The organism is Rhodopseudomonas sp. P1 (assembly GCF_039642825.1).
Classification (GTDB): domain Bacteria; phylum Pseudomonadota; class Alphaproteobacteria; order Rhizobiales; family Xanthobacteraceae; genus Rhodopseudomonas; species Rhodopseudomonas palustris_H.
In genome coordinates this window covers 1,474,068-1,531,012 of sequence record NZ_CP088006.1, presented here as the reverse complement: position 1 = coordinate 1,531,012, position 56,945 = coordinate 1,474,068, and the positions used below count along the sequence as shown (strand labels likewise).

General features: G+C 65.2%; 51 protein-coding genes, 1 tRNA gene and 1 riboswitch (2 of these 53 cut by a window edge). Of the genes, 29 read left to right on the top strand and 23 right to left on the bottom strand.

From position 1 onward, the window contains the following. The 5 genes in view from LRC39_RS07195 to LRC39_RS07175 are tightly spaced (at most 52 nt apart) and all read right to left on the bottom strand, a layout consistent with a single transcriptional unit that may run on beyond the window. Nucleotides 1-944: the 5' portion of an ABC transporter permease gene (locus LRC39_RS07195; protein ID WP_346296792.1), read on the bottom strand. Its footprint begins 13 nt before the window's first position; 944 of the gene's 957 nt are visible here — the first part of the coding sequence; its start codon is at nt 942-944; its stop codon lies off the left edge, out of view. A gap of 52 nt (nt 945-996) precedes the next feature. Beyond that, nucleotides 997-2,550 carry an ABC transporter substrate-binding protein gene (locus LRC39_RS07190; RefSeq protein WP_346296791.1) on the bottom strand — a complete coding sequence of 518 codons (1,554 nt, stop codon included), beginning with the start codon at nt 2,548-2,550 and terminating at the stop codon, nt 997-999. Next, nucleotides 2,541-3,590, bottom strand: a complete 1,050-nt coding sequence (locus LRC39_RS07185) for an ABC transporter ATP-binding protein (protein WP_346296790.1) — start codon at nt 3,588-3,590, stop codon at nt 2,541-2,543. Before LRC39_RS07185 ends, LRC39_RS07190 begins: the two co-directional genes overlap by 10 nt. Continuing rightward, nucleotides 3,587-4,627: an ABC transporter ATP-binding protein gene (locus tag LRC39_RS07180; RefSeq protein ID WP_346296789.1), complete on the bottom strand. Its 1,041-nt coding sequence runs from the start codon at nt 4,625-4,627 to the stop codon at nt 3,587-3,589. The genes LRC39_RS07185 and LRC39_RS07180 overlap by 4 nt, the downstream gene beginning before the upstream one ends. Nucleotides 4,628-4,636: 9 nt before the next feature. Then, nucleotides 4,637-4,777, bottom strand: a complete 141-nt coding sequence (locus tag LRC39_RS07175) for a hypothetical protein (protein WP_159059322.1) — start codon at nt 4,775-4,777, stop codon at nt 4,637-4,639. Nucleotides 4,778-4,963: 186 nt separating this feature from the next. Between LRC39_RS07175 and LRC39_RS07170 the strand changes: the two genes are divergently transcribed. From LRC39_RS07170 to LRC39_RS07115, 12 genes are all read left to right on the top strand, one after another. Then, a complete protein-coding gene (locus LRC39_RS07170; RefSeq protein WP_346296788.1) occupies nt 4,964-5,779 on the top strand; it encodes a GntR family transcriptional regulator in 816 nt (271 codons plus the stop codon). Between the two features lie 293 nt (nt 5,780-6,072). Further along, on the top strand, nt 6,073-6,885 hold the full coding sequence (locus LRC39_RS07165; protein WP_346296787.1) for a uridine kinase: 813 nt from the start codon (nt 6,073-6,075) through the stop codon (nt 6,883-6,885). Between the two features lie 9 nt (nt 6,886-6,894). Further along, entirely contained in the window at nt 6,895-7,725 is an 831-nt protein-coding gene (locus tag LRC39_RS07160) for a molybdenum storage protein subunit alpha (protein WP_346296786.1), read from the top strand. A 171-nt stretch (nt 7,726-7,896) separates the two neighbouring features. Then, the gene (locus LRC39_RS07155) at nt 7,897-8,421 is read left to right on the top strand and encodes a hypothetical protein (protein ID WP_346296785.1); all 525 of its coding nucleotides are present in this window, start codon (nt 7,897-7,899) and stop codon (nt 8,419-8,421) included. Nucleotides 8,422-8,424: 3 nt separating this feature from the next. Further along, nucleotides 8,425-10,110, top strand: coding sequence for a sigma-54 interaction domain-containing protein (locus LRC39_RS07150; protein WP_430624925.1), 1,686 nt, complete (start codon nt 8,425-8,427; stop codon nt 10,108-10,110). A gap of 524 nt (nt 10,111-10,634) precedes the next feature. After that, entirely contained in the window at nt 10,635-11,462 is an 828-nt protein-coding gene (nifH, locus tag LRC39_RS07145; protein ID WP_107343474.1) for a nitrogenase iron protein, read from the top strand. A gap of 48 nt (nt 11,463-11,510) precedes the next feature. Then, a complete protein-coding gene (gene anfD, locus LRC39_RS07140; RefSeq protein ID WP_346296784.1) occupies nt 11,511-13,079 on the top strand; it encodes a nitrogenase iron-iron protein, alpha chain in 1,569 nt (522 codons plus the stop codon). Between the two features lie 12 nt (nt 13,080-13,091). After that, entirely contained in the window at nt 13,092-13,532 is a 441-nt protein-coding gene (gene anfG, locus LRC39_RS07135) for a Fe-only nitrogenase subunit delta (protein ID WP_346296783.1), read from the top strand. A 12-nt stretch (nt 13,533-13,544) separates the two neighbouring features. Then, nucleotides 13,545-14,930: a Fe-only nitrogenase subunit beta gene (gene anfK / locus LRC39_RS07130; RefSeq protein ID WP_346296782.1), complete on the top strand. Its 1,386-nt coding sequence runs from the start codon at nt 13,545-13,547 to the stop codon at nt 14,928-14,930. Between the two features lie 82 nt (nt 14,931-15,012). Then, entirely contained in the window at nt 15,013-15,705 is a 693-nt protein-coding gene (anfO, locus tag LRC39_RS07125) for a Fe-only nitrogenase accessory protein AnfO (RefSeq protein WP_346296781.1), read from the top strand. Further along, entirely contained in the window at nt 15,702-16,292 is a 591-nt protein-coding gene (locus tag LRC39_RS07120) for a gamma-glutamylcyclotransferase family protein (protein ID WP_346296780.1), read from the top strand. Before anfO ends, LRC39_RS07120 begins: the two co-directional genes overlap by 4 nt. Nucleotides 16,293-16,349: 57 nt before the next feature. Then, nucleotides 16,350-16,880 (top strand): pyridoxamine 5'-phosphate oxidase family protein, encoded by a 531-nt coding sequence (locus LRC39_RS07115; protein ID WP_346296779.1) that lies wholly within the window; start codon nt 16,350-16,352, stop codon nt 16,878-16,880. Between the two features lie 72 nt (nt 16,881-16,952). Here the strand turns inward: LRC39_RS07115 and LRC39_RS07110 are convergent, their stop codons facing one another. Then, entirely contained in the window at nt 16,953-17,786 is an 834-nt protein-coding gene (locus LRC39_RS07110) for an NAD(+)--dinitrogen-reductase ADP-D-ribosyltransferase (protein WP_346296778.1), read from the bottom strand. Between the two features lie 692 nt (nt 17,787-18,478). Here LRC39_RS07110 and LRC39_RS07105 point away from each other — a divergent pair. The 3 genes from LRC39_RS07105 (at nt 18,479) to LRC39_RS07095 (ending at nt 21,139) form a co-directional block, all read left to right on the top strand. Further along, on the top strand, nt 18,479-18,670 hold the full coding sequence (locus LRC39_RS07105) for a hypothetical protein (protein ID WP_012495068.1): 192 nt from the start codon (nt 18,479-18,481) through the stop codon (nt 18,668-18,670). A gap of 250 nt (nt 18,671-18,920) precedes the next feature. After that, a complete protein-coding gene (locus LRC39_RS07100) occupies nt 18,921-19,706 on the top strand; it encodes a MetQ/NlpA family ABC transporter substrate-binding protein (RefSeq protein WP_263990989.1) in 786 nt (261 codons plus the stop codon). A 95-nt stretch (nt 19,707-19,801) separates the two neighbouring features. Further along, complete coding sequence (locus LRC39_RS07095) at nt 19,802-21,139, top strand: phenylacetate--CoA ligase family protein (protein WP_346296777.1); 1,338 nt, start codon at nt 19,802-19,804, stop codon at nt 21,137-21,139. A gap of 362 nt (nt 21,140-21,501) precedes the next feature. On the opposite strand, the gene LRC39_RS07090 is transcribed toward LRC39_RS07095, so the two are convergent. The 6 genes from LRC39_RS07090 to LRC39_RS07065 form a co-directional block, all read right to left on the bottom strand. Next, nucleotides 21,502-22,275, bottom strand: coding sequence for a MetQ/NlpA family ABC transporter substrate-binding protein (locus tag LRC39_RS07090; RefSeq protein ID WP_107343466.1), 774 nt, complete (start codon nt 22,273-22,275; stop codon nt 21,502-21,504). A gap of 29 nt (nt 22,276-22,304) precedes the next feature. After that, nucleotides 22,305-22,973 (bottom strand): methionine ABC transporter permease, encoded by a 669-nt coding sequence (locus LRC39_RS07085; RefSeq protein ID WP_107343465.1) that lies wholly within the window; start codon nt 22,971-22,973, stop codon nt 22,305-22,307. Continuing rightward, nucleotides 22,963-24,069 (bottom strand): methionine ABC transporter ATP-binding protein, encoded by a 1,107-nt coding sequence (locus LRC39_RS07080; protein WP_346296776.1) that lies wholly within the window; start codon nt 24,067-24,069, stop codon nt 22,963-22,965. The genes LRC39_RS07085 and LRC39_RS07080 overlap by 11 nt, the downstream gene beginning before the upstream one ends. Before the next feature lie 189 nt (nt 24,070-24,258). Further along, entirely contained in the window at nt 24,259-25,206 is a 948-nt protein-coding gene (gene epsC / locus LRC39_RS07075; protein ID WP_346296775.1) for a serine O-acetyltransferase EpsC, read from the bottom strand. Nucleotides 25,207-25,370: 164 nt separating this feature from the next. After that, nucleotides 25,371-27,347, bottom strand: a complete 1,977-nt coding sequence (locus tag LRC39_RS07070; RefSeq protein WP_346296774.1) for a family 2A encapsulin nanocompartment cargo protein cysteine desulfurase — start codon at nt 27,345-27,347, stop codon at nt 25,371-25,373. Beyond that, nucleotides 27,334-28,278 (bottom strand): family 2A encapsulin nanocompartment shell protein, encoded by a 945-nt coding sequence (locus LRC39_RS07065; protein WP_230762352.1) that lies wholly within the window; start codon nt 28,276-28,278, stop codon nt 27,334-27,336. Before LRC39_RS07065 ends, LRC39_RS07070 begins: the two co-directional genes overlap by 14 nt. 537 nt (nt 28,279-28,815) lie before the next feature. On the opposite strand from LRC39_RS07065, the gene LRC39_RS07060 reads away from it, so the two are divergent. From LRC39_RS07060 to LRC39_RS07045, 4 genes are all read left to right on the top strand, one after another. Beyond that, on the top strand, nt 28,816-29,214 hold the full coding sequence (locus LRC39_RS07060) for a hypothetical protein (RefSeq protein ID WP_346296773.1): 399 nt from the start codon (nt 28,816-28,818) through the stop codon (nt 29,212-29,214). A gap of 96 nt (nt 29,215-29,310) precedes the next feature. Beyond that, the gene (locus tag LRC39_RS07055) at nt 29,311-29,706 is read left to right on the top strand and encodes a FixH family protein (protein WP_346296772.1); all 396 of its coding nucleotides are present in this window, start codon (nt 29,311-29,313) and stop codon (nt 29,704-29,706) included. An 87-nt stretch (nt 29,707-29,793) separates the two neighbouring features. Beyond that, nucleotides 29,794-31,185, top strand: a complete 1,392-nt coding sequence (locus tag LRC39_RS07050) for an efflux RND transporter periplasmic adaptor subunit (RefSeq protein WP_346296771.1) — start codon at nt 29,794-29,796, stop codon at nt 31,183-31,185. Then, on the top strand, nt 31,182-34,340 hold the full coding sequence (locus LRC39_RS07045; protein WP_346296770.1) for an efflux RND transporter permease subunit: 3,159 nt from the start codon (nt 31,182-31,184) through the stop codon (nt 34,338-34,340). The genes LRC39_RS07050 and LRC39_RS07045 overlap by 4 nt, the downstream gene beginning before the upstream one ends. Nucleotides 34,341-34,365: 25 nt before the next feature. Here LRC39_RS07045 and LRC39_RS07040 read toward each other — a convergent pair whose 3' ends face one another. The 6 genes from LRC39_RS07040 to LRC39_RS07015 form a co-directional block, all read right to left on the bottom strand. Then, nucleotides 34,366-35,376 (bottom strand): branched-chain amino acid ABC transporter permease, encoded by a 1,011-nt coding sequence (locus LRC39_RS07040; protein ID WP_164635141.1) that lies wholly within the window; start codon nt 35,374-35,376, stop codon nt 34,366-34,368. Continuing rightward, nucleotides 35,373-36,236 (bottom strand): branched-chain amino acid ABC transporter permease, encoded by an 864-nt coding sequence (locus tag LRC39_RS07035; protein ID WP_107354668.1) that lies wholly within the window; start codon nt 36,234-36,236, stop codon nt 35,373-35,375. The genes LRC39_RS07040 and LRC39_RS07035 overlap by 4 nt, the downstream gene beginning before the upstream one ends. 13 nt (nt 36,237-36,249) lie before the next feature. Beyond that, complete coding sequence (locus tag LRC39_RS07030; protein ID WP_346296769.1) at nt 36,250-36,954, bottom strand: ABC transporter ATP-binding protein; 705 nt, start codon at nt 36,952-36,954, stop codon at nt 36,250-36,252. Further along, nucleotides 36,947-37,666, bottom strand: coding sequence for an ABC transporter ATP-binding protein (locus tag LRC39_RS07025; RefSeq protein ID WP_107343456.1), 720 nt, complete (start codon nt 37,664-37,666; stop codon nt 36,947-36,949). Before LRC39_RS07025 ends, LRC39_RS07030 begins: the two co-directional genes overlap by 8 nt. 7 nt (nt 37,667-37,673) lie before the next feature. After that, on the bottom strand, nt 37,674-38,918 hold the full coding sequence (locus LRC39_RS07020) for an ABC transporter substrate-binding protein (RefSeq protein ID WP_346296768.1): 1,245 nt from the start codon (nt 38,916-38,918) through the stop codon (nt 37,674-37,676). A 212-nt stretch (nt 38,919-39,130) separates the two neighbouring features. Then, entirely contained in the window at nt 39,131-39,991 is an 861-nt protein-coding gene (locus tag LRC39_RS07015) for a MaoC/PaaZ C-terminal domain-containing protein (protein WP_346296767.1), read from the bottom strand. 246 nt (nt 39,992-40,237) lie between these two features. Here LRC39_RS07015 and LRC39_RS07010 point away from each other — a divergent pair, with 246 nt between their 5' ends. Then, the gene (locus tag LRC39_RS07010) at nt 40,238-41,050 is read left to right on the top strand and encodes an IclR family transcriptional regulator (RefSeq protein WP_346296766.1); all 813 of its coding nucleotides are present in this window, start codon (nt 40,238-40,240) and stop codon (nt 41,048-41,050) included. 158 nt (nt 41,051-41,208) lie between these two features. On the opposite strand, the gene LRC39_RS07005 is transcribed toward LRC39_RS07010, so the two are convergent. After that, nucleotides 41,209-42,768, bottom strand: coding sequence for a class I adenylate-forming enzyme family protein (locus LRC39_RS07005; protein ID WP_346296765.1), 1,560 nt, complete (start codon nt 42,766-42,768; stop codon nt 41,209-41,211). Nucleotides 42,769-42,887: 119 nt separating this feature from the next. Between LRC39_RS07005 and LRC39_RS07000 the strand changes: the two genes are divergently transcribed. The 8 genes from LRC39_RS07000 to atzF all read left to right on the top strand — a co-directional run bounded on the left by LRC39_RS07000 (nt 42,888) and on the right by atzF (nt 53,652). Then, on the top strand, nt 42,888-43,679 hold the full coding sequence (locus tag LRC39_RS07000; RefSeq protein WP_346296764.1) for an enoyl-CoA hydratase/isomerase family protein: 792 nt from the start codon (nt 42,888-42,890) through the stop codon (nt 43,677-43,679). A gap of 194 nt (nt 43,680-43,873) precedes the next feature. Continuing rightward, nucleotides 43,874-43,978, top strand: a riboswitch (guanidine-I (ykkC/yxkD leader). A gap of 75 nt (nt 43,979-44,053) precedes the next feature. After that, on the top strand, nt 44,054-45,124 hold the full coding sequence (locus tag LRC39_RS06995; RefSeq protein ID WP_012495048.1) for a putative urea ABC transporter substrate-binding protein: 1,071 nt from the start codon (nt 44,054-44,056) through the stop codon (nt 45,122-45,124). Between the two features lie 34 nt (nt 45,125-45,158). Further along, nucleotides 45,159-45,977: an ABC transporter permease gene (locus tag LRC39_RS06990; protein ID WP_011156972.1), complete on the top strand. Its 819-nt coding sequence runs from the start codon at nt 45,159-45,161 to the stop codon at nt 45,975-45,977. Next, complete coding sequence (locus LRC39_RS06985; RefSeq protein WP_346296763.1) at nt 45,974-46,765, top strand: ABC transporter ATP-binding protein; 792 nt, start codon at nt 45,974-45,976, stop codon at nt 46,763-46,765. The genes LRC39_RS06990 and LRC39_RS06985 overlap by 4 nt, the downstream gene beginning before the upstream one ends. A 38-nt stretch (nt 46,766-46,803) precedes the next feature. Then, complete coding sequence (locus LRC39_RS06980) at nt 46,804-47,643, top strand: urea amidolyase associated protein UAAP1 (protein WP_346296762.1); 840 nt, start codon at nt 46,804-46,806, stop codon at nt 47,641-47,643. Between the two features lie 2 nt (nt 47,644-47,645). Further along, the gene (locus LRC39_RS06975) at nt 47,646-48,281 is read left to right on the top strand and encodes an urea amidolyase associated protein UAAP2 (protein WP_011156969.1); all 636 of its coding nucleotides are present in this window, start codon (nt 47,646-47,648) and stop codon (nt 48,279-48,281) included. 2 nt (nt 48,282-48,283) lie between these two features. Beyond that, nucleotides 48,284-51,832 carry an urea carboxylase gene (gene uca / locus LRC39_RS06970; protein ID WP_346296761.1) on the top strand — a complete coding sequence of 1,183 codons (3,549 nt, stop codon included), beginning with the start codon at nt 48,284-48,286 and terminating at the stop codon, nt 51,830-51,832. Then, on the top strand, nt 51,832-53,652 hold the full coding sequence (gene atzF / locus LRC39_RS06965) for an allophanate hydrolase (protein ID WP_346296760.1): 1,821 nt from the start codon (nt 51,832-51,834) through the stop codon (nt 53,650-53,652). Before uca ends, atzF begins: the two co-directional genes overlap by 1 nt. 173 nt (nt 53,653-53,825) lie before the next feature. Here atzF and LRC39_RS06960 read toward each other — a convergent pair. From LRC39_RS06960 to mnmA, 4 genes are all read right to left on the bottom strand, one after another. Continuing rightward, a tRNA-Met gene (locus LRC39_RS06960) sits at nt 53,826-53,902 on the bottom strand. A gap of 116 nt (nt 53,903-54,018) precedes the next feature. Beyond that, nucleotides 54,019-54,357, bottom strand: a complete 339-nt coding sequence (locus LRC39_RS06955) for a hypothetical protein (RefSeq protein ID WP_346296759.1) — start codon at nt 54,355-54,357, stop codon at nt 54,019-54,021. A 45-nt stretch (nt 54,358-54,402) separates the two neighbouring features. Next, the gene (locus LRC39_RS06950) at nt 54,403-55,041 is read right to left on the bottom strand and encodes a class I SAM-dependent methyltransferase (RefSeq protein ID WP_107354623.1); all 639 of its coding nucleotides are present in this window, start codon (nt 55,039-55,041) and stop codon (nt 54,403-54,405) included. A gap of 19 nt (nt 55,042-55,060) precedes the next feature. After that, entirely contained in the window at nt 55,061-56,254 is a 1,194-nt protein-coding gene (gene mnmA / locus LRC39_RS06945) for a tRNA 2-thiouridine(34) synthase MnmA (protein ID WP_346296758.1), read from the bottom strand. A gap of 312 nt (nt 56,255-56,566) precedes the next feature. Here mnmA and LRC39_RS06940 point away from each other — a divergent pair, with 312 nt between their 5' ends. Continuing rightward, nucleotides 56,567-56,945: the beginning of a flagellar hook-length control protein FliK gene (locus LRC39_RS06940; protein ID WP_346296757.1), read on the top strand. The gene runs 1,217 nt beyond the window's last position; the window shows 379 of its 1,596 coding nt (coding positions 1-379); its start codon is at nt 56,567-56,569; the stop codon falls past the right edge of the window.

Here is a 56,945-nt window from a genome sequence, read left to right as displayed (position 1 = left end):
CTCGGGTCGAGCACGCTGTAGAGGATGTCGGTGAGCAGGTTCAGCGTCACCACGATCAGCACCATGGTGAACACCACCCCCTGCACCACCGGGAAGTCGCGGTGCATTGCGGCGTTGACGATCAGCCCGCCCATGCCGGGGATCGCGAACACCGCCTCAACGACAACGGTCGCGGCCAACAGCCGGTTCGCCAGCAGGCTGATGACGGTGAGCAGATTGACGCTGACGTTCTTCAAGCCGTGCCGCCACAGGATCGACGATGGTGGCAGGCCTTTGGCATGCAGGGTGCGGACCTGCTGCGACGACAGGATCTCCACCAGTGAGGAGCGCAGCTGACGCGCCACCTCGGCGATACCACCGGAGGCGAGTGCCAGCGCCGGCAAAATGGCATGGCTGAGCGCGGCGGCAGGGTCCTTCATCAGCGACGCGGCGCCGGTCGCCGGCAACCAATTGAGCTGCAGAGAGAAGAACGCCACCAACAACATGCCGAGCCAGAAATTCGGCACGGCGACGCCGAGCGAAGCGATCGCCATCACGATGCCGTCGATCCACGAGCCCGGCTTTGCCGCCGCCGCGATGCCGAGCGGCACGCCGATCACCAACGCGGTGAGCAGCGCGAGTGCCACGATCAGCAGCGTGTGCGGCAGGCAGCGCTCGATCGAGGTCAGCACCGCCTCGCTCGACACCAGCGAGGTCGACAGATCGCCCTGCACGGCCTTCCACAACCAGGCGCCGTATTGCACCAGGAACGGCTGGTTCAGGCCATACAGCTCGCGGATCTCGGCGATGCGCTGCTCGGACGCGTTGTCGCCCGCCAGCGTCACCGCGACGTCGCCGGGCACCAGCTTGAGCAGCCCGAACACGATGAAGGTGGACAGCACCACCACCGGCACCGCGTGCAACAGGCGACGACCGATGATGCGCAGACGCATGGCGTTCAACATGACCAAACCCATTTGGCAGAACGGCGCCGCGAGCAGTCGCGGCGCCGTTTGATCAGGCGAGCGAGATGTTCTCGAACTTCGGCTTGCCGAGCAGGTTCGGCTGGAAGTCCTTGACCTTCGCCAACAGCGCGTCGAGCTCGTACTGGAACGCCAGCGGCGCCGACAGCGCCTGCTCCACGGTGAAGCGCTGGATCTTGGCGAATACCGCGGCGCGCTCGTTGAGATCCTGGCTGGCGCGGCTTTCCTGAATCAGCTTCGACAGCTCAGGATCGGCGGTGCGGCCGGCGTTGTAGTACGCGCCCTTATCAAAGCCGAGCCCGTAGGTCATGCTGGGATCCGGGCGACCGGTCCAGGCCGACACCAGCATGTCGAACTTCTTTTCCTGGGCGAAGAACTGCGCGCTGATTTCGGCAATGGTGCCGCGGGTGAACTTCAGCTTGATACCGACCTTGCCGAGCTGGTCCTGAATGACCTCGCCACGCCGCACCGAGTCCTGATCGGTGTAGCCGCCGATCGTCATTTCCAGCCCGTCCTTGTAGCCGGCCTCGGCGAGCAGCTTCTTCGCCTTCTCAGGATCGTACGGATAGGTGCCGGCAACGTCCTTGGCATAGGCCCAGTGCGAGCTCGGCAGCGTCATCCGCGCCGGCTCGCCGAGGCCGCTAAGCGCCGCCTTGACGAAGGTGTCGCGATCCAGCGCATAGTTGATCGCTTGGCGAACCTTGACGTTGTCGAGCGGCGCACGGGCGTAGTTGAAATACACCTGGATACAATACAGCGTCGGCGACGACACCAGCTTGAGGTCCTTGGCGCGTTCGATCACCGGCTTCAGCCGCGCCGGCAGCTGGAACGCCATGTCGTTCTGGCCGGCGACCACCGAGCGCAGCGCCGTGGCATTCTCCGGGATAATGTTGAACTCGATGCCGTCGAGGAACGGCCGGCCCTTGCGCCAGTAATTTTCGTTGCGCGCGACGACGACGATCTCATTGTCGTTCCAGCGGACGAATTTCCACGGACCGGCGCCGACCGGCTTGCGGTCGGTGTCGTTGCCGAGCGCCTTGATGTTGGTCGGCGAAACCATCATGCCGGCACGATCCGACAGGATCGCCGGCAGAGCGGTGTCGGGATTCTTCAGCTTCAGCGTGACCTGCAGCGGGCCGGTGACCTCGACGCTGTCGACGCTGGACAGGTCCGGCTTGACGTTGGAGCGCTGGTCGGAGCGGTTGCGATCGAGGTTGAACTTCACCGCCTCGGCGTCGAGCGGCGTGCCGTCGTGGAATTTGATGCCTTCGGAGATGTCCAGCACCATGACCTTCGGATCGGGATACGACCACTTCGCGAGGCCCGGCTTCGGCTTCAGCGTGTCGTAGTCCCACTCCACCAGGGTGTCGTAGATCGTCCACAGGATGCTGTGATCGGAGCCGGCGCCGCCGGTCGCCGGATCGAGCGACGACGGATTGGCGGGCGCAGCGACCTTCAGGATGCCGCCGGTCTTGGCGGCGAGCGCCTGCCCCGGCAGTCCGAGCACGCCGACCGCAGCCGCTCCGCCGAGCAGCGCCAGAACCTCGCGACGGCGCAGCGTGCGTTCACCGAAATCGATCACGCGCATGTTGGTCCTCCCATGATTGTTGTGTTTTGTGCTTGTCGTTGATCGGGCGGCGGACCGTCGGCGGTCGCGAAATGGCAAGCGACGCGGTGCCCCGGCCTCACCTCGCGCCACGCCGGTATCTCATCCGCGCAGCGCGGCTGCACCGACGGGCAGCGGGTGCGAAACCGGCAGCCGGACGGCGGAGCCACCGGACTCGGAATCTCGCCTTCGAGAATGATGCGGCGGTCGACCCGCAGGTGCGACGGCAGCGGAATCGGCTCGGCCGAGAGCAGCGCGCGCGTATAGGGATGCAGCGGATGCTCGATCACGTCTTCGGCCGGGCCAAGCTCCATCAGCTTGCCCAGATAGGTGACGGCGATCCGGTCCGAGATGTGCGACACCACCGAGATGTCGTGGGTGATGAACACGTAGGTGAGTCCGAACTCGCGCTGCAGATCGGCAAACAGGTTGAGCACGTCGCCGCGGATCGAAACGTCGAGCGCCGCCACCACCTCGTCGCAGACGATCACCTTGGGGCGCAGCGTCAGCACCCGCGCGATGTTGACGCGCTGTTTCTGTCCACCGGAGAGCTGGTGCGGATAGCGATCGGCAGCTTCCGGCGACAGGCCGACGCGCTCCAGCGCCGCGATGCCGCGGCGGCGGCGTGACGCCGCATCGCCCTCGCCGACGATCTCCAGCGGCTCCATCACGCTGTCGATGATCGTCATCCGCGGGTTGAGCGCCGCATTGGGGTCCTGAAACACGATCTGATAGTCGCGGCGATGCTTGCGGAACGCCCGGGCGCCGAGCGCGGCGGGATCGACACCCTGATGCAGGATCTGCCCCTCGGTCGGCTTCAGCAGCGACACCAAAGCACGGCCAAGCGTGGTCTTGCCCGATCCGGATTCGCCGATGATGCCGAAGGTCTCGCCGGTGCGAACCTCGAAGTCCATGCCATCGACCGCCTTGACGGTGTCGTGGCCGTCGCGCGTCGGAAACAGGATGCGCAGATGGCGCACCGCGATGACATCGCTCGGAGACGCGGACACTGGCTCAGTCAATTCACTGCTCCCGGCAAGGCCAGTTCGGACGCCCGCCAGCAGCGGGCATCATGGCCGGCATCGACCGCGACCATCGCCTGCTCGCGCTCGCAGCCGGCCGCCGCATGTGCGCAGCGCGCGCGAAACCGGCAGCCGGCCGGCATCGCATTCGGCGACGGCACCCGTCCTGGGATTGACGACAGCACACCACGGCGGGCGCTGAGCCCAGGCAGTGAACGAAGCAAGCCCGAGGTGTAAGGATGGCGCGGCCGCATCAGTACGTCGTCGACCGGCGCGTCTTCGACGACTTCCCCGGCATACATCGTGATCATCCGTGTGCAGGTTTCGGCGACGACGCCGAGATCATGGGTGATGAAGATCAGTGCGGTGCCGGTACGCTCGCTCAACGATCGCAACAGGTCGGTGATCTGCGCCTGCACGGTGACATCAAGCGCCGTCGTCGGCTCATCGGCGATCAGAAGCTTCGGCTTGCAGATCAGCGCCATCGCGATCATCACGCGCTGCCGCATGCCGCCGGAGAGCTGATGCGGATATTCGTCGCAGCGCCGCTCTGGCGCCGGAATGCCGACTTCGCGCAGCGCCTCGATGGCGCGATCGCGGCCCTCGGCACGGCTCACCGGAAAATGCACCCGGTAGGCTTCGCTGATCTGATCGCCGACGGTGAACACCGGATCGAGCGCGCTCATCGGCTCCTGGAAGATCATCGCGATATCGCGGCCGCGCACCGCCCGCATTCGCCGCGGCGACAGCTTCAACAGATCGATGCCGTCGAACACGATCTCGCCGCGTACCTGTGCGTTGTGCGCCGGCAGCAATCGCAGCAGCGACAGTCCGGTCACCGTCTTGCCGCAGCCGCTCTCACCGACCAGGCCGACGCGCTCGCCTGGCGCGATCGAGAAGCCGACGTTGCGCGTGATCGGCAGCGAGCCGCCGGCGGTCGTGAACGACAGCGACAGATCGCGGACCGCAAGCAGCGGCGCTCCGGCATTGCCAGGCACGGCTGCACGATCGAGCGCAATGGTTTGACTGGCCGACATCACCGCGCGTCAGCTCACAAAGCCGCTGGCAGCCACAGCAATAGCCGAAGCGATTTGCTTGAACTCGGAGACATGCTGCGGCGCGGCGGATAGTCCGCGCATCTTCGCCCCGACATTGCGGGTGCGGGTTCGCATCTGCGCGAACGTCATCGCGACTACCTCCCTTGATCCGCTGCATGCACATGCGGTCCGTCGCCTGTCCGGCTTTGGCGCCGGTATCTGTCCGGCGACGGCGAGGCCATCAAAGGGCACCGGTTGTCGATTGTCAACAATCGACTGTCACGCTACGAATGAGAACCAGCACGCGAACCGCCGCGGGGAAGCCGAGGAGACAACATGGCAGCGACAACCTATCGCAGGGCCGCTGGCGACGATGAGGCCGGACCGGTGGGGCGGTTCTCTCTGCGCACGCTGCCGGATCAGATCGCCGAGGAGCTTGGCGCCGACATCGTGTCCGGGCGTCGTAAGGCGGGCGAACGTCTGGTCGAGCTCGACCTCGCGCGTGACTTCGGCGTCAGCCGTGGCCCGATCCGTGAAGCGATCCGCATTCTCGAACGGCGCCGTCTGGTCGAGCTCAATCCGCGCCGCGGCGCTTACGTCAAACCGCTGTCGCTAAAATCCGTCGCTGATCTGTTCAACGTCCGCACCGCGCTGTCGATGCTGGCAGTGCGAACGATGGCCACCTCGCCGATCGAGAGCTTCGTCGAGACGCTGGCGCGGCGTGTTGATGAGCTGAATGCAGGTGTCGAGATCGACGATCCGCTCAGCTTCGCGCGCACCACGACGCGCGCCGTGCGCACCATCGCGCGCGGCTCCGGCAACGAGCTGCTGGTCGAACTCCTCGCCGACCTCGCCAATCAGACGGTGTGGACGACGATCTGGAAATCACCGCTCGACTATCAGACCCGCAAGATCCGCCGGCAGAGTGCCGACCTGATGGCCTCGACGCTGCGGGCGATCCGTCAGCGTCGCCCGAATGCGGCCGAGACGCACTATCGCGAACTGCTCGAGGGCGACCGGGACCGGGCGCTTGCGACGCTATCGCGGATGCGCGGCGAAGCGATCGACTTCAGCGGGATTGCGGCTGCGGAAAGCGCCGGTATTGCAGAACGTTCGGCCCGCTCTTCAGGACGTCCAGTCGCTCAGCCCTGATCGCAGCCCATCTGTACGCTAAATGACGCTTCGCAAAGCTGGCAGCGTCGTCACCGACAGCTACATAACGCCTTGAATTTACTCATTAATAGCTACTATTTCTAATTGACGGGACAGGTCCGTTAGCGACACATTTGGCGAGTTCCACCACGGAACCAGCTACCGCAACTGTTTCGGTTTGCGGTGCCCTGCTGCCAGACGGCCGAGGCCCCTGCCTCCCATAAACGCCAGCGCGAATACCTCTCTGACGCCGCCCCGGCAGCGTTGACCTGCCTATGCACAAGGAATCTTTCATGGCCCATACCCCTGCGGAGCTCGAAGCGCTGCTGATGCAGCGATCGATGTCCGATCCCGAGCTTCTGGCCGCCACCGAAGCTGCCGCGGATTATCGGATCCTGCCCGACGCCACCGTGATCAAGATCGGCGGCCAGAGCGTGATCGACCGCGGCCGCGCTGCGGTCTATCCGCTGGTCGAGGAGATCGTCTCGGCGCGCAAGGACCACAAGCTGCTGATCGGCACCGGCGCCGGCACACGCGCGCGGCACCTGTATTCGATCGCGGCGGGCCTGAACCTGCCGGCCGGCGTGCTGTCACAGCTCGGCGCTTCGGTCGCCAGCCAGAATGCAGAAATGCTTGGGCAATTGCTCGCCAAGCACGGCATCTCGTCGGTCGGCGATGCCGGGCTGTCGGCGGTGCCGCTGTATCTCAAGGAAGTGAATGCCGTCGTATTCTCGGGCATGCCGCCCTATGGCCTATGGATGCGCCCCTCCGCTGACGGCGTGATCCCGCCGTATCGCACCGACGCCGGCTGTTACCTGATGTCCGAGCAGTTCGGCTGCAAGGCGATGATCTACGTGAAGGACGAGAACGGCCTTTACACCGAGAACCCGAAGACCTCGAAGAACGCCACCTTCATTCCGAAGATCTCGGTCGACGAGATGAAGGCCAAGGGTCTGCACGATTCGATCCTCGAATTCCCCGTGCTCGACCTGCTGAAGTCCGCACGCCACGTGCGCGAGGTTCAGGTCGTCAACGGCCTGGTGCCGGGCAATCTGACGCGCGCGCTCGCTGGCGAGCACGTCGGCACCATCATCACCGCGAACTGAGGATCGACCATGGCTGATACCAACCACATCAAGCACGTCGCCTCGCCGCTCGCGCGCCAGACGCTGCTCGACAGCAATCTCACCCGCCCGGTCGCCGGCAAGAAGCCGATCCGCATCCTGCCCTGGCTGCAGGTCGTGAAGATCGGCGGCCGCTCGATCATGGACCGCGGGGCCGAAGCGATCCTGCCGATCGTCGACGAACTGCGCGCGCTGCTGCCCGAGCATCGCCTGCTGATCCTGACCGGCGCCGGCGTCCGCGCCCGGCATCTCTACAGCGTCGCGCTCGATCTCGGCCTGCCGGTCGGTTCGCTCGCGCCGCTGGCGGCAAGCGAGGCCGGACAGAACGGCCATATCCTTGCGACCATGCTGGCGCCGGAAGGCGTGTCCTACGTCGAGAAGCCGACGGTGGCGAACCAGCTCGCGATCCATCTCAGCGCGGCGCGTGCGGTGGTGGCGAGCGCCTTCCCGCCCTACCACAACCACGAATTCCCCGGCGCGCGGCTGCCGCCGCATCGCTGCGACGTCGGCGCCTTCCTGCTGGCGGATGCGCTCGGTGCCGCCGGCCTGACCATCGTCGAGGACGTCGACGGCGTTTACAGCGCCGATCCGAACGCGCCCGGCGGCGACAAGGCCAAGCTGATCGCCGAGACCAACTATGCCGATCTCGCCAAGCACGACGGCACCCTGCCGCTCGACCGCGCGCTGTTCGACGTGATGGCCAATGCGCGCCACATCGAGCGGGTGCAGGTCGTCAACGGCCTGAAGCCCGGCAAGCTTACCGCGGCGCTGCGCGGCCAGCATGTCGGCACCTTGATCAAGACCGGCGCGCAGCCTGCCTGACCGTTGCGACACGGAGGCGCGCAGCTTTTGATGCAGCGCGCTTCCATCTCTCGCGGCTTTTGCTATCCTGATGGCGGTGCCGCGCCGTAAGCGCCCACCGTCGTCAGGAACGAGGGTTCCAACCATCTGCAACTCGACCGCATTTTCTGCGGGTCGAAGGTTGGAGCCTGCATGATGTCGATCGCACGCGCCCGGCAGGCCGCGATCATTTTGATCCTTCTCGGAATTTCCACCATCACCGCCGGCGCCGCGGAGCCGAGCGGCTGCGCGGCGTTCAAATGGCCGATGGATCGGGAGCGCGCCAGCCTGACCGCACCCGACAAAACGCAACTCACGTCCGGTCAGACATTAGACGCGCTGCCGACGCGCGCGATCGTGCTGGCCTTGAAGCCGGCGGCCGAAGCTTCTCTGCCGAAGCCGCCCGAACGCGGCTCGGCGCCGGAGCGCTTCGCTGGCTTCGTCCGCATCAAGCAGGTCGGCAAGGCCGGCACCTATACGGTGGCGCTGCCGGCGGCCGCGTGGATCGACGCCGTGCAAGCGGACCGCACATTGAAGCCCAGCGGCTTCAGTGGCGCCACCGATTGCGAGGGCGTGCGCAAGCTGGTGCGCTACGAGTTCGCCGCAGGTGAACTGCTGCTGCAACTCAGCGGCATCAGCTCCGAAACGATCGTTCTGGCGATCCTGCCGGTGGAGTGAGCGATGCCGATGGCCCAAAACCAACGCCGCGTCCCCGCCGATCAGGTGCAGCCCGAGCGCGCAAAGCGCCTGACAACGCTCGACCTCGGCAACGAGCCCGAAGGCTTCGTCGACGAATTCACGCACTGCTTCACCGGCGAATGCCGGGTGAACGTGTTGCAAATCCTGTTTCGTATCAATCAGGTGCTGACGCAGAACGCTGATCTCGCGACGCTGGTGTCGATCATTCTCGACGGCATGCGCCAACAGATGCGGATGCAGCGCGGCGTGATGATGCTATACGACCGCCACTCCGACGCGATCTTCATCCACGACAGCTTCGGACTGACGGAGGAAGAGCGCGGCCGCGGCATCTATGCGCCAGGCGAAGGCATCACCGGCAAGGTGGTCGAGACCGGCAAGCCGATCATCATCCCGCGCGTGATCGACAGCCCCGATTTCCTCGATCGCACCCGCGCCCACAACAAGGGCCGCAAGCAGGACAAACTGGCGTTCTTCTGCGTGCCGATCGTGCTCGCCCAGAAGGTGGTCGGCACCATCTGCGCCGAGCGCGTCTATATGAATCAGCGGCTGCTGAAGCAGGACGCCGAGCTGCTGGCGATGGTCGCCTCACTGATCGCGCCGGCGGTCGAGCTGTATCTGATCGAAAATGTCGACAAGGTGCGGCTGGAGACCGAGAACCGGCGACTGAAAAGCGAGCTGAAGCAGCGCTTCCGCCCGGCCAACATCATCGGCAATTCCAAGCCGATGCAAGAAGTTTACGCCATGGTGCACAAGGTGGCCTCGACCAAGGCCACCGTGCTGCTGCTCGGCGAAAGCGGCGTCGGCAAGGAGCTGGTGGCGAGCGCCCTGCACTACAACAGCCCGGTCTGCGACGGCCCGTTCATCAAGGCGAACTGCGCGGCACTGCCGGAGGCGCTCGCCGAAAGCGAACTGTTCGGCCACGAGCGCGGCGCCTTCACCAGCGCAGTAGCGACCCACAAGGGCTATTTCGAACAAGCCTCGGGCGGCACGATCTTTCTCGACGAGGTCGGCGAACTCAGCCTGCCAACGCAGGCCAAGCTGCTGCGCGTGCTACAGGAACGGACGTTCGAGCGGGTCGGCGGTGCCAAGCCGGTCAAGGTCGATGTCCGGATCATCGCCGCGACCAACCGCAACCTCGCCGAGATGGTCGCTGAGGGCACTTTTCGCGAGGACCTGTTCTATCGCCTCAACGTGTTCCCGATCACGATCCCGCCGCTGCGCGATCGTGGCTCCGACGTGATCACCCTCGCGGACCACTTCGTCACCACCTATTCGGCCGAAATCGGCAAGCCGATCAAACGGATCTCCACGCCTGCGATCAACATGCTGATGAGCTATCACTGGCCCGGCAACGTGCGCGAGCTGGAGAACGTCATCGAACGCTCGGTGATCCTGGCCGAGGAGGGCGTGATCCACGGCTACGACCTGCCGCCGTCGCTGCAGACGCCGACCGAGACCGGCACCGGCTTTAGCGGCACGTTGGAAGACCGTGTCACCGCAGTCGAATACGAGATGATCGTCGAAGCCCTGAAGGCCTCCAACGGCAATGTCGGCCAGGCCGCCTCCGCGCTCGGCCTGACGCGGCGCATGCTCGGCCTGCGGATGGACCGGCACGGCCTCACCTACAAGACGTTCCGAACCGCAGGGCTGCGACCGAGGAACTGACCTCCTCTCACCCGATGCGTTGAAGACTCTGACGGCGGCTCTCACGAGCCGCCGTTTTGCGTTGGCGGAGGGCTCCCACGCAATCCACCGCCAAGTAACTCTTGTCCCTGAAATCTACGCCTGACGTAACTTTTGCCCCGCCCGCCACAAAGGAGCCGGAAGTTACGCTGTGTGTCACGCCTCCATCGGAATTTACGCATCCAGAACATTTCCGCAGCGAGCCCGCGACGCGACCAGAGATCGATCCTTCTCGTCCACTCATCGGCCAGCCGCCGCCTTGCCTGAAGCGCCGGATTCTACGGAGCTTGCTTCGATCCATCATCGCGCCGCAACGTCACGTCATCGTCGACGCATGCGAACGCTTAGCATCCTTCTCTCTCAGATCTCACTCGCTTTTGCCACTTCGCGTACTCCCGATTCAGCACTGCGCAATGCGCACGCGTTGGCACGTCCGTTGCTCTTAAGGACGCCGAGGCGATGGATCACTCATCGTCCCGGTCAATTCATCGCAGGAGCTTCGGACCATGACCCGCAAGGTGGCGATCTACGGCAAGGGTGGCATCGGCAAATCGACGACCACTCAGAATACGGCGGCGGCGCTCGCTTACTATCACGATAAGAACATCTTCATTCACGGCTGCGACCCCAAGGCGGACTCGACCCGCCTGATCCTCGGCGGCAAGCCGCAGGACACCGTGATGGACACGCTGCGCACGCTCGGCGCCGAAAAAGTGACGCTGAACAACGTAGTAAAGAGCGGCTTCAAGGACATCCGCTGCGTCGAATCTGGCGGCCCCGAGCCGGGTGTCGGCTGCGCCGGCCGCGGCGTCATCACCGCGATCGATCTGATGGAAGCCAACAAGGCCTACACCGACGATCTCGACTTCATCTTCTTCGACGTGCTGGGCGACGTGGTGTGCGGCGGCTTCGCGATGCCGATCCGCGACGGCAAAGCGCAGGAAGTCTATGTCGTCGCCTCCGGCGAGATGATGGCGATCTATGCCGCCAACAACATCTGCAAGGGCCTCGTCAAATACGCCAAGCAGAGCGGCGTGCGTCTCGGCGGCATCATCTGCAACAGCCGTAAGGTCGACGGCGAGCGCGAGTTCCTCGAGGAATTCACCGCGGCGATCGGCACCAAGATGATCCACTTCGTGCCGCGCGACAACATCGTGCAGAAGGCCGAGTTCAACAAGAAGACCGTCACCGAGTTCGATCCCGCCGCCGATCAGGCGCTCGAATACAAGCAGCTCGGCGCCGCCATCATCGACAACAAGGACTTCGTGATCCCGAAGCCGCTGACGATGGATGAACTCGAAAAGATGGTCGTGAAATACGGCCTGATGGACTGACCTGCGCACCCGCGCCTGACGGCGTACTTCCCGCACGAGGACAACAAGATGCCATATCACGAGTTCGACTGTTCGAAATGTCTCCCCGAACGTCAGAAGCACGCCGTCACCAAGGGCGCGGGCGACAATCTGGCGACCGCACTGCCGCTCGGCTATCTCAACACCATCCCGGGATCGATCTCCGAGCGCGGCTGTGCCTATTGCGGCGCCAAGCATGTGATCGGCACGCCGATGAAGGACGTGATTCACATGAGTCACGGCCCCGTCGGCTGCACCTACGACACCTGGCAGACCAAGCGCTACATCTCCGACAACAACAACTTCCAGCTCAAATACACTTTCGCCACCGATGTCCGCGAAAAGCACATCGTGTTTGGTGCCGAGGGTCTGCTGAAGCAGAACATCATCGAGGCGTTCAAGGCCTGCCCCGACATCAAGCGGATGACGATCTACCAGACCTGCGCCACCGCGCTGATCGGCGACGACATCAACGCGGTCGCCGCCGAGGTGATGGAGGAGATGCCGGACGTCGACATCTTCACCTGCAACTCGCCCGGCTTCGGCGGTCCCAGCCAGTCCGGCGGCCACCACAAGATCAACATCGCCTGGATCAACGACAAGGTCGGCACCGTCGAGCCCGAGATCACCTCGGACTACGTCATCAACTATGTCGGCGAATACAACATCCAGGGCGACCAAGAGGTGATGCTCGACTATTTCACCCGGATGGGCATCCAGGTGTTGTCGACCTTCACCGGCAACAGCACCTATGACGGCCTGCGGGCGATGCACCGCGCCCATCTCAACGTGCTCGAATGCGCTCGCTCTGCCGAATACATCTGCAACGAGCTGCGCGTCCGCTACGGCATTCCGCGGCTCGACATCGACGGCTTCGGATTCGAGCCGCTGTCGCAGTCGCTGCGCAAGATCGGCATGTTCTTCGGCATCGAAGACCGCGCCGAAGCGATCATCGCCGAAGAGACCGCGCGCTGGAAGCCGGAACTCGACTGGTACAAGGAACGGCTGAAGGGCAAGAAGGTCTGCCTGTGGCCGGGCGGCTCCAAGCTGTGGCACTGGGCGCACGCCATCGAAGAGGAGATGGGCGTCAAGGTCGTCTCGGTCTACACCAAGTTCGGCCACCAGGGCGACATGGAGAAGGGCATCGCGCGCTGCGGCGAGGATGCTCTGGCGATCGACGATCCCAACGAACTCGAAGGCCTCGAGGCGTTGGAGAAGCTGCAGCCGGACATCATCTTCACAGGCAAGCGCCCCGGCGAAGTCGCCAAGAAGGTTCGCGTCCCCTACCTCAACGCCCACGCCTATCACAACGGCCCGTACAAGGGCTTCGAAGGCTGGGTGCGGTTCGCCCGCGACATCTACAACGGCATCTACTCGCCGATGCACCAACTCTCCGGGCTCGACATCAGCAAGGACGAGATCCCGACCGACCGCGGCTTCGTCACGCAGCGGATGCTATCGGACGCCAAGCTGCCGGAGGAGATCGCCAAGTCGGAGACGCTGCGGCGCTACACCGGCAAGGACGACATCATCTCCGATCTTCGCAAGAAGAACGCGCCCTACTTCACCCCGATCGTCAAAGCCGAAGCGGCCGAGTGAGACGAGAGCCCCATGACCAAGATCACCTACAAAGTCGCCTCGGAACATCCGTTCCCCGCCGACGCCGCCGCAGCGGCCGCCTCGCTCGCGGCCTATGAGGCGCTCGACGACGTTACCAAGGCCCGCGTCAACCAGATGGTCGACTGGATCATGAAGAACTGCCTCTGGCAGTTCCACTCGCGGGCCTGGGACCGCAAGCGGCAGAACGAGGGCATCCTCGGTATCGCCGCCAAGCTGCTCGCCGGTGAGCCGTTCACGCCGGAGACGCCGGAAGACCGCTGCTACTGGGTCGATTCGGTGACGCTGCAGCGCGCCTATCAGGCCACCTGTCCGTGGCTCGCCACGATGTCCAAGGACGACATCAAGGCGCTGATGAAAGAGCTGCACGCCCGCGTCGACTATCTCACCGTCACCGGCTCGCTCAACGAAGAGCTCACCGACCAGCACTACTGATTGGATCCCGCCATGAACTGTCAATTCAAGCCGAAGGACCGGATCGGCACCATTAATCCGATCTTCACCTGCCAGCCGGCCGGCGCGCAATACGCCTCGATCGGCATCAAGGACTGCATCGGCATCGTCCACGGCGGCCAGGGCTGCGTGATGTTCGTCCGCCTGCTGATCTCGCAGCACCTGAAGGAGAGCTTCGAAATCGCCTCCTCGTCGGTGCACGAGGATGGCGCGGTGTTCGGCGCGCTCGACCGCGTCGAAGAAGCGGTCGACGTGCTGCTGATGCGGTATCCCCATGTCAAGGTGGTGCCGATCATCACCACCTGCTCGACCGAGGTGATCGGCGACGACGTCGACGGCGTCGTCACCAAGCTGCAGGAAGAGCTGCTCGACGTGAAATATCCGGATCGCGAGGTCCATCTGATCCCGATCCACTGCCCGAGCTTCGTCGGCAGCATGGTGACGGGCTACGACGTCGCGGTGCGCGACTTCGTCAAGCACTTCTCCAAGAAGGACAAGCCGAGCCTGAAGATCAATCTGATCACCGGCTGGGTCAATCCGGGCGACGTCAAGGAGCTCAAGCATCTCTTGGCCGAGATGCAGGTCGAGGCCAACGTGCTGTTCGAGATCGAGAGCTTCGATAGTCCGCTGATGCCGGACAAGAGCGCGGTGTCGCACGGCTCGACCACGATTGCGGACCTGACCGCGACCGCGGATGCGCAAGGCACCATCGCGCTCAACCGCTACGAAGGTGGCCTCGCCGCCACTTGGCTGCAGACCCGCTGGGACGTGCCGGCGGTGATCGGCCCGACTCCGATCGGGATCCGCAACACCGACACCTTCCTGCGCAACGTCAAGGAGATGACCGGCAAGCCGATCCCGGAATCGCTGGTCAAGGAGCGCGGCATCGCGCTCGACGCCATCACCGACCTCGCCCACATGTTCCTGGCCGACAAGAAGGTGGCTATCTACGGCAATCCGGATCTGGTGCTCGGCCTCGCCGAATACTGCCTCGATCTGGAAATGAAGCCGGTGCTGCTGCTGCTCGGCGACGAGCACGCAGGCTACGCCACCGACCCGCGGATCGCGACGCTGAAGGACAACGTCGACTATCCGATGGAGATCATCACCAACGCCGACCTGTTCGAACTCGAAGACCGCATCAAGAACGGGCTCGAACTCGACCTGATCCTCGGCCACTCCAAGGGGCGGTTCGTCGCGATCGACTACAACATCCCGATGCTGCGGGTCGGCTTCCCGACCTATGACCGCGCCGGCCTGTATCGCTATCCCGTGGTCGGCTACGCCGGCGCAACCTGGCTCGCTGAACAGATGGCCAACACGCTGTTCAACGACATGGAGGTCAAGAAGAACCGCGAATGGATCCTGAACGTGTGGTGATCACGGTCATGATCTGGTCCGGCGACGGTTTGCCATGTCCGTCGCCGGACTCTTCTTTCTCCTGACGGCCGCGAGACAACCGATGAAGATCGCAGCTTACGTCAACGCCGAGGGCGAAGTCGCCAGGGTCTCGGACAAGGGCGTGATCTTGCTGTTCGAGCAGCAGGGCGAAGTCTGGAAGGTCCGCAAGACGATCCGCTTCGCGGTGCGGCCGGACGATGGGCTGGCCGAAATCCACGCATCACTCGCCGCGATGGTCCCCGAGCTGGAAGATTGCCGGCTGTTTCTCTCCAGGAGCGTGCGCGGCGTCGTCAATTCGCTGCTGCAGGAGATGGGCGTGCAGACCTGGCAGTCGCATGGCCCGCTGTTCACCCAGCTCGAGACCATCGCCCGCAAAGAGAACGAACGCGCACAGCAGAGTGTGAAGGCCGCCAGAGCCGAGCGTCGCTCGCGCCGACGGCGCCATCATCAGGACGGCGCAGGCAATGATCTCGACGACATCAAGCCGGTGCTGGTCGGCGATGACGACAGCGGTCACTTCCGGCTCGACCTGGTGCGGCTACTGCAGGACGATCCCGGGCTGAATTCCTGGGACATTCTGATCCCGTTCCTCACCGGCACGCCATTCCGTCAGCTCGATCTCGTCTGCGACCACATTCCGCGCTGGTTCTCCCGTGCCATGCGCGCGCTCAACATGGATGCCGAGATCATGGAGCTGCCAGGCCTCGGCGTCGCCGCCACAATCACCCCGAAACAACAGGCTGAGGCGACATGACCCCGACGATCACCACGCCGCTCCCGACCGCGCCGCGCGCAAAGTCCGCCCGCCGTCCGACCACGCTGCTGTTTGCCTATGGGGCGACGCTGAACCCCGAGCATATCATCCTGCGGCTGTGCCAACCGAAGATCCGCGCGATCGCCCGGCTGCCCGACTACCGGCTCGGCTTTCACGGCCATTCGGAAATCTGGGACAGCGGCCTCGAAACCCTGGTGGATGAACCCGACGCGGAGGTATGGGGCGTGCTCTACGAGCTATCGGCCACCGAGCTCGACCGCTTCGATGCCTGGCAGGGCGTCAAGCTCGACGGCGGCGGATCGTATTTCCACTACCCCGTCGAAGTGATCGATGAGCATGGCCAGGCGCTCGACGCGCTGTTTCACCGCAAGACCGAGATGGGGCCGCAGCAGCCCGCAAGCCGCGACTATCTCGACTTCATCCTCGCCGGCGCACGCGCCCGAGGCCTGCCGCCGCATGCAATCGCAGCGCTCGAAGCCTGCCCTGCGGTGCAGCCGCGCTATCCGGTGCCGAAGATGAACACCGACATCAAGGCTCTGGCCTCGAAGCTGTCCTGCGCCTGCTGACAATCCGATCCAGCGGTCCCGGCCAAGCCGGAGCACCGCACCATTAGGAGACTTGGAATGACCGACCCCGCCCCCGACCTGTTGTCCCGACCGATGCGGCGGCGGAGCCGCGAAATCACCGATCGCGCCGAGATCGACGCGATTCTGGCGAGCGACAAGGTGCTGCATCTGGCGCTGGCGCGCGACAACGTGCCGTTCCTGGTGCCGGTGTTTTACGGCTTCGACGGCAAGGCGCTGTATGTCCATTCCGCCAGCGCCGGCACCAAGATCGAGATCCTCAAGACCAACAACCGCGTCTGCTTCGAAGTGACGACCGAGAACGGCGTTGTGACGGCCGAGGCGGCCTGTGATTTCGAAGCCAAGCATCGCACCGTGATCGGATTCGGCCGCGCCAGCTTCGTCGACGACGTCGCCGAGAAGACCCGGGCGCTCGACCTGATTGTCAGCCGGTTCACCGACCGCAAGTTCGACTATCCGGCGGAAAAGCTCGGCATCACCAAGGTGATCCGGATCGACATCGACAGCATCAAGGGCAAGGCCTACGGCTTCGGCGAGCCCCGTCCCGAGCAGCCCGGCGAGACGGATTGATCACGTCCGCCTCCGCACGTCATTCCGGGGCGCGGCCGAGAGGCACCGGGACGATATCCTGGACAACGGCCCTCAAAACCACCCGTGATACGCGCGCACCTTGTAGTTGCCGCCGATCACCAGGAACTCGCCTTCATAGCCGAGCACCTGGCGCTGCAGCAGGCCGGGAAAGAACAGTAGCTTCACTGTCGGCACCTCGGTCTCCAGCACCCAATCACCGAACTCCTCGGCGCGTTCTTTGGAGTCGCTGAACGACACCAGATTGTTCAGCCGAACCGTGCATAGCCGCTGTCTTGCATCGCCCTCGACCAGCTGCTGCTCGACATCATTGGTGCCGCGCCACAGCCGCACGAAGCGCGGGCCCGGCGTCTTGAAGCGGCGGATGCTCCATTGGCAATATTCGTACAGCAAATCGAATTGCTGGAAGATGCAGTTGTTGTGAAAGCGGGCGTCGGTCTTTTCCTGCAAGTAAGTCGCCCACGCCGCCGACGGAAATAGCCCGAGCCGCTGCTTGTGGAAGATCGGCACCAGCCCGAACCGGCTCTCCACCCAGCCCTTCAGCACCGCCGCCTTCGGGCAATCGGACTCGACGCCCCAGCCGCGTAGCAGATCGAGATAGCTGGTCGGATGCCGCGCTGAGCCGGGCTGCTGCGCTCCCGGCGCGAGGCCGAACTCGAGCTCCATATAGTGCTCGAACACTTCGGCGGCCGTCGCCGGATACTCGCAGGCAGCCAGCAGCCGGAACAGCCCCGGATGGGTCTCCCGCGTGCCATGGATGGTGATCCGCCGCAGGCAGCGATTGAACGCCGTCGAGCCGATCAGCCCGACCGGCACGCCCACCATATTGGTGCAGTACCAGCGTTCGGGATCCTCGCTCACCGGAGGAGAAGGGATAGGTTCGTCCATGCGTGGCTGCGAGACCGGAGTGCCGACGCGGCATTTGATCGGGACATCAGTCCCTCATCAAGCCCACCTGTCGGAGGGGGCAGCGGCTCTGATCACGAGTGACTCGCAACTTATCCTGGATGACACCTCTTCAAGCGAGCCATCGTTTCCGTACCCGACAGAGAGTCGCGGACAGAGTGCCTGTTTCGAACCGGTTCGCGGGTGCGTGCGCCGCAGCAGAAAGTTCTCTTCATCCGATCGCGCAAACCGCGGCGTTTTCTCATTCGTGCGATCCCGCGCCAAATCGATCTTATTTTTCGGCGCACGTTGACTTCACACCGGCGTTTGGCAGAGTTGGCTCGTCCGATGTTCTTCGTGAACGCGGATCGCGGGATTTGACGGAGCAGCTTGCGCCGCGGGTTTAATCGCTAAAGCGCCACGACACGGCTCGTGGGCTCCTTTGTTGACGGAGATCGGCTCATGAACGCCAACATCTCGATCATTGCTGACTTATCTGCACCGCAATTCGGTACTCCGCTTGCGCTCATCACGGCTGTCTCGGCCTCGCGCGGCGCGATCTCGTCGGGCCACGCACTCTCACGCTCCGGCCTCTGTTGTAGCTGTCGAATGAATCTCGGCTGACGCCGACACCGTTTCGACACCACCGACATCATCAGAGATCAGAAGGCGCTGGCTTTGCCAGTGGGAGAGTCATGTCCGACGCTTACGTTATCGAAGTTCAAGCCCGCACCGCCGGCATCGTCGTCCGGGACGGACGCAAGTTCTGCTTCTTCGCCGCGCATCACGACTTCAACAGTCTGGAGCGCCGCTCGTTCGGTTCGCTGGTCGCCGCCCAGAAGGCCGCGACCCGCTGCTGGAAGGAGGGCCGTCCGCGGCTGCAATAGCCCGGAGCGGCAGCGTTTCTCACCCCTATCCAAACGGCTCGCCAAAGCCGCTTTCGCGACGTGATCGTCGCGGAGGCGCGGCTGGCACTATGAGCCGCACCCACGACACGAATCTTCTGCGGCAGCGCAGGATCGGGAAATGCCGATCTCGCTCCGCCGCGGATTTCGAAATGGCCGCCGGATCGGGCGGCCGATAGTTTCCCCGCAAACCACGACCACCGAGATGGTCACGTATCGAGGTTCAATTCCCATGGTTCGTAAACTCGTTTTCGCCGCGGCCGCTTTCGCCGCGCTCACCGCCGCGGCTCCGGCCTTCAGCACCGAGGTGGTCCGGATCGGCACCACCGCCGGTCCCTACGCCGAGATCCTGCGCTACGCCGGCGACCTCGCCGCCAAGCAGGGCATCGAGGTGAAGATCACCGAATTCACCGACTACACTGTGCCGAATGCGGCGCTGGCGCAGGATGATCTCGACATCAACAACTTCCAGCACCAGCCCTATCTCGACAACCAGGTGGCGCAGCGCGGCTACGACATCGTCTCGATCGCCAAGAGCATCATCGTGCCGATCGGGATCTATTCGAACAAGGTCAAGACGCTGACCGACATCAAGGACGGCGCCAGCGCCGCGATCCCGAACGATCCTTCCAACGGCGCTCGTGCGCTGCAGCTGTTCGAGAAAGCCGGGCTGATCAAGCTGAAGCCGGGCATCGGCATCAAGGCGACGATCGCCGACATCGCCGAGAACCCCAAGCATCTGAAGATCGTCGAACTCGACGCCGCACAGCTGCCGCGCTCGCTGAACGACCTCGACTTCTCGGCGGTCAATCTCAACTACGCGCTGAGCGCCGGCCTCGATCCGAAGAGCGCGCTGCTGCTCGAGGGCGCCGACACCAACTGGAACCTGGTGTTCGCGGTCCGCGCCAAGAACAAGGACAACGCCACGCTGAAGAAGTTCGTCGAGATCTATCGCTCGCCGGAGGTGAAGGCCTTCACCGAAAAGCGCTTCAACGGCACCATTCTCACCACCTGGTGAGACCGGCCGCCGCGACGACGATCCACGCCATTTCTGTCATCGACAACGCGACCGGCCGCCCTGCGGCCGGTCGTCGGCATTCAGGAACACTGCACATGACCACGACTTCCGACGAGCGGCCGTATTGGGACGCCAAGCTCGAAACCCAATCGCGCGCCGACTGGGACGCGCTGAAACTGTCGCTGCTGCAAAAGCACGTCGCCCATGCCTATGCGGGCTCGCCGGCCTATCGCGCCGCGTTCGACGCCGCGAAGGTTTCGCCCTGCCAGATCAAATCGCTCGACGACATCCGCCGTTTTCCGTTCATCGACAAGCGCACGCTGCGTGACCGCCAAATCGCAGTGCCGCCGTTCGGCGATCTCGTCGCAGTGCCGGAGCGCGACATCGTCTATATCTCCGCATCGTCCGGCTCGACCGGCGTGCCGACCGCCTCGCCGTTCACGCAGTCTGACTTCGACGGCTGGATCGACTATGAGGCACGGCAGTTCTGGTCGTCCGGAATGCGGCCAAGCGATCGCTACGTGCATTCGCTGAACTTCTCGCTGTTCATCGGCGGTCCGTGCGTGCTCGGTGCGCAGAAGCTCGGCGCGCTGACGATCCACGCCGGCACCATTCCGTCCGACCGGCTGCTGCAGATCCTTCGCCAGTTCCAGGCCACGGTGATCTGGACCACACCGTCTTACGCCTGGTACCTCGGCGAGACCGCGATCAAGGAAGGCTACGATCTCCGCAAGGATCTGGCCGTGCGCCGGATCTTCGTGGCTGGCGAGCCCGGCGGCTCGATCCCCGAGACCCGCAACCGCATCGAGCAACTATGGGGTGCGTCGGTGTACGACTATTACGGCCTGTCCGACATCTTCGGCTCCTGCGCCGGGATGTGCGAGCAGAAGGAAGGGCTGCACTGGGCCGAAGATCACATCCTGGTTGAAGTGATCGATCCCGACAGCGGCGAGCCGGTGAAGCCCGGCGACCGCGGCGAGATGGTGCTGACCACGCTGCAAAAGACCGCGCGGCCGATGATCCGTTTCCGCACCGGCGACATCGTCAGCTTCAATCCGGAGCCGTGCCGCTGCGGCCGCACCGCGATCCGACTCAACGGTGTCCACGGCCGACGCGACGACATGCTGATCATCAAGGGCGTCAACCTGTTCCCGAGCGACGTCGAAGCCGTAGCGCGGCAGGATCATGAGCTGACCGGCGAATATCGGTTGGTGGTCGACCGGATCGATCACCTCGATCGTCTCACCGTCGAGGTCGAGCACATCCACGGCTACAACGGCGAGACTCACACGCTCGCCGACCGGTTCGAACGCAAGCTCAAGGCCATCACCGGCGTCTCGGCCGCGGTCTCGGTGCTGAAGCCCGACACCCTGCCGCGCGCCACGCACAAGGCCAAGCGGGTCGAGGACCGGCGCAGCGGGGTGTGGAGCTGAGGAAGAGGACTGAGGACAGGCGGACGACTTAGGCCGGGCGGCGGAGCGTCAGCGTTCCGCCGCGCCTCTCCGCACCGTCATTGCGAGGGGCGAAGCCGACGAAGCAATCCAGCTCCGTACACGAGACTTTATGGATTGCTTCGCTGCGCTCGCAATGAGGGGGAGAGGACGTGATTAACCAGCGAAGCAGGCGCGCATGCCGACCCCTGCCGTCATCGCCCGCGAAAGCGGGCGACCCAGTATCCCAGAGAGTTGCTATTGCAGCACTTCGCATCAATCACTGAAGCACCTGAAATACTAGATCCCCCGCTTTCGCGGGGGATGTCGGTGGTCTCTGTGGTTTGCGCGCAATTCTATCCAACTCACCACGCCGGAATGTACGTGCCCTTGAAGCGGGTTTCGACGAACTGCTTGACCGGGTCGGAGTGATAGGCGTCGATCAGCTGCTTGACCCAGGGCTTGTCCTTATCCTCTTCGCGCACCGCGATGATATTGACCCAGGGGCCTTCGACGTTCTCACGGGCGAGCGCGTCCTTGGACGGATCGAGACCGGCCTGCACCGCGTAGTTGTTGTTGATCGAGACCAGATCGACGTCCTGCAACGAGCGCGGCAGCTGCGCGGCGTCGAGTTCGACGAATTTCAGCTTCTTCGGATTGTCGATGATGTCGGCGACGGTCGCGGTGGCGCCGACGCCCTCCTTCAGCTTGATCAAGCCATGCAGCGCCAGGATCTGCAGGCCGCGCGCACCGTTGGACGGATCGTTGGCGATCGCCACGGTTGCGCCCTGCTTGAGATCGGCGAGCGTCTTGACCTTGACCGAGTACACGCCCTGCGGCGACGCGATGGTGTTGGCGACCTTGACGATCTTCCAGCCGGTCTTGGCGACCTGCGCCTTCAGATAGGGCTCGTGCTGAAACGAATTGGCCTCGAGTTCCTTCTGCGCCAGCGCTTGGTTCGGCACCACGTAGTCGGTGAACTCGACAGGCTTGATGTCGAGGCCGCGCTCGGCGGCGACCTTCTTGACCACGTCGATGATCTCGGCATGCGGGCCGGCGGTGACGCCGACACGGATGGTTTCGGCATGGGCAGCGCCGGCGAAAGCCAGCGCGATCAGGGAGACGGCAAGACGGCGCATTCGAATACTCCTGGTCTGAACAGCGAAAATTAGTGACGGCGGATGCGGCGCTTATCGAGCTTGCGCGCCAGCGTGTCGCCAAGTGTCTGCACGCCCTGCACCAGCGCGATCAGCACCAGCACCACGGTCAGCATCACCTCCGGCATGAAGCGCTGATAGCCGTAGCGAATGCCGAGGTCGCCGAGGCCGCCACCGCCGACGGCACCGACCATCGCCGAATAGCCGAGCAGGCTGACGATGGTGAGCGTCAGCGCCATCGTCACCGCCGGCATCGCTTCGGGCAGCAGCACCTTGCGGACGATCTGCAGCGGGCTGGCGCCGAACGCACGCGCGGCTTCGATCAGGCCGTGATCGACCTCGCGGATCGCCGCTTCGATCACGCGAGCGATGAATGGAATCGCAGCGATCGTCAGCGGCACGGTCGCCGCCGCGGTGCCGATCGAGGTGCCGGCGATCAGCCGGGTCAGCGGCACGATCGCCACCACCAGGATGATGAACGGCGTCGAGCGCGTCGCGTTGACGACGACGCCGATCAGGCGATTGGCGATCGGCGCGGCAAACAGCTCGCCGGCCTGAGAGGTGGCGAGGAAGATACCGAGCGGCAGACCGATCAGCGTGCCAAACAGCCCCGCCAAGCCGACCATATAGAGGGTGTCGAGCGTCGACGACGCAATCATGCGAATGAGTTCAGGCGACATAGCCGAGCTGCTCCACCAGATTGTTGCCCGCCGACAGTTGCGCGATCACCTGGCGCAGCACGTCGGGACCAGCGTCGAGCGACACGATCAGCGTGCCGAACGGATGGCCGGCGATCATCTCGACCTGACCCGAGAGAATGTTGAGATTGACGCCGAGATCGCGCGACACCCGCGACAGCAGCGGCTGGTTGGCGTCGCTGCCCTTGAAGGTGATGCGTAGCACCGCCTGGCCGCCCGGCGGCTGCTGCGGCTGCAGCTTTTCCAAGAGCCAATCCGGCGCGCCGCTGCCGGTCACCGACGAGACGAACCGCCGCGTCACCTCATGGCGCGGGGTGGCGAACACGTCGAAGGTTGCGCCGTCCTCGACGATCCGGCCGCCTTCGATCACCGCGACGCGGTCGGCCAGCGCTTTCACCACCGCCATCTCGTGGGTGATGAACAGGATGGTAAGATGCAGATCGCGATTGATCTGCTTCAACAGCTCGAGGATCTGATCGGTGGTTTCCGGATCGAGCGCCGATGTGGCTTCGTCCGACAGAAGCACCGAGGGTTCGGTCGCGAGCGCGCGCGCAATGCCGACGCGCTGCTTCTGACCGCCGGACAGCTCCGCCGGAAAGCGGTCGCGCTTGTCGGCGAGCCCGACCATGTCCAAGAGCGGCAGCACGCGCTTTTCGATCTCGGCTTTGGGCGTGCCGGCGATCTCGAGCGGCAGTGCGACGTTGCCGAACGCGGTGCGCGACGACAGCAGGTTGAAATGCTGAAACACCATGCCGATCGAGCGCCGCGCGGTGCGCAGATCGCGTTCGGACAGCGCGGTGATTTCGACGCCGTTGACGACGACGCGACCGCTCGACGGCTTGTCGAGGCCGTTGATCAACCGGATCAGCGTCGACTTGCCGGCACCGCTCCGGCCGATCACGCCGAGGATCGAGCCTTTCGGCACGGTCAGGCTGATGTCGTCGAGGGCGACCACTTCGGCGCTGCTCTTCCGCGCCGGATACACCTTGCGGACACGGTCGATCAGGATACCGGTCGTCGGCTGCGACGATACAAAGGCGGGGCTCTCTCCCGCGGGCGGTTGCCAGGGAGCATTCATAATGGGCTCGTTCATCGATTCCAGGTGGCCGCCCGCGTGGCGGCGTTCCCTATCGACTACCGGCCGGCCTCCCGCATCGCAATGCCTGGAGAATAAAAACAACGCGTCGGTCGCGCTGACAGTAAATCGCGACCAAGATCTGACCAGAAAGCGCCAAACGAGAGAAAATTCTTTCGCAGGTGCGCAGCCTCAGATACCGCCACCGTCCTCAAAGGCGTCGTACCGCGCCTTGGCCTGGGTGATGACGCTGTTCGGCGGCACGTCGCGCGTCAGCCAGACGCCGCCGCCGATCGACGAGCCCTGCCCGATCGTCACCCGCCCGAGCACCGTGGCGCCGGCATAGATCACGACCTCGTCCTCGATGATTGGATGCCGGTCACCGCCCTTGACGATGCGGCCGTGCTCATCGGTCTCGAACCGCTTGGCCCCGAGCGTCACCGCCTGGTACAGCCGCACCCGCTTGCCGATCCGCGCGGTCTCGCCGATCACCACGCCGGTGCCGTGATCGATGAAGAAGCTCTCGCCGATGGTCGCGCCGGGATGGATGTCGATGCCGGTCTGCGCATGGGCGATCTCGGCGACGATCCGCGCCAGCATGGGCACGCCGAGCACGTAGAGCCGGTGCGCGATGCGATGCCGGATCATCGCGGCGACGCCCGGATAGCAGAACACCACTTCGTCGAGGCTCTTCGCTGCCGGATCGCCATCGAACGCGGCGCGGATATCGCTGTCGAGCAACGCACGGATGCGCGGCAGGTCGTGGGCGAAATCCGCCGCGATGGTCAGCGCCTGCTGTTCGATCTCGCCGGGCTTCGCGGTGCCGTCGAGATCGGCAAGGCGCAATTCGCGCCCGACCTCGCGGCGCAGCCGGCGCAGCGCCTGCTCGATGGTGTCGGCGACATAGATGTCGAGGCTGTCTTCAGACAGGCCAGCCGGCCCGAAGTGACGCGGATACAGCGCCGCCACCAAAGCATCGACGATACCGGCGACCGCTTCGCGCGACGGCAACTCCGGCAGCGACCGGCCGCGATAGCGCCGCCGCTGAGAGATGGCGCGGAGCCCTGCGAGTTCGGCGACGATCTCGCCGAGGTCCCATGCTGGCTCAGTGACGACACGGGGCTCGGCGGATTGCGACATGCAGGGTCAGCTCCGGTGAGTAGTTGTAACGTGCGTTTCAACCTGTCCACGCGTCATTGCGAGGAGCGAAGCGACGAGGCAATCCAGCTCCGTACAGGGCACTGGATTGCTTCGCTCCGCTCGCAATGACGAGCCTGATGAGTGCTTCGTTCGGTCAACGACCATCACGCTCGCACACCTCGTCCACTCTGCAATCGCCGCAATGCGTCGACCAGCGCGTCGATGTCGTCATGGGTGTTGTAAAGGGCGAGCGACGGCCGCACCGTGCTTTCCAGCCCGAACCGGCGCAGGATCGGCTGGGCGCAATGATGGCCGGCTCGAACTGCGATGCCTTCGCGGTCGAGCGCCTTACCGACATCCTCGCTTCGGCAACCGTCGAGCACGAACGACAGGATGCCGGCCTTCTCGCGCGCGGTGCCGATCAGCTTGAGGCCCGGCACCGTCAGCAGGTGCTCGGTGCCATAGGCGAGCAGTTCGTGCTCGTGCGCCGCAATGTTGGCCATGCCAATGCGGGTCAAGTAATCGATCGCTGCGCCGAGCCCGACCGCATCGGCGATATTGCCGGTGCCGGCTTCGAACCGATCCGGCGGCCCCTGGAAGATCGTCTTCTCGAACGTGACGTCAGCGATCATGTTGCCGCCGCCCTGCCACGGCGGCATCGCTTCGAGGACATCGGCCTTGCCGTACAGCACGCCGATGCCGGTCGGCGCGAACATCTTGTGACCGGAGAAGGCGTAGAAATCGACATCCAGCGCCTGGACGTCGACCGGCATATGGCAGACGCCTTGGGCGCCGTCGACCAACACCTTGGCTCCGTATCGGTGCGCCAGCGCGGTCATCTCCGCGACCGGGGTGACCGTGCCGAGCGCGTTGGAGACTTGCGTGAACGCGACGATCTTGGTCTTCGGCCCGAGCAGCTTTTCGTATTCGTCGAGCAGGATCTCGCCGTGATCGTCGACCGGCGCAACGCGCAAGCGAGCGCCCTTCTCGGCGGCGAGCTGCTGCCACGGCACGATGTTGGCGTGGTGCTCGAGATGCGACACCACGATCTCGTCGCCTTCGCCGACATTGCGGCGGCCCCAGGCCTGCGCCACGAGGTTGATCGCCTCGGTGGCGCCGCGCACGAACACGATATCCTTCACCGAGGGCGCGTTGATGAAGCCGCGCACCTTGTCGCGGGCCGCCTCATAGGCATCGGTCGACCGTGCCGCCAGCGTGTGGGCGGCACGATGGATGTTGGAGTTCTCGTGCGTGTAGAAATGCACCAGCCGATCGATCACGCATTGTGGCTTCTGCGTCGTGGCGCCGTTGTCGAGCCACACCAGCGGCCGACCATTGACGGTCTCGCGCAGGATCGGGAAATCACGCTTGAAGACGTTGGCGTCGAACGGCCGTGCACCGGACAGATCGAGCACATGAACGTCGGGGCGATGCTGCGGCGCCAGCCCGGTGAGGTCGAAGGTCTCGACACGGGGCGGCGCGGCTGATGCCGGCGTCGCATGGGCCAGGGCCGGATAGTCGGCGAGAAAGTACAACGGCGCTGCCGTCGCCGCGGCGTCGGCACCGAATGGCCCCGCGCTCGGCAATGCAGTGCGCGGCACGAAGCTGCGGGATTCGTCCAGCCGGCCGGGCAGCGCAGCCAGATCAGTGTCGCGCGCGAACACCGGCTGTACCGCCGGTGCAGACGGAGGCGGCGGCGCCACCGGCGGAGCCGCGAGCGGCACCTTCAGCTCCTGCGGCAACGAGCCAACCGCCGTGGTCGGCTCCGGCGCCAGATTAGGATCGAGCGCGAAGATCGGTGCCGACGGCCGCGCCGCGCCCACGGTGGGGATCGGCGAGGCCGCGCCGGGATTGTGGTTCGGCTTATAGGAGGGCGATAGCGCCGGCGTGCCTGGAATCGCATTGTGCAGCGGCTCGGCGGCAAACAGTGGCGCCGAGCCGAGCGCCGCACCGGGCTCCGGCACCGCCCCGGTCGGCAAAGCTGAGAAAAACGCGTTGGCCAGCCGCGCGATCGAGGCGACATCCGGTGCACCGACCGCTGCGGCGGACGCCTGCTCCAGCGACGCCGGATGCGGCAGCGCTCCGCCTTGCGGCAGAGCCGCAGAGCCCGGATGCGGCATAGTCGGCTCAGGTGTACTCATGATACGTACCGACCTCGACGTCATCGAGCACACCGAGCGCGTCCTCGGTCAGCACCGCCAGCGAGCAGTACAGCGAGATCAGATACGAGGCGATCGCCTTGCGGTTGATGCCCATGAACCGCACCGACAGGCTCGGCGCCACTTCGCCGGGCACGCCGGGCTGGAACAGGCCAACCACGCCCTGCTTCTTCTCGCCGGTGCGCAGCAGCAGGATCTTGGTGCGGCCAGCTTCGTCGAACGGCACCTTGTCGGACGGCACCAGCGGCAGCCCGCGCCAGGTGAGGAACGGCGAGCCGAACATGTTGATGGTCGGCGGCGGCACGCCGCGGCGGGTGCACTCGCGCCCGAACGCAGCGATCGCGCGCGGATGCGCCAGGAAGAACGCCGGCTCCTTCCAGACCTTGGTGATCAGTTCGTCGAGATCGTCCGGGGTCGGCGGGCCCTTCCGGGTCGAAATCCGCTGCGACGGCGCGGTGTTGGCGAGCAGGCCATACTCGGCGTTGTTGATCAGTTCGCCTTCCTGGCGCTCCTTGACCTTCTCGATCAGCAGCCGGAGTTGCTCCTGGATCTGATCGAACGGATGGCTGTAGAGGTCGGACACGCGGGTCTGGACGTCGAGCACGGTCGTCACCGCGTTGAGAAAGTACTCGCGCGGATGCTCCTCGTAGTCGACGAAGGTCTCCGGCAGATCCGGATCGCGGTCGCGCCGCGGGCTGCATTCAACATCGAACGAGGCAGATGCGGTCGCGCCGCGCGTTTCCTTGACGCGATTGAGACGGAAGATGCCAGCCTCGACCGGAGTCCATTGCAATAGCGGCACCAGCCAGCGCGGTGAGATGCCGCCCCATTGCGCGCGGGTCTTGGTCGCGTTGGCGAGTTGGCGCGCAGCACCTTCAGCGAGCGTCCTGCGGACTTCGGTATCTTCAGTCATGAATCACTACCCTCGGCGCCGCGGCACCCAAGTGCCGGCGCGTCGCTCAAATGGACCACCTTCGCGGAATAGGAGAAGATTTGAGTTGTGTCCATGTCAGCGATCTGTCGCCAACCACACAACTAATAGAATAGATTTCTACTAACAGATGCACTCAACTCATTGCTGTCGATTCAGCCCTGGCGATTAGCAGTGAATTTTCTTGAAGGCGGCTGCCGAAGAATGAGTTCCTTCCCGCCACGAGAATAATTCTTTAGATGGATGTGGAATTGTGGCCCGGCGGCCACTGCAGGGCCGGCAGCAGGCGACGGACAGGTGTCACCGCACCAGGAAGGCCTCGATGCGGCGCCCGGCGCGCGCCCAGCCCCGTGGCCGAAACGGCACCCTTGCGCCTGGATACCCTATAGGGGTATACTGATCAAAATCGAGACCGTCGCACCTTCCATAAGCGTCGGTCTTGAAATTGACGCGTGACAAGTCTTACCTCTGACGTCGTGCTATCGGAGGACCGATAGCCCTTGGCGAGCTGAAAGCGGGATGCGACTGCTCCGGACAATCTTGGCGCTGATGATGGCGTTGTCGCTGGCAGCTTTGCCGGTCGGCTCGGCGTCGGCCGTCATGCTGCCTACCGGACCGGTGGAAGCCGCGCAGCACGTCCAGCACCACGAGCATCACGCTGGCACCCAGCCCGCCGCCGCCGTCGAATCTTGCCACGGCGCCACCGCCGATGCAGCGCCAGTAACGCCCTCCCTGCCGAAACATCCGGCCAAGTGCCCGCTCGGGTTCTGCTGCGTCGGCGCCTCGGTCGGCTTCTCGCCGGTGGCTACGGTGCCGGTGAAGTTCATCGCCCAACGCGCCGGCACGGTGTTCCCCCCGGCCGACCTGTTCGTGCCGGACCACGCCGGCAGCCCGCCGTTCCGGCCTCCTCGCGTCTGATCTCTCGCTGACCGCCGCGCGAGCTTTTCGCCCGCGCCGATAAATGCTGCGTGCCGTTCGCCCGCAGCACGAGATCAGACGCGTTTGGAGATCATAATGACTGCGAAATTCAGCACCGCAGCGGCCTGCGCCGCCGCGCTCACCCTGTTTGCGACCGCCACAATGGCCGGCGCGGGTGACTACGCCTTCGAGCCCAAGACCCCCGAGATGAAGAAGGGCGACGACGTCACCGTCGCGATCCGCCTCACCCACAAGACCACCGGCAAGCCGGTGGAAGGCGCGGTGATCTTCAAGACCCGCGTCGACATGGCGCCGGACAACATGGCCGACATGGTGTCGCCGGTGACGGCGCTGCCGTCGCCGGAGCCCGGCGTCTACGCCTTCAAGACCGACCTGCCGATGGCCGGCCGCTACCAGATCACGCTGTCGGCGAAGGTCCAGGGCGAGCCTGAGACCGTCACCGGCAAGGTGATCGTCAAGGCGTTCAAATAGGCCAGCGCGGCGCCGCAGCCGCGGCGCCGCCGTCCTTCACATCTCCCGAATTCGGATGCGCCCTCGCGGCGCGCGACGGTGCACGTCATGACCAAGCTGCGACCCTCACTGCTGTTTCTGATTGGACTCTGTCTCGCGTCGCCTGCCGCGGCTGACGAGCGATCGCCGCTGTACTACCGCGATTCATCCGGCGCGCCGCGCTGGTCGGCGGTGCCGAAGGCCGATGCGCAAGGCCGCGCTTATCTGCCGGTGTATGAGGCCGACGAGCCCTCTGCGCAGCCGGCGCCGAAGCCCGCGGCCGATCCCACCCGCAAGATCCTGTACTACCGCAATCCGATGGGGCTGCCCGACATCTCGAAGGTGCCGAAGAAGGACTCGATGGGGATGGACTACGTCCCCGTCTATGAGGGCGAAGACAGTGCGGATGGCACGGTGAAGCTGTCGCCCGGCAAGATCCAGCGCAGCGGCGTCAAATCCGAGTCCGCCGAACGCCGCGCCCTGCATGTGATGGTGAAGGCGCCGGGCGTGATCCAGCTCGACGAGCGCCGCGTCTCGGTGATCGCGATGCGCAGCGAGAGCTTCGTCGAGAAGATCGCCGACGTCACCACCGGCAGCTTCGTCAAGGCCGGGCAGCCGCTGATGCAGATCTACAGCTCGGCAATCGCGTCGGCTGCAGCCGAATATCTGTCGACCATCAACTCGAAGACCACCAGCACGATCGAAGCGTTCGGCCGCGGCTCGCGGCAGCGGCTGGTTAATCTCGACGTGCCCGACGAGACCATCGCCGAATTGGAACGGACGCGGACCGCGCCGGTGACGGTGCAATGGCGCGCGCCGCGCGACGGCATCGTGCTGGAGCGCAATGCAATCGACGGTATGCGCGCCAATGTCGGCGATGTGCTGTTTCGGATCGCTGACATCTCGACGGTGTGGGCGCTGGTCGACGTCGCTGAACGCGATCTCGGCTCTCTCGCTGTCGGCCAGAAGGTAACGATCCGGGCGCGCGCCTTCCCGGATCGCGCGCTGTCCGGAACGATTGCGGTGATCTATCCGCAAGTCAATCGCGACACCCGCACCACGCGACTGCGCGTCGAGCTGGCAAACCCGGACCTGAAGCTGCTGCCGGACATGTATGTCGATGCCGAGATTGACATCGCCGGCAATGCACCGGCGCTGACGATCCCCACTTCCGCCGTGCTTGATAATGGCAGCCGCCGCATCGTGCTGGTGGACAAGGGCGACGGCCGGTTCGAGCCGCGGACGGTGACGCTCGGACGCCGCGGCGACGGCGTCGTCGAGGTCAAACACGGCATCGACGAAGGCGAGGCAGTGGTCACCTCCGCCAACTTCCTGATCGACTCCGAGAGCAATCTGAAGGCCGCGCTAAAGGGCTTTGCCGACGGAGCGAACGCCCCCACCAACGAGCCGCAGGCGTCGTCTCACAATCACGCACACGACCACGCCGGAGCCCAGCCATGATTGCCCGGATCATCGCCTGGTCGGCACGCAACCTGTTGCTGGTGCTGTTCGGCACCGGCTTCGCAGCGGCTGCGGGCCTCTACGCCCTGCTGCATCTGCCGCTCGACGCCATTCCGGATCTCTCCGACACCCAGGTCGTCGTCTACACCGAATATCCCGGGCAGGCGCCGCAGGTAATCGAGGATCAGGTCACCTATCCGCTGACCACCGCGATGCTGACGGTGCCGAAGTCGAAGGTGGTGCGCGGCTTCTCGTTCTTCGGCGTGTCGTTCGTCTATGTAATCTTCGAGGACGGCACCGACATCTACTGGGCGCGGTCGCGGGTGCTGGAATTCCTCAACGGCGCCGCGTCACGCCTGCCGGCAGGCGTCGCGCCGAGCATCGGCCCGGACGCCACCGGCGTCGGCTGGGTCTATCAGTACGCGGTGATGTCGAAACAGCTGAACCTTGCAGACACCCGCACCATCCAGGACTGGAATTTGCGGTTTGCGCTGGCCAAGGCCGAAGGCGTTGCCGAGGTCGCGAGCATCGGTGGCTTCGTCAAGCAGTACAATGTGGTGCTAGATCCGCAGCGGATGCGTGACCGCGGCATCACCATGGCGCGGATGCGCGAGGCGATCCGCGCCTCGAATGCCGATGTCGGTGGCCGCACCGTCGAACTGTCGGAGTTCGAATACGTCATCCGCGGCAAGGGCTACATCAAGGACATCAACGACCTCGGCAACATCGTGCTGAAGGCCAGCGGCGGCACACCGGTGCTGCTGAAGGATGTGGCGCGTGTCGAGCTCGGCCCCGATGAGCGCCGCGGCATCGCCGAGCTCAACGGCGAAGGCGAAGTCGCGAGCGGCATCGTGCTGCAGCGCTTCGGCGTCAACGCGCTCGATGTGATCGAGCACGTCAAGAAACGCTTCCAGGAGATCGCCAGCAGCCTGCCGAAATCGGTCGAGATCGTGCCGGTGTATGACCGTTCGACGCTGATCTACAGCGCCATCGATACGCTGAAGCACACGCTGCTCGAAGAGAGCCTGGTGGTCGCCGCGGTGTGCATCATCTTCCTCCTGCACGTCCGCAGCGCGCTGGTGGCGATCCTGATGCTGCCGATCGGCGTGCTGATGGCCTTCGCCGCAATGAAGCTGCTCGGCCTCGGCTCCAACATCATGAGCCTCGGCGGCATCGCGATCGCCATCGGCGCCATGGTCGACGCCGCGATCGTGATGATCGAGAACGCCCATAAGCACCTGGAGCGCGCCGAGCCGGGCAAATCACGCGTCGCGATCCTGATCGAGGCCGCCTCCGAGGTCGGACCGGCGCTGTTCTTCAGCCTCTTGATCATCACCGTGTCGTTCCTGCCGATCTTCACGTTGGAATCGCAGGAGGGCCGGCTGTTCGGACCGCTCGCCTTCACCAAGACGTTCGCGATGGCGGCAGCGGCGCTGCTGTCGGTGACGCTGGTGCCGGCCCTGATGGTGATCTTCGTCCGCGGCAAGATCGTCCCTGAGCATCGCAACATCATCAACCGGGCGCTGATCTGGATCTATCGTCCGGTGATCCGCGGCGTGCTGCGCGCCAAGACGCTGGTGATGGTGCTGGCGCTGGTGGTGCTCGGCGTCTCGATTTGGCCGGCGCGCCAACTCGGCACCGAGTTCATGCCCGCGCTCGACGAAGGCACGCTGCTCTACATGCCGACCACCCTGCCCGGCCTGTCGATCACCAAGGCGGCCGAGCTGCTGCAGATGCAGGATCGCATCATCCGCGGCTTCCCCGAGGTCGCCTCGGTGTACGGCAAGGCCGGCCGCGCTTCGACTGCGACCGATCCGGCGCCGACCGAAATGTTCGAGACGGTGATCAACCTCAAGCCGAAAGCAGAATGGCGACCGGGTCTGACCACCGACGGGCTGATTGCCGAGATGGACAAGGCGCTGCAATTCCCCGGCGTCTCCAATGCCTGGACAATGCCGATCAAGGCGCGGATCGACATGCTGTCGACTGGCATCCGCACGCCGGTGGGCGTCAAAGTGATCGGTACCGATCTGGTCGAGATCGACCGCCTCGCCAAACAGGTCGAGCACGCGCTGAAGACCGTCCCCGGCACCTCCTCGGCCTATGCCGAACGCGCCATCGGCGGCTATTACCTGGAGATCGTTCCGGATCGAACGGCTCTCGCACGCTACGGCCTCGCGATCCAGGACGTGCAGGACACCATTGCCACTGCGCTCGGCGGCCAAACCGTGACCACGACGGTGGAAGGCCGGCAGCGCTTCACCGTCAACATGCGCTATCCACGCGAGCTGCGCGACGATCCGCAAGGAATTGCCCGCGACGTGCTGGTGCCGCTACCGGCCGGCGGCGCCGTGCCGCTCGGCGAGGTGGCGACGGTGCAGCCGGCGCGCGGCCCAACCTCGATCCGCACCGAGAACGGCCAGCTCGCGACCTACATCTATGTCGACATCCGCGACCGCGATCTCGGCGGCTACGTCGCCGACGCCAAGCAGGCGGTGCAGGCCGGCGTCAGCTTCCCGCCCGGCACCTATGTGACCTGGAGCGGGCAGTACGAATATCTCGAACGCGCCACCGCACGGCTGAAGATCGTGGTGCCGCTCACGCTCGCGATCATCTTCCTGCTGCTGTACCTCAACTTCCGATCGCTGACCGAAACGCTGATCGTGATGCTGTCACTGCCGTTCGCGCTGGTCGGCGGGCTGTGGCTGATGTGGGCGCTCGGCTTCAATCTGTCGGTCGCAGTCGCGGTCGGCTTCATCGCGCTGGCCGGCGTCGCAGCCGAGACCGGTGTGGTGATGCTGATCTATCTCGACCACGCCCTGGCCGCCGCCAAAGCGCGATGCGCCGCAGAAGGCAAGCGGTTGACGCCGCGCGATCTGCAGGACGCGATCATGGAGGGCGCGGTCGAGCGCGTCCGGCCGAAGATGATGACGGTGGTGGCAATCATGGCCGGCCTGCTGCCGATCCTGTGGAGCAGCGGCACAGGGTCCGAGATCATGCAGCGGATCGCCGTGCCGATGATCGGCGGCATGGTGTCGTCGACACTGCTGACGCTGATCGTGATCCCCGCGATCTACGGCCTGATCGAAGGCTTCAAGCTGACGCGCGCGGCTCGCCGCCGCGATGCGGGGGCAGCACTGGCGCCGGGAGCGTAGTCGCTCCCGGCCGTTGATGGCTGGCTTAAGACGCTGAAGCCGGCCGCGGCTCCGGGCCGCGGCGGCGCAAGCTGCGCCACGCCCGTTCGGCGAGCGGCAGCAGGCCGCGCGGCGTGACGAGGATCACCACGATCACGACGACGCCGTAGATGAAGTAGTGCAGGCCCGGCACCGCACCGCCGAGTTGGCCGCGCAGCACCTCGCCGAGCGGCACCAGCAGCAGCGCACCTAGCGCCGGGCCGAACGCGCGGCCGAGCCCGCCCACGGTGGCGAACAGCACGATCTCGATGGTGATCGTCGGAGTCGCCAGCAGATATGGATCGGCAAACGTCAGATAGCGCACATAACAGGTGCCGACGATCGAGGTCAGCACCGCCGAGATCGTCATCGCGGTGATCTTGTGGCGCAGCACGTTGACGCCGATCGCCTGCGCGGCCTTCTCATTGTCGCGGATGGTGCGCAGATAATAGCCGAGCGGCGCATTGAGGATCGCGACGTTGACCAGCACCACAGCGGCCGCCAGTCCCAGCATCACCCAGAACGCACCGCGTCCGCCGCCGAATTGGAACGCCCAGAAATCGCCGGTGTCACGCGGCAGCAGCAAGCCTGAGGCGCCGCCGAGGAATTCCCAGCCTTCGACGATGATCGCGCCCATCTCGGCGAATGCCAGCGTGATCAGCACGAAGGAGAGATGGCCGAGCTGAAAGCGGAAGTCGATCCAGGCGATCATGGCGCCGAGTGCGCCGGCGATCGCCGCGGAGATCACCAGCCCGGCCCACATGTTGATGCCGAACTTGACCAGCAGCGCGGTCGACAGCATCGCGCCGATGCCGATGAACAGGCTGTGCGCCAGCGACACCTGACCGGCCATGCCGCCGACGATGTTCCAGGCCGATGCCAGCGCCACATAGACCAGCGCCAGGGTCAGAAGGTGGAGATGGTAGCTGTTCAGCGCCAGCGGCAGGCAGGCCGCGAGAACCAGAATGCCCCACAGCCACGGCGACGCCAGGGTCTGGTAGAAGCCCTTGCCGATCATGACGTCCTCCAGGTCAGGCCCTGCGGCCGGAACAGCATGATCAGCACGAAGATCGCGTAAGGCACCAGACGGCCGAGCGTATCCGACACGTAGATCTGGCCGAACGCCTCAGAGATGCCGATCACCAGGCCGCTGAGCATGATGCTGACGAAATTGGTCATGCCGCCGAGCACCACAACGAGCAGCGTGATCACGGTGTACTGAAGGCCTTGGGTCGGGGTGATCGGCGTGCCCGGCAGCAGCAGCGCCGCGGCGACGGCGAGGATCGCGACGCCAATCGCGAAGGTGACGACCTGGACGCGGCCGACGTCGACCCCCATCAGCGCCGCGGCACGCGCGTTCTGATGCACCGCACGGATCGAGCGGCCGAAATCGGTCGAGCGCAGCATCACGTAAAGCCCGATCGCCATCGCGAATGCGACCGCACATGCGATCAGATGCGGCAACCGCAGCACGACGTCGCCGAGGATGATCAGCTTGGATTCGACGATCGACGGCGTGCGCGCCGGCTGACCGCCGAACACCATCAGGATGCCGTTCTGCAGCACCAGGCTGAGACCCAGCGTGAGCTGCACGATCATCAGAAACTGGTGCCCGGCCATCGGACGTAACAGATAGCGATAGACCAGCCCGCCGATCAGCGCCATCACCGGAATGGTGATCAGCGCCGAGACGTAAGGATCGAGCGCGAACGCCGAGAACAACGCCAGCGCCATGAACATCGCCAGGGAGATGAAATCGCCATGGGCGAAGTTGACGATGCCGGATACGCCGTACACCAGGCCCATGCCCAGCGCGAGCAGCCCGTAGGTGCTTCCGATCAGAACGCCTTGCGCCAAGGCCTGCCAGAATTCGCTCACTTGCCGTCTCCGTTCACAGGCCCAGATAGGCCTGCCGCGTGCGCGGATCGTCCCTGACCAAATCGGCCGCGCCCTCGACCGCGACCTGGCCGCGTTCGAGCACGTAGCAGCGCTGCGCATGGCGAAGCGTCAGATTGAGGTTCTGCTCGACCAGCAGCATGGTGAGACCGCTCTGGTGCAACTGGTCGATGATCTCGAAGATGTATTGAACGAACAGCGGCGACAGGCCGAGCGAGGGCTCGTCCAGCATCAGGATGCGCGCTTCCGCCATCAACCCGCGGCCGATCGCCAGCATCTGCTGCTCGCCGCCGGACAGCGTGCCGGCCGCCTGTGTCAGCCGCTCCTTCAGCCGCGGGAACAGATCCAGCACCTTTTCCATCTGCGCCGGACGATGCGGCCGGGCGCGGTCGCAGAATCCGCCGAGCAGCAGATTCTCGCGCACGCTCATCTCCGGAAACACCAGCCGCCCTTCGGGCACCTGGATGATACCGAGTTCGACGCGCTCGCGCGCCGTGGCGCGGGTGACGTCCTGCCCGTCGAACAGGATGCGGCCGGACATCGGCGTCACGATCCCCGACAGGCAGTTGATCAGCGTGGTCTTGCCGGCATTGTTGGCGCCGAGCAGGCCAACGATTTCGCCGGACGCGAGCCTGAGCGACACGTCGCGCAGGATCGGCGAGCCGCCATAGCCTGCGACCAGACCTTCGACCTCAAGCATCGAGATGCTCTCCGAAGTAAGCGTCGATCACCTTGCGGTCCTTGATGATCTCGTCGGGCGTGCCCTCGGCGATCTTCTCGCCGAAATTGATCACCACCATCCGAGTCGCCATCCGCATGATCACCGGCATGACGTGCTCGACCATTACAATGGTGACGCCGGAGCGGTTGAGCTCCCGGATGATCGCCATCGGCGCTTCGGTCTCGGCCATGGTGAGGCCGGCCATCACCTCGTCGAGCAGGATGCACTGCGGATCGGTCGCGACGCATTTGGCGACCTCGAGCAGCTTCTTGTCCTGCAGCGACAGCGTCGCCGGCGTTTCATCGAGCTTGGCGCCGAGGCCGACGCGCGTGAGCACCTCGGCTGCATAATCGATCGCCTGCCGCAACGGCCTCCGGGTCAGCGCCGCCGTGGTGACGACCTCCAGCGTCGTCATGTCGGCGAAGGTCTGGACGATCTGGAAGCTGCGCACCAAGCCGCGGCGCGTCAGCCGGTCGGGCGAAATGCCGGTGATGCGCTGGCCGTCGAACCGGACGTCGCCGCTCGACGGCGCAATGAAGCCGGAGACGACGCCGAACAGCGTCGTCTTGCCGGCGCCGTTGGGGCCGATAATGCCGAGGATCTCGCCCTTCTCGACGCCGAACGAGACGTCGTTCAGCGCGAGCAGGCCGCCGAAGCGTTTGCTGATGTTGTCGACTTCGAGAAGGGCCACGACGAGATCAGCTCTTGGGACGCGGAGCTGCCTGTGCGAACTCCTTCGGGAACACGACCTCTTGGCTCTGATCCGGCATCCACTGGATCATCATCGCCGAGCCGTCGGTCAGCAGACGGTCCTCGGCGAACTGTAGGCCCTTCGGCTTGGCGATGTAGAGATGCGGATCGCCGAACGGGATCTTGAAGCCCTTGAAAGCCTCGAGCAGCGCGTCCGGCTCCAGCGACTTGGCATTCTCCAGCACCTGCTGCAGCACGCGGGCTCCCTGGGCGTATTGAACCGCGCCCTGACCGATGCGATCGAGCTTGGCGACGTCGCGCAGCTCGGTGATGATCTTCTGCATCGAGTCCATCTTGGCGCCGGCGCTGAAGCCGGTCATGCCGAACAGGTTGCGCGTCAGCACCGCCTTGCCGATCTCCGGGCCGAGATCCTTCCACAGCGACAGGTCCGAATAGCCGCCGGTGCCGCCGACGAACAAGCTGCCCTGGTAGTTGAGGTTATAGCGCGCCTGATGCATCAAAATGCCGTCGCGCGGCGTCACCAACCCGGTGACCACGTCCGGCTTCAGCGAGCGGATGCGGATCATCGCGGAGGTCTGGTCCTGCGCCTTGGTGTCGAGCGGCGCTTCGCCGATCACTTCGATGCCGCTAGCCTTCAGCTTCTCCACCAGGAACTTGTTGACCTGCTGGCCGGCCTCGTAGTTCGAGTAGCACATCACCGCAGTCTTGATCGGGAACTTGTCATTGTCACGCAGCGACACGATGAAATCGTGCATCGACTGCGCGTAGCCGCGGTCATACGGATAGCCGAGCGAGAACATGTAGTTCGACTTTGCGCCGCCGGCCCAGATCGACAGCGTCGGCACCTTCAATTCGTCGAGTACCGGCGTCAGCGCCAGCATCTGGGCGCTGAGGATGGTGCCGGTGAGCAGCGGCACCTTTTCTTCGGTGATCAGGCGGCGCGCTTCGGTCGCGGTCCGCGCCGGCTGGCTGGCGTCGTCGGCCTGCAGCAACTGAATCTTGGCGCCATCCTTGCTCTTGATGCCGCCGTTCTTGTTGATCTGGTCGATGATGTAGTCGAACGCCGGCTTGCCTTCCTGCGCGTAGGCCGACAGACCACCGCTCATCGAGTTGATCACGCCGATCTTGATCGGCGCCGGCTCGGCACTGGCGTTGCGAACCCAGGGCGCTGCGACCGTTCCGAGCACCAGACCAGTCGCACCGATTCCGAATGAACGTCGGGAAATGGACACGGGCGTTCCTCTTTGTTGTTCGTTGTTGTTGCAGCGTCGGCGGACTTATACGTGATGCTCGCCGAAAGTCACTCTCTAAACACCGGCCTAACTACCAGCCTACGTTGTGACGGCGTCGTTCTCGCGCAGTCGCGCGGAGGCTGTTGCGGCGATGCGACCAGCCTGGAAGCCAGCCGCACCGTTTTCCTGCACGCGGAATAATCCGGGCGATGTCACGAAACCGCGGCGAGACCGTTGTTGATCACAACGACATCCCGTTCGGCCACTTTGGCGCGGAACGAAACTCGCCCTTCTGCATCGTTCCACACTTCGGTGACGATGGTTTCGCCGGGATACACCGGCGATGAGAACCGCACCTGCATCTTGGTCAGCCGCGTCGGATCACCATCGCAGCACAGCTCGACCAAGGCGCGGCACACCACGCCGAAGCTGCACAGCCCGTGTAGAATCGGCTTGTCGAATCCGGCCTTGCGCGCGACTTCGGGATCGGCGTGCAGCGGATTGTAGTCGCCGGACAGCCGATACAGCAGCGCGGCGCGTGGCGAGGTCGCGATCCGCAGCGACAGATCAGGCGCACGCTCGGGCAGCGCGTGCGGCACCGGCAACGGCCCCGAAGGGCCGCCGAACCCGCCGTCGCCGCGCAGCATCGTGGTCGAGGTCAGGCGGCACAGCAGTTCGCCGGTCGCCTTGTCGACGACATCGCGCTCTGACAACAACACGGCGCCCTTGCCGGCGCCCTTGTCGAACAGACCGGTGACGCGGGAACGCCCCACCACCGTCGCCTTCGGCGGCAGCGGCTTGAAAATCTCGAACCCCTGCTCGCCATGCAGAACCTTGCGCCAGTCGACGCCGGTGTCCTCATTGCCGAGCCAGAATCCCGGATAGCCGAGCACCACCGACATCGACGGCAGCACTTGCAAATCCTGCTCGTAGACGTAACGCAGTTGCTTCGCGTCGAGCGGGGCGTCGCCATAGCCGACGCCGAGCGCGTACAACATGGTGTCGCGTTCCGTATAGCTCTGCTCGATGTCGGGAATGGGCCAGTTGCGCAAGCGCGCGGGGTCGATCGGCATCCTTCCGCTTCCTCTTGTTTTTTGTGCAGCTTGCCACCGCGGTGGCTGTCGCACAATATGCGAAATCGATTTTCGCAAACATCTTTGACTCGCGGCCGGGCCGCACGGAAACCACAAATCATGGCGGCGAAGACAACCACGCGCGGGCCCGCAGCCGCCAAGCGACGCGGTGGCGCGAACGTCGCGAAACGACCTCCTGCTGCGAGCTCGGAAGATCGCGCGCAACGCCGCGCCGAGCGGCAATCGTTGCAGCGCGCATCGCGTCGCCCCCGCGCCGACGCCGCCGAACGCGATGATGCCGGCGGCCGACTGTTCGTCTCGGCGCTGGCGCGCGGCCTCGACGTGCTCGGCGCGTTTCGCGCCGGCGACCGCGCGCTCGGCAATCAGGAACTCGCCGAGCGCACCGGATTGCCGAAGCCGACGATCTCGCGGATGACCCACACGTTGATCCAGCTCGGCTACCTTACCTACGAGCCGCGCTCGGCGACCTACCAGCTCGGCGCCCGCGCGCTGGCGCTGAGCTACGCGGCGCTCGCCAATCTCGACGTCCGCAAAGCCGCACTGCCGATCATGACCAAGCTGGCCGAAGACAGCCAGCTGCATGTCGGGCTCGGCACCCGCGAACGGCTGATGATGCTGAACATCGAAAGCTGCGAGAGCGACGCGCTGATCGGCCTGCGGCTGCCACCGGGCTCCCGCGTGCCGCTCGCCACAACGTCGCTCGGCAAAGCCTATCTGGCGACGATCGGCGAGGATGAGCGCCGGGCGCTGCTGACGGAATTGCGCGAGCATCATGGCTCAGACTGGCCGAAGATCGAAAAATCGATCACCAAGTCGATGCGCGAGATGGCCCGACTGGGCTTCTGCATCTCGACCGGCGAGTGGCGCAAGGACATCAACGCGGTCGGCGCCGCAATCGTGCCGCCGAATGGCGGCCCGGTATATGCCTTGAGCTTCGGTGGCCCGGCCTATCTGGTGTCGCAGCAGCAGCTGATCGAACACCACGGCCCGGCGCTGGCACACGCAGCGAGAGCAATCAGCGCCGCGCTGGGCGGGTAACGGCGCGGTCCGTCGTCCTTACCCGCGGCAAAGGCACGGCTCCCCGTCATTGCGAGCGAAGCGAAGCAATCCATCGTCCGGCGCACGGGAGCTGGATTGCTTCGTCGCTGCGCTCCTCGCAATGACGGCGTGGCTGACGCTGTGCCTGAGACAGAGCCTCAATTCACACGCCGGTCCTTGTCGCTCCAATACGGCGCGCGGAGCGCCGCCTTGTTGATCTTGTTGACGCTCGACAGCGGCAGCGGATCGTCGCGGAATTCGATGCTGCGTGGCGATTTGTAGTCGGCGATCACCGAACGGCAGAACGTGATCAGCTCCTCCGCCGTCAGCGAAGAGCCGGCGCGGCGCACCACCACCGCATGCACCGCCTCGCCCCATTTGGCATGAGGGATACCGATCACCGCGCATTGCAGCACGTCGGGATGCGCCGCGATCGCGTTCTCGACCTCGATCGAATACACGTTCTCGCCGCCGGTGATGATCATGTCCTTGATCCGGTCGGAGATGTAGAGATAGCCATCGGTGTCGAACCGGCCGGAATCGCCGGTGTGCATCCATCCGCCGCGCAGCGCCTGCGCGGTCAGCTCCGGCTGTCTCCAATAGCCCATCATCACCATTGGGCCACGGACCACCACCTCGCCGACCTCGCCAGGTTTCAGCTCGCGGTCCTCGGCATCGACGATCCTGACTTCTGCCGACACGATGGGCCGGCCGGCCGAGCGCAGGCGATGCCGCGGCGCAGACGGCAGATGATCGGCAGGCGACAAGATGGTCGCGACCGGCGACAGCTCGGTCATGCCGTAGGATTGGCCGAACCTGATCGACGGAAATCGCCGCAGGCACTCCCGCAGCACCGCTTCGGGCATCGGCGAAGCACCGTAGGTGATCAGCTTCAGGCTCGACAGATCGTAACTGTCGAGATCCGGCAGTTGCAGGATCATGCCGAGCATCGTCGGCACGAAGGTCGCCACCGTCACCTTGTGCTGGCTGATCGCAGCCAGCACGTCGCTCGGCGAGAACCGCGGGATCACCACGTGGCGCCCGCCCATGATCGAGTTGGTGTAGACGCGAGCACCAGCGCCGAGATGGAACAGCGGCCCGGCGTGCAGCGCCACCGTGGTCTCATCGAAGCCGAAAGACAGCGATGTCACCACCGCGTTGACCCACAGATTGCGGTGGCTGAGCATCACGCCCTTGGCGCGGCCTGTCGTACCGCCAGTGTAGAACAGGCAAGCGAGATCGTCATTGCCACGGCCTGCGTCGGCGCAAGGCTTCTCGTCCGCGAGCGCAGCCTCGTAATCGTAGAGTTTAGGCAACCCAGCAGCGCCCGGCGCGGCAGCGACCACGGCGGTGATGCAGCGGCAGGCGTCGGCGAGTTGCAGCGCACTATCGAGAAAGCTGCGATCGCTCACCAGCACCCTCGGCTCGGCGTCCGTCACCTGCTCGATCATCTCGGCGATCGAGAACCGCGAATTGGTCGGCACCACGACGCCGCCAGCCCACAGCACGGCGAAATAGCACTCGATGTACGCGTTGCCGTTGGCCGCCAGGATCGCAACCCGCTCGCCGGCTTCAATGCCGAAGCGGCGGAACACGCTTGCGAGCCGGGCCACGCGGTCCAGCACCTCGCCATGGCTGAAGCTGCGCTCGGGGGTCACGAGCGCGATGTCGTCGGCGCGGAACGAGGCCGCCTTGCGCAAGCCCGCCGTCAACTGCATGTCGCGCTCCCCCCTGTTCGTGTTGTTGCTTGAACGCGTTTTAGCATTGCGAAAATCGTTTTCGCAAATCGTCGCCGACTGCGTTATCGTCACCGGAAACGAAACAAGGGTGGAAACACATGCCTGCAAACAGCGCAGCCGACGGCGATGCCGTCGTGTTCGAACGCCATGCCGACGTCATGGTGGTTCGCCTCAACAGCCCGTCGACGCGCAATGCACTGCAACCGGCGGTCAAGCAGCCTCTCGAACTCCGCATCCCGGAATTGCTCTCCGATCCCACCGTGCGCTGCCTGGTGATCACCGGCAGCGAGGGCTCGTTCTGCGCCGGCGGTGATATCAACAATATGGGCGAGCGCGCCGCGCCGCAGGTGCGGCGGCGGATGCAGGTGACGCACGGCTGGGCCAAAATGTTGCTCACAGCCGAGAAGCCGGTGATCGCCGCCGTGAACGGATCGGCCGCCGGCGCCGGGTTCTCGCTGGCTCTGCTGTGCGACATCGTGCTGATGTCGGAGCAGGCTTACTTCCGCGCGGCGTTTCCCGGGCTCGGGGCCGCGCCGGATCTCGGCCTCGCGCTGACGCTGCCGCGCGCGGTCGGCGCGATGCGCGCCAAGGACATCCTGCTCACCAATCGTCGGGTCGAAGCGGATGAGGCGCTGGCGCTCGGCATCGCCAAGCGTGTGGTGCCGGCAAATGCACTGATGGACGAAACGCTGAAGCTCGCTGCTGATCTTGCCGCCGGTCCCGCCACTTCGCTCGGCCTCACCAAGATGCTGGTCAACGGCGCGTTCGAGCCGATCGAACACTTCTTCGCCCTCGAGGCCTTCGCCCAGGGCGTCGCTTTCGGCAGCACTGAATTCGCCGAAGGCGTCGCCGCCTTTCAGGAAAAGCGGAAGGCGGACTTCAGACGCTGAGAAAGCCTCGCAGAAGATACAGGCGAGCTCGGTAGCCGGTCTGTGCAGATCGGTAAGTCCGGTCGTCGCGACCACACGATCATACCGACGCCGCCGAGCCGCTGGGCAGTTGACCGAACTACCGCCAGGGATTGCACATTGTTTGTGCCGTGCGGACCTTCAAAGATGCCGTCCGTTCGGGCAACAATTGGCACAGAGTTGGTGGCTAGGGTTCCGGCCTGTTTCAGGCGCTGGTCCGAGAGCTGCCCCCCGAAGGGAGAAATCCTTCGGACGCACGGCGGGACAAAAGCCCGGGAGACCTCGTAAGCCGAGGAATTGGCAAACGATGGTCCACGTCAATTCCTCATCGCGACCAGATTCTGAGGAATGATCCGATGCGGAAGACTCGTTTCCTATCTTCTCTGATCCTTGCTGGCTCCATCGTCGCGCTGAGCGTCGCCGGAGCCTCCGCCGCCCCCAAGAAAGACTTCAAGGTCGCCTGGTCGATCTATGTCGGCTGGATGCCCTGGGGTTATGCCGCCGACACCGGCATCGTGAAGAAGTGGGCGGACAAATACGGCATCACCATCGAGGTGAAGCAGTTCAACGACTACGTCGAGTCGATCAACCAATACACCGCGGGCTCCTATGACGCGGTGACCATCACCAACATGGACGCGCTGTCGATTCCCGCCGCCGGCGGCGTCGACACCACCGCGGTGATCGTCGGCGACTTCTCCAACGGCAACGACGCGGTGATCCTGAAGGACAAGAAGGATTTCGCCGCGATCAAGGGCCAGAAGGTCAATCTGGTCGAGTTCTCGGTGTCGCACTATCTGCTGGCGCGCGCGCTCGAATCCAACAAGCTGAGCGAGAAGGACGTCAAGGTGGTCAACACCTCCGACGCCGACCTCGCCGCCGCCTACAAAACCGCCGACGTCACCGCGGTGGTGACCTGGAATCCGATCGTCTCTGAAATCCTCGCCTCGCCTGACGCCCACAAGGTGTTCGACTCCTCCCAGATCCCCGGTGAAATCATGGATCTGATGGTCGCCAACACCGCGGTGGTGAAGGACAATCCGAACTTCGCCAAGGCGCTGGTCGGGATCTGGTACGAGACCATGGCGAAGATGACAGCGGAAGGCGCCGACGCCAAGGCCGCCAAGGAAGCGATGGCGAAGGCGTCCGGCACCGATCTGGCCGGCTTCGAAAGCCAGCTCGCCTCGACCAAGCTGTTCAGCAAGGCCGCCGACGCCGAAGCCTTCACCAAGAGCGCCGCGATCGGCAGCACTATGGACCGCGTCCGCAAATTCCTGTTCGACAAGGATCTGCTCGGCAAGGGTGCGAAGTCGGCCGATGCCGTCGGCATCGAACTCGCGGACAAGAGCGTGCTCGGCGACAAGGCCAACGTGAAGCTGCGGTTCGACCCGAGCTTCATGAACGCCGCCGCGGCCGGCAAGCTGTAAGCGATCACGTCACAAGCCAAGCCGGAGCACGACGATGCGATGGGTGAACATCAGGCCTGGACGGCAACTCGCCATCTACATGGCGGCGCTGCCGTTCGTGCTGGTGATCATTGCGTATCTGCTGGGCTCCGGCGCGCGGCTGGCGGAGAATCCCAACGACAAGCTGCTGCCGGCGCTGTCCAGCATGGGCCAGGCGGTCAAGCAGATGGCCTTCCAGGTCGACGCCCGCACCGGCAGCTATCTGCTGTGGTCGGACACGCTGGCGAGTCTCGAACGGCTGGGCGCGGCGCTGGCGATCTCGACCTCGCTGGCGCTCGTTTTCGGCATCGTGATCGGCCTGCTGCCGGCCGCGAATGCCCTGCTCGGCTCTTTCGTGTCGGTGACCTCGATGGTGCCGCCGCTGGCGCTGCTGCCGATCCTGTTCATCGTGATGGGTCTCGGTGAGAACTCCAAGATCGCGCTGATCGTGATCGGCACGCTGCCCTGCATCATCCGTGACCTGTCGATGAAGGTGCTCGAACTGCCGCGCGAACAACTGATCAAGGCGCAGACGCTCGGTGCCTCGACCTGGCAGATTGCGCTGCGTGTGGTGCTGCCGCAGATCCTGCCGCGACTGATCGACTCGCTGCGCCTGCAACTCGGACCGGCCTGGCTGTTCCTGATCGCCGCCGAAGCGATCGCCTCGGACTCAGGGCTCGGCTATCGCATCTTCCTGGTGCGGCGCTATTTGGCGATGGACGTGATCATCCCCTACGTGGTGTGGATCACGCTGCTCGCCTTCTTGATGGACCTGGCGTTGCGACTGATCCAGCGCAAAGCCTTCCCCTGGTTCGCCGCGGTGAGGGCGGAATGAGCGCGATCCGTTTCGACAACGTCTGGAAAGAGTACGGCGACCACATCGTGCTGGAGCGGATCACGCTCGACGTCGCGCCGCGCGCGTTCGTCGCGCTGGTCGGGCCTTCAGGCTGCGGCAAGACCACCTTCCTGCGCATGCTGCTCGGCGAGGAGACGCCGACCCGCGGCCAGATCCTGATCGATGGCCAGCCGATGCCGAGCGAACCCGACGCCGATCGCGGCGTGGTGTTCCAGCGCTATTCGGTGTTTCCGCATCTCACCGTGCTCGACAACGTGCTGCTCGGCCGCGAGCTGCAGCAGTCGCGTCTGCTCGGCCGGCTGTTCGGCCGGGCGCGGCGCGAGGCGACCGAGCAGGCGATGGCGCTGCTCGACGAGGTCGGGCTGAAGGGCCACGAGAGCAAATATCCGTCCGCGCTGTCCGGCGGAATGCAGCAGCGGCTGGCGCTGGCGCAGGCGATCATGCGCGGCCCGAAGATACTGCTGCTCGACGAGCCGTTCGGCGCGCTCGACCCCGGCATCCGCGCCGACATCCACGTGCTGATGAAGCGGCTGTGGAACGAGACCGAGCTCACCGTGGTGATGGTCACGCACGATCTGTCCGAGGCCTTCAGCCTGGCGACGCGGGTGATCGCCTTCGAACGCAATCGCAACCGTCCCGAGGAACGCGAGCGCTACGGCGCGACGATTTCCCGCGATCTCGAAATCTTCCCGCGGCGCGTCGCGCAGCCGCGCACCGACCATCCCATCCGCTCCGACCGGGACGACCCGGCCGCACAGGGAGCATGAGCCGGGACGACCCGGCATTTGTTCACCGTGAGGACAGCATGATCCTGACCGAGCAAGAGAAGGCCGAAGTCGAGGCCAACCGCCGGCGCTACGAACAGCATAAGGCGCTGGGTCAGCAGCAGGCGCCGAAGGCCCTGCCGCCGCCGACGCCGCGCGACGGCGCGCCGATCGCCGCCGAGGCAATCATTCATCGCGAGACCGTGCCGGGTGGCTGGTACTACGTGACCAAGCTCGGCCGCGGCGAAGCGCTGCGAATCGTCAACACCAGCGGCACGTCCTGCGTCAGCATCCAGGCCTGGAATGCGCTCGATCCGAGCGAGCGGCTGAACCACGCCGACACCATCAAGGTGCAGTGGGCGGCGTCCTTGCGCAAAGGCCGTGTGATCCTCTCCGACATGGGCCGAGCGCTACTGTCGATCATCGAGGACACCAGCGGCGCACACGACACCATGGTGGGCGGCTCCAACGCCGCGACCAATGCGGCCCGCTACGGCTCCGGCAGTTTCCGCAACACCCGCGACAACTTCGTGCTCGCCGCCGGCAAGCTCGGGCTCGATCGCCGTGACGTGCATCCGTCGATCGGATTCTTCGCACCGGTCGCCGTCGACTCGCAGGGCCGGTTCGAATGGCACGGCGAGCGTCGCCACAAGGGCGACTTCGTCGACCTGCGTGCCGAGCTCGACCTGCTGATCGCGGTGTCGAACTGTCCGCACCCGCTCGATCCATCGCCGAGTTACGCACCGGGCGACATCGACCTCATTCGCTACCAGGCACCTCAGCCCGCTTCCGACGATCTGTGCCGCACCGTATCGCTCGAAGCCAAGCGTGCGTTCGAAAACAACGCCTTCTATCTCGCTGGCGCCGCAGGGAGGGCCTGAGCATGACCGCGATTCCCGCTTCCGCCCGCATCGTGCTCGACACCGAGATCCCGGCGCGCGTGCCGTGGTCTGCGATCATCCGGAAGGGCCAGACGCTGCGCATCGTCGACAGCCACGGCCAGCAGGCGGTCGACACTCTGTTCTACGCCGCCGACGATCATGGCGAACGCTACAGCGGCCAGGACACACTACGAGCCCAGGGCTCGGCCTACGTCACCACCGGCACGCGGATCATGTCCACCGAGGGCCGCACCATGCTGCGCATGGTCGCCGACAGCTGCGGCCTGCACGACACCTCCGCCGGCGCCTGCTCGTGCGAGAGCAACACCGTGCGGTTCGGGCATCAGACCAAGTATCTGCACGCCTGCCGCGAGAACTTCGTGCTGGAAGCTGCCAAGCATGGCCTGTCGAAGCGCGACATCGTGCCGAATCTGAACTTCTTCATGAACGTGCCGCTCGATCCCGACGGCAATTTCACCGTGGTCGACGGCGTCTCCAAGCCCGGCGACTACGTCGAGATGGTCGCCGAGATGGACGTGCTGTGCCTGATCTCGAACTGTCCGCAGGTCAACAATCCCTGCAACGGCTTCTTCCCGACGCCGATCCAGGTGGTGATCTACGAGGCAGGCGAGGACTGATCATGTTCAGCAAAGTTCTGATTGCCAACCGCGGCGAGATCGCCGGGCGGATCGGCCGCACCTTGCGCCAAATGGGGATCGCATCGGTCGCGATCTATTCGGACGCCGACCGGTTCACCCGCCCGGTGCGCGAGGCCGACGAAGCGGTGCGGGTCGGCGGCGACGCCGCCAGCGACAGCTATCTCAACGTCGACGCCGTGATCGAGGCCTGCCTCACCACCGGCGCGCAGGCGGTGCATCCCGGCTACGGCTTCCTGTCGGAAAACCGCGGCTTCGCCGAGCGGCTGAAGCAGCACGGCATCGCCTTCATCGGTCCGCGCCCCGAACATCTCGAGGCGTTCGGCCTGAAGCACCGTGCGCGCGAACTGGCGCAAGCCAGCAACGTTCCGCTGCTGCCCGGCACCGGGCTGATCGACAGCATCGACGAAGCACTCGAGGCCGCAGGCCGCATCGGCTTTCCGCTGATGCTGAAGAGCACGGCGGGCGGCGGCGGCATCGGCATGCAGCTCTGCCACGACGAGGCAACGCTGCGCGAGCGCTTCGCCACCGTGCAGCGCACCGCCCGCGCCAGCTTCGGCGACGCGCGGGTGTATCTCGAGCGTTTCGTCGCTGACGCCCGGCATATCGAAGTGCAGATCTTCGGCGACGGCCAGGGCAACGTGATCGCGCTCGGTGAGCGCGACTGTTCGCTGCAGCGGCGCAACCAGAAGGTCGTGGAGGAGACCCCGGCGCCCGGCATCTCGGATGAGATGCGTGCGCGGCTGCATCAGGCCGCAGTCGCGCTCGGCCAGAGCGTCGCCTACGAATCCGCCGGCACCGTCGAATTCATCTACGACGTCGCCCGCGACGAATTCTATTTCCTCGAAGTCAACACCCGCCTGCAAGTCGAGCATCCGGTCACCGAAGCGGTGTTCGGGGTCGATCTGGTCGAATGGATGGTGTGCCAGGCTGCCGGCGACAGCCCGCTTGCGACCTACACACCGCGTCCGCCGCAAGGCGCGGCGATCGAAGTGCGGCTGTATGCCGAAAATCCCGGTGCCGGCTTCCGGCCCTCGGCCGGCCGATTGACCCAGGTGGCGTTTCCGGATGACGCCCGCATCGACGGCTGGATCGAAACCGGCGACGAGGTGACGCCGTTCTACGATCCGATGCTGGCGAAGCTGATCGTTCACGCCGCCGACCGCGACGCCGCGATCGACAAGATGATCGGCGCGCTCACCACGGCCACCGTGGCCGGGATCGAGACCAATCTCGATTATCTGCGCGCGATCGCCGCGTCTGATCTGTTCCGCAGCGGCAAGGTCGCCACCAAGGTGCTGGCCGATTTCAGCTTCGCGGCGCCCACCATCGACGTGGTGGCGCCCGGCGCGCAGTCGGGCCTGCAGGAGCTGCCGGGCCGGCTGCATCTGTGGCACGTCGGCGTGCCGCCGAGCGGACCGATGGACGAGCGCTCGTTCCGCCTCGCCAACCGGATCGTCGGCAATCCGGAAACCACCGCGGCGTTCGAACTCACCGTCAGCGGCCCGACGCTGCGCTTCAACGCCGACGCCGTGGTGGCGCTGTGCGGCGCCTCCATGACGGCGAAGCTCGACGGTTTGGCGGTCGGCAATGATGCACCGATCGCAGTGCGCGCTGGCCAGGTGCTGGCGATCGGCAAGATCGAGGGCGCGGGTCAGCGCTGCTATCTCGCCATCCGCGGCGGCTTCGATGCGCCTGAAGTGTTCGGCTCCCGCGCGGTGTTCACGCTCGGCGCGTTCGGCGGCCATGCCACCGGCGCGCTGAAGGCCGGCGACGTGCTGCATTTCGGCTCGATCTCGCCGGTCGCGGAGCCGCGTGCGCTCACCGATGAGGAGCGGCCTGCTCTGACGCGAACCTGGCAGATCGGCGTGATCTACGGCCCGCACGGCGCTCCCGACTTCTTCCGGGACGACGATATCGCGACGCTGTTTTCCTCGGACTATGAAGTCCACTTCAACAGCGCCCGCACCGGCGTGCGGCTGATCGGACCGAAGCCGCAATGGGCCCGTGCCGACGGCGGCGAAGCGGGCCTGCACCCCTCCAACATCCACGACAATGCTTACGCGGTCGGCGCGATCGACTTCACCGGCGACATGCCGATCATCCTCGGCCCCGACGGCCCGAGCCTCGGCGGCTTCGTCTGTCCGGCCGTGGTGGCGCGCGACGAATTGTGGAAGGTCGGTCAGCTCAAGCCCGGCGACAAGCTCCGCTTCGTGCCGGTGACGCGCGCCGATGATCCGGTCGCGGGGCCGACCGTGATCAGCGCGGCTGCCGAGCTCGGCTCGGCGATCGTCGGCCGCCGTGACGATGGCGAGATCCCGGTGGTGTATCGCCGCGCCGGCGACGACAATCTGCTGGTCGAATATGGCCCGATGGAGCTCGACATCGCGCTGCGGCTGCGGGTGCATGTGCTCGCCGAGGCGATGGAGAAAGCGAAGCTGCCCGGGATCATCGATCTCACGCCCGGAATCCGCTCGCTGCAGATCCACTACGACAGCGCGGTGATGCCACGCCGCAAGCTGCTCGACGCGCTGGCGAGGATCGAGCGCGAACTGCCCTCGGTCGAAGCGATGGCGGTGCCAAGCCGCATCATTCATCTGCCGCTGTCGTGGAACGATCCGCAGGCGGTGCTGGCGATGCGCAAGTATCAGGAGCTGGTACGGCCGGATGCACCGTGGTGCCCGTCCAACATCGAGTTCATCCGCCGCATCAACGGCCTTGCCAGCGAGGACGACGTCAAGCGCATCGTGTTCGACGCGAACTACCTCGTGCTCGGCCTTGGCGACGTCTATCTCGGCGCGCCGGTCGCCACCCCGGTCGATCCGCGGCATCGCCTAGTCACCACCAAGTACAATCCGGCCCGCACCTGGACGCCGGAGAACGCCGTCGGCATCGGCGGCGCCTATATGTGTATCTATGGCATGGAAGGCCCCGGTGGTTATCAGCTGTTCGGCCGCACCATCCAGGTCTGGAACACCTGGCGCAGCACCGAAGTGTTCAAGCCCGGCCATCCCTGGCTGCTGCGGTTCTTCGACCAGATCCGATTCTTCCCGGTGACGCCGGAAGAACTGCTCGACGCCCGCGCCGCGTTTCCGCACGGCGGATATCCGCTCAAGATCGAAGAGACGACATTCTCCTACGCCGACTACAAGGCGTTCCTGGCGCGCGAAGCCGACGGCATCACGGCGTTCAAGACCCGCCAGCAATCCGCGTTCGAGGCCGAACGCCAGCGCTGGCGAGACGCCAAGCTCGACGAAGTGGTGGAGGACGACACCGCGGCAGCGCTCGGCTCCGGCGGCGACGTGCCGGACGGCTGCGTCGGCCAGTTCACCGAAGCGCCGGGCAACGTCTGGAAGCTCACCGTCGAGCCGGGCGAGCACGTCGAGATCGGCCAGACCCTCGCAGTAATCGAGTCGATGAAGATGGAGATCGCTATTCCGGCGACCGCGCGCGGCATCGTCAGGGCGCTCAACGCCAAGCCGGGGCAGACGCTGCGCGCTGGCGACTTGATCTGCGCGCTGGAGGAAGTGTGATGTCGGCTGCTCCCGTCTCCTTCCCAACGATCGCAACGCTGCACGCAGCTTATGCGGCCGGCGCCTCTCCGGCAGAAATCATTGCGGCGACGTATCGCCGGATCGAAGCCGTGGCCGATCCCGGCAACTTCATCACGCTGCGGCCGGAGCATGATGTTCTCGCCGCCGCTGCTGCGCTCGGATCGTTCGATCCCGTTACCAAGCCGCTGTGGGGCGTGCCGTTTGCGGTGAAGGACAACATCGACGTCGCGGGCCTTCCGACCACGGCCGCCTGCCCCGGCTTCGCCTACACGCCGAGCGAAACCGCGTTTGCGGTTCAGCGTCTGCTCGATGCCGGCGCAATTTTGATCGGCAAGACCAATCTCGATCAGTTCGCGACCGGGCTGGTCGGCGTCCGCACGCCCTATCCGGTGCCGCGCAACGCGATCGATCCGCGCTACGTCCCGGGCGGATCAAGCAGCGGCTCGGCGGTCGCAGTGTCGCATGGCCTGGTCACGTTCGCGCTCGGCACCGACACCGCAGGCTCCGGCCGCGTGCCGGCTGCGCTCAACAACATCGTCGGGCTCAAGCCATCACTCGGCAGCGTGTCGTCGCGCGGCATGGTGCCGGCGTGCCGGACCCTGGACACGATCTCGGTGTTTGCCGGCACGGTCGACGACGCCCACGCGATCTATCGCGTCATGGCGACGTTCGACCGCGCCGATCCCTGGTCGCGGCCGCATCCCAGCGCAGCTGCCAAGCCTGCGGCTTTGCCGCCCGGTCTGCGCGTCGGTGTGCCGGACACGGCCAGCCGCAAATTCGCCGGCGACCTGCCGTCCGAACGGGCGTTCGATCTTGCGGTGATAGACCTTGCGACGGTGGTGTCTGCACCCGCTCGTGCAGTTGATATGTCGCCGTTGTTCGAAGTCGCCAGCCTGCTCTACAGCGGGCCGTGGGTCGCTGAGCGCTATCAGGCGATCCGTCAGGTGATCGAGACCACCCCGGAGCTGCTGCATCCGGTGACGCGGAAGATCATCGGGTCTGCGACGGCGTTCAGTGCCGCCGATGCGTTCGCCGGGCTGTATCAGCTGGCAGAGCTGCGCCGCGCCGCGGATGCGATCTGGAGCAGCATCGACGTGCTGATGGTGCCGACTTATCCGCGTCCGCGCACGGTCGCAGATTTGGAGGCCGATCCGATCGGCCCCAACAGCGAGCTCGGCACCTACACCAATTTCGTCAATCTGCTCGACCTCTGCGCGCTGGCCGTGCCGAGCCGCTTCCGCGCCGATGGCTTTCCGTCCGGCGTCACGCTGATTGCACCCTCCGGCCGCGACAGTCTGCTCGCCGCGCTCGGCCAGCGCCTTCACGCCGCAAGCGAGGTGTCCGTGGGCGCCAGCAGCACCAAGGTGCCGCCTGCCACTGAGGCTTCGACATCTGCGGCTGCAAACGAGATCGAGCTGGTCGTGGTCGGCGCACATCTCTCCGGCATGCCGCTCAATCACGAACTCACCAGCCGCGGCGCGCGTTTCCTGCGCGCGGTCGCCACCGCGCCCGACTACAAGCTGTTCGCGCTACAAGGCGGCCCACCGTTCCGGCCCGGCCTGCTGCGCGTCGCGGCCGGCGAAGGCGTCCCGATCGCCACAGAGGTCTGGGCGATCTCCGCCGAAGGCTTCGGCAGCTTCGTCGCCGGCATCCCCGCCCCGCTCGGCATCGGCACCACGCGCCTGTCTGATGGCACCACGCCGAAGGGCTTCATCGTTGAAGCCGAAGGCCTGAAAGGCGCAACCGACATCTCGGCATTCGGCGGATGGAGGGCTTACATCAAAAGCCTTGTTGGGTAAGTCGAGACGCAAAGCAACACTGATCTGGAGAGCGCTGATCTGGATTCCGAAGTCGCGGACCACGGTCGAGAGGACGTCTGCACGACGAGCTCATCGTCCGCCATCAGCATGCCAAATCCTCGAAGACGGTTTTGTCCGTCTCGAAGGGGCGTTCCAGTGATGTCAGGAGAATGTGGTAGCGGGAGAGGGACTTGAACCCCCGACCCCAGGATTATGATTCCCGTGCTCTAACCAGCTGAGCTACCCCGCCACGGTGGTTCGCCGTCGGCCTTGCGAGTGAAGGCGATGCGAACGCGCGGCATATAAGGAGGCGCGGGTTGCCCTGTCAAGCAATGCCGGACAGGGCGGGAAAACTTGCCGATACGGCTATTTGGGACGGACCGTCGGATCGCCGCCCGGGCTGCCCGGCGGCGGAATCACCGGGGTTTTGCCGACGTCCGGGGTCGGTGCACGGATTTCCGGATCGACGCCAGTCGGCGGGCAAAGCACGCCATCGGTCTTAGCGAGCTTGTCGCCAAGCGGCTGCTGGGTCTGGCCGGTGGTGGCACCTGGAGCGGCCGTGCCGGGAGGATTGGCGGTGGCATGCGGCGAGCATTCGGTCGCCGAAGGCGCCGTGGTGGTCGGCGGCTTGGGCGGCGCCTGGGCCGCCGCTGGCGCGGCCGCCAGGGCCAGGCATCCGAGCGCGATGGTCAGTTTCGACATCATGCCCGGACAACGTGGTGACGCGGGTCACGTTCCGGTGTCACACGGTCACAGTTTGCGATAGCGGATCAGCGAGAAATGGCCCATCGGCGGCATCGGCCGGCGCTCTGCGAGTTCCACGCCGCGGTTGCGCGCCGCCCAGTTCACCAGCCGCTGCCACGGGAACTCGGGCCGCCATCCGAGCCGGCGCGCGATCGGCGAGAACGCCAGCTCGAACAGCTTGCGGGGCCCGCTTTCGGCGCCGATGTGGTTGACCAGGATCAGCTCGCCGCCCGGCTTCAGCACGCGGACGAAATCGTCCAGCGTGGCTTCCGGGTCCGGCACCGCGGTGATGACGTATTGCGCCACGACGGCGTCGAAGTAATCGGCTGGAAACGCCAGGTTCTTGGCGTCCATCACGGCGAGCACATCGACATTGCTGAGGTTCAGCGTGCGGACGCGCTCATGCGCCTTGCGCAGCATCGGCTCGGAGATATCGACGCCGCACAGCCGCGTGGTCTTGGAATAATCCGACAGCGACAGCCCGGTGCCGACGCCGACGTCGAGCACCCGACCGCCGATCGCATCGGCCACCGCGATGGTCGATTGCCGGCCGCTGTCGAACACTTTGCCGAAAACCAGATCGTAAATCGGCGCCCAGCGCGCGTAGGCTTTCGCCACGCCCGCGCGATCGATGTCGTTCGCCATACTCTGCCCCGAAAATCCTTTAGCCGCGCACGGCGGCCAGCGCCGGCGCCTCGATTTGCTCGCGCCCGCCTTCGAACCGGCGCGGCGCAGCGCTCTTGATGAAGCCGCCGCCGAGCACGCGGGCCTGGCCCTCGGCCGCGTCGTAGAACACGCAGGCCTGCCCCGGCGACACGCCCTCCTCGCCGACCACGAGTTCGACCTCGTAGCCACCGTTCGCCGCGCGCAGCCAGGCCGGCTGCGGCGCGCGCGTCGAGCGCACCCGGACGAACAGCTCCAGGCCGTCGCCGATCACATCGTCGAGTGCCCCGTCGCCGATCCAGTTGATGTCGCGCAGCACGATGCGGTCCATCAGCAGCGCTTCGCGCGGGCCGACCACGACCTGCCGACGCGCTGCGTCGAGCCGCAGCACGTAAAGCGGCGAGCGCGATGCGATGCCGAGACCGCGGCGCTGGCCGACGGTGAAATGCACGATGCCGGGATGCTGGCCGAGCACGCGGCCGTCGACATCGACGATGTCGCCCGGCTCCATCGCGTTCGGCTTCAGCCGCTCGACCACGTCGGTGTAGCGCCCGGTCGGCACGAAGCAGATGTCCTGGCTGTCGTGCTTATCGGCGACTGACAGGTCGAACTGCCGCGCCAGCTCGCGGGTCTGCGGCTTGGTCATGTCGCCGAGCGGGAAGCGCAGGAATTGCAGCTGCTCGCGCGTGGTGGCGAACAGGAAGTAGCTCTGGTCGCGGTCGCGATCGGCGGCGCAGACCAGCGCCCGCGATCCGTCATCGAGCCGCCGCGACGACACATAGTGACCGGTCGCCAGCGCCGAGGCGCCAAGCTCGCGCGCGGTCGCAAGCAGGTCGCGGAATTTGACCGAGCGGTTGCACTCGATGCACGGCACCGGCGTCTCGCCAGAGGCGTAGCTGTCGGCAAAGCTGTCGATCACCGACTCGCGAAACCGGCTTTCATAGTCGAGCACGTAATGCGGAATCCCGATCCGCTCGGCGACCGCGCGGGCGTCGTGAATATCCTGACCGGCGCAGCAGGCGCCCTTGCGATGGATCGCCTCGCCATGATCGTAGAGCTGCAGCGTGATGCCGACGACGTCATAGCCCTGCGCCTTGAGCAGCGCGGCAGTCGTCGAGGAATCCACGCCGCCGGACATCGCGACCACGACGCGGGTGTCCTGCGGCCGGCCTTCGAGATCCAGACTGTTGAGCATTGGTTCAGTCATAAGCTGCGACCGGCGTCCGCCGCGCGGTCATCCTTCCGCAATGTCCGGAAGCGGCAGGGCCAATTCCGCAAACCTCGGTGATGCATGCTTTTAATATAGGCCGCCTCCCGGAGGCGCAATCGCAGCGGCCCGGTTTTGCGGGCCGCGGCCGCGGCAAATTCTGCCGCAGCGGCAGAAATAGCGTGGCAAAGCCCGGTTCCGCCCTCCCCTTGCAGACGCCAACCATCTGGATTCACTCATTCTTTTGTTTGGCCCGGTCCTTGCTGAAGGTGCTTTGGACTGAAGAGTGAGAGATTGCCCGTGGTCAACGCATCGCCAGACGTCGCAGCCAGCACGCCCGCCCCCGCGCCTCGCACCCAGGCGCGCAACGAGCGTTCGTCGCATACGGACAATTTCGCCGCGCTCGTGGACAGCAATACCGCTGCCTACGACAAGGCCAGCTCGGCGCCGAAGCCGGACACCCGGTCCTCGAGCAGCGCCTCGGACGACCGCGGCAGCAGCCGCAGTTCCCGCACCGACCGGAGCGATGCGACCGATCGCAGCCGTTCCCGCGACACCAACGACGACTCCCGCCGCGCCGATAACGCCGCGTCGTCCGATCAGGCCAAGCCGGACGCCAAGACCACCGACACCACCGGCGGCGACAAGACCGGTACGACGAAGAGCGATAAGACGGACA

Bases quoted from the DNA above. Each gene is read 5' to 3' on its own strand.
- uca (WP_346296761.1), top strand. From the start codon at position 48,284: ATGTTCAGCAAAGTTCTGATTGCCAACCGCGGCGAGATCGCCGGGCGG.
- LRC39_RS07095 (WP_346296777.1), top strand. From the start codon at position 19,802: ATGACCACGACTTCCGACGAGCGGCCGTATTGGGACGCCAAGCTCGAA.
- LRC39_RS07165 (WP_346296787.1), top strand. From the start codon at position 6,073: ATGGCCCATACCCCTGCGGAGCTCGAAGCGCTGCTGATGCAGCGATCG.
- LRC39_RS07190 (WP_346296791.1), bottom strand. From the start codon at position 2,550: ATGCGCGTGATCGATTTCGGTGAACGCACGCTGCGCCGTCGCGAGGTT.
- LRC39_RS07150 (WP_430624925.1), top strand. From the start codon at position 8,425: ATGCCGATGGCCCAAAACCAACGCCGCGTCCCCGCCGATCAGGTGCAG.
- LRC39_RS07000 (WP_346296764.1), top strand. From the start codon at position 42,888: ATGCCTGCAAACAGCGCAGCCGACGGCGATGCCGTCGTGTTCGAACGC.
- LRC39_RS07100 (WP_263990989.1), top strand. From the start codon at position 18,921: ATGGTTCGTAAACTCGTTTTCGCCGCGGCCGCTTTCGCCGCGCTCACC.
- LRC39_RS07110 (WP_346296778.1), bottom strand. From the start codon at position 17,786: ATGGACGAACCTATCCCTTCTCCTCCGGTGAGCGAGGATCCCGAACGC.
- anfD (WP_346296784.1), top strand. From the start codon at position 11,511: ATGCCATATCACGAGTTCGACTGTTCGAAATGTCTCCCCGAACGTCAG.
- LRC39_RS07065 (WP_230762352.1), bottom strand. From the start codon at position 28,278: ATGACTGAAGATACCGAAGTCCGCAGGACGCTCGCTGAAGGTGCTGCG.
- LRC39_RS07120 (WP_346296780.1), top strand. From the start codon at position 15,702: ATGACCCCGACGATCACCACGCCGCTCCCGACCGCGCCGCGCGCAAAG.
- LRC39_RS07180 (WP_346296789.1), bottom strand. From the start codon at position 4,627: ATGTCGGCCAGTCAAACCATTGCGCTCGATCGTGCAGCCGTGCCTGGC.
- LRC39_RS06980 (WP_346296762.1), top strand. From the start codon at position 46,804: ATGATCCTGACCGAGCAAGAGAAGGCCGAAGTCGAGGCCAACCGCCGG.
- LRC39_RS07045 (WP_346296770.1), top strand. From the start codon at position 31,182: ATGATTGCCCGGATCATCGCCTGGTCGGCACGCAACCTGTTGCTGGTG.
- mnmA (WP_346296758.1), bottom strand. From the start codon at position 56,254: ATGCTCAACAGTCTGGATCTCGAAGGCCGGCCGCAGGACACCCGCGTC.
- LRC39_RS07170 (WP_346296788.1), top strand. From the start codon at position 4,964: ATGGCAGCGACAACCTATCGCAGGGCCGCTGGCGACGATGAGGCCGGA.
- anfK (WP_346296782.1), top strand. From the start codon at position 13,545: ATGAACTGTCAATTCAAGCCGAAGGACCGGATCGGCACCATTAATCCG.
- LRC39_RS07085 (WP_107343465.1), bottom strand. From the start codon at position 22,973: ATGTCGCCTGAACTCATTCGCATGATTGCGTCGTCGACGCTCGACACC.
- LRC39_RS06955 (WP_346296759.1), bottom strand. From the start codon at position 54,357: ATGATGTCGAAACTGACCATCGCGCTCGGATGCCTGGCCCTGGCGGCC.
- LRC39_RS07060 (WP_346296773.1), top strand. From the start codon at position 28,816: ATGCGACTGCTCCGGACAATCTTGGCGCTGATGATGGCGTTGTCGCTG.
- epsC (WP_346296775.1), bottom strand. From the start codon at position 25,206: ATGTCGCAATCCGCCGAGCCCCGTGTCGTCACTGAGCCAGCATGGGAC.
- LRC39_RS07175 (WP_159059322.1), bottom strand. From the start codon at position 4,777: ATGACGTTCGCGCAGATGCGAACCCGCACCCGCAATGTCGGGGCGAAG.
- LRC39_RS07080 (WP_346296776.1), bottom strand. From the start codon at position 24,069: ATGAATGCTCCCTGGCAACCGCCCGCGGGAGAGAGCCCCGCCTTTGTA.
- LRC39_RS07030 (WP_346296769.1), bottom strand. From the start codon at position 36,954: ATGCTTGAGGTCGAAGGTCTGGTCGCAGGCTATGGCGGCTCGCCGATC.
- nifH (WP_107343474.1), top strand. From the start codon at position 10,635: ATGACCCGCAAGGTGGCGATCTACGGCAAGGGTGGCATCGGCAAATCG.
- LRC39_RS07005 (WP_346296765.1), bottom strand. From the start codon at position 42,768: ATGCAGTTGACGGCGGGCTTGCGCAAGGCGGCCTCGTTCCGCGCCGAC.
- atzF (WP_346296760.1), top strand. From the start codon at position 51,832: ATGTCGGCTGCTCCCGTCTCCTTCCCAACGATCGCAACGCTGCACGCA.
- LRC39_RS07040 (WP_164635141.1), bottom strand. From the start codon at position 35,376: ATGATCGGCAAGGGCTTCTACCAGACCCTGGCGTCGCCGTGGCTGTGG.
- LRC39_RS07155 (WP_346296785.1), top strand. From the start codon at position 7,897: ATGATGTCGATCGCACGCGCCCGGCAGGCCGCGATCATTTTGATCCTT.
- LRC39_RS07090 (WP_107343466.1), bottom strand. From the start codon at position 22,275: ATGCGCCGTCTTGCCGTCTCCCTGATCGCGCTGGCTTTCGCCGGCGCT.
- LRC39_RS06995 (WP_012495048.1), top strand. From the start codon at position 44,054: ATGCGGAAGACTCGTTTCCTATCTTCTCTGATCCTTGCTGGCTCCATC.
- LRC39_RS07105 (WP_012495068.1), top strand. From the start codon at position 18,479: ATGTCCGACGCTTACGTTATCGAAGTTCAAGCCCGCACCGCCGGCATC.
- LRC39_RS07160 (WP_346296786.1), top strand. From the start codon at position 6,895: ATGGCTGATACCAACCACATCAAGCACGTCGCCTCGCCGCTCGCGCGC.
- LRC39_RS07070 (WP_346296774.1), bottom strand. From the start codon at position 27,347: ATGAGTACACCTGAGCCGACTATGCCGCATCCGGGCTCTGCGGCTCTG.
- LRC39_RS07115 (WP_346296779.1), top strand. From the start codon at position 16,350: ATGACCGACCCCGCCCCCGACCTGTTGTCCCGACCGATGCGGCGGCGG.
- LRC39_RS07015 (WP_346296767.1), bottom strand. From the start codon at position 39,991: ATGCCGATCGACCCCGCGCGCTTGCGCAACTGGCCCATTCCCGACATC.
- LRC39_RS06975 (WP_011156969.1), top strand. From the start codon at position 47,646: ATGACCGCGATTCCCGCTTCCGCCCGCATCGTGCTCGACACCGAGATC.
- anfO (WP_346296781.1), top strand. From the start codon at position 15,013: ATGAAGATCGCAGCTTACGTCAACGCCGAGGGCGAAGTCGCCAGGGTC.
- anfG (WP_346296783.1), top strand. From the start codon at position 13,092: ATGACCAAGATCACCTACAAAGTCGCCTCGGAACATCCGTTCCCCGCC.
- LRC39_RS07055 (WP_346296772.1), top strand. From the start codon at position 29,311: ATGACTGCGAAATTCAGCACCGCAGCGGCCTGCGCCGCCGCGCTCACC.
- LRC39_RS06950 (WP_107354623.1), bottom strand. From the start codon at position 55,041: ATGGCGAACGACATCGATCGCGCGGGCGTGGCGAAAGCCTACGCGCGC.
- LRC39_RS06985 (WP_346296763.1), top strand. From the start codon at position 45,974: ATGAGCGCGATCCGTTTCGACAACGTCTGGAAAGAGTACGGCGACCAC.
- LRC39_RS07050 (WP_346296771.1), top strand. From the start codon at position 29,794: ATGACCAAGCTGCGACCCTCACTGCTGTTTCTGATTGGACTCTGTCTC.
- LRC39_RS06990 (WP_011156972.1), top strand. From the start codon at position 45,159: ATGCGATGGGTGAACATCAGGCCTGGACGGCAACTCGCCATCTACATG.